The following is a 57,671-nucleotide window of genomic DNA, read 5'->3' on the forward strand; positions in this document are numbered from 1 at the left end:
GGCGATATCGTCACCGGACAGAAGATCCTCCAGGCAGCGGCAAAAACCCTCAAGCGCACGCACCTGGAGCTGGGCGGCAAGGCGCCGGTGATCGTGTGCAACGACGCCGACATCCAGGCTGTGGTCGAAGGCGTGCGCACCTACGGTTATTACAACGCTGGGCAAGATTGCACCGCGGCATGCCGGATCTACGCCCAGGACGGGATTCACGACCGCCTGGTGGCCGAACTCGACGCGGCGGTCAGCAGCCTGCGCTTTGCCGGCAAGCGCGACGCCGACAATGAGATCGGCCCGCTGATCAGCACCCGCCAGCGCGACCGAGTGGCCAGTTTTGTCGAACGCGCCCTCGGCCAGCCACACATCGAACGCATCACCGGCGCGGCCGTGCATTCCGGCGCCGGTTTCTACTACCAACCCACGCTGCTGGCCGGCTGCAAGCAAAGCGATGAAATCGTCCAGCGCGAAGTCTTCGGCCCGGTCGTCACCGTGACCCGCTTCGACGAACTCAGCCAGGCGGTGGATTGGGCCAACGATTCCGAGTACGGCCTGGCGTCTTCGGTATGGACCCAGAACCTGGACAAGGCCATGCAGGTGGCGGCGCGGCTGCAATACGGCTGCACCTGGATCAACAGCCATTTCATGCTGGTCAGCGAAATGCCCCACGGCGGCCTGAAACGTTCGGGCTACGGGAAAGACCTCTCCAGCGATTCGCTCCAGGACTACAGCGTGGTGCGCCACATCATGGCCCGCCACGGCCAGCATCTGTAGATAACAGCACTACTCTAATAACAGGCCATCCATGGCGCTTCACACTGTTCGAACACTGCCCCGACCATAATTAAAGCAAGAGGGATTTCCATGTACGCACACAAGACCGTATTGCTCAGTGCAATCACCACGGCGCTGCTGACCAGCGTCAGCCTCCAGGCCGCCGAACCGCTCAAGGCCGTTGGCACTGGTGAGGGCCAATTGGATATCGTCGCCTGGCCGGGTTACATCGAACGCGGCGAAAGCGACAAGGCCTACGATTGGGTCACGGGTTTCGAGAAGGAAACCGGCTGCAAGGTCAATGTGAAAACCGCCGCGACATCCGACGAAATGGTCAGCCTGATGAGCAAGGGTGGCTACGATTTGGTCACCGCCTCGGGCGACGCCTCGTTGCGGCTGATTGCCGGCAAGCGCGTGCAGCCGATCAACACCGCACTGATCAGCAACTGGAAAAACCTCGACCCGCGCCTCAAGGATGCGCCGTGGTACGTGGTCAACCAGCAGACCTACGGCACCCCGTACCAATGGGGCCCGAACGTGCTGATGTACAACACCGATGTGTTCAAGCAGGCACCCACCACTTGGGGCGTGCTGTTCAACGCCCAGGATTTGCCCGACGGCAAGCCGAACAAGGGGCGCGTGCAAGCCTATGATGGCCCGATCTACATCGCCGACGCGGCGCTGTACCTCAAGACCGCCAAGCCTGAGCTGGGCATCAAGGACCCGTACCAACTCGACGAAACCCAGTACAAGGCCGTGTTGCAATTGCTGCGGGCCCAGCAACCGCTGATCCACCGCTACTGGCACGACACCACCGTGCAGATGAGCGATTTCAAGAACGAAGGCGTGATCGCGTCCGGCGCCTGGCCGTATCAGGTCAACGGCCTGATGAACGAGAAGCAACCGATCGCCTCGACCATTCCGAAAGAAGGCGCCACCGGCTGGGCCGACACCACGATGCTGCATGCCGAGGCCAAGCACCCCAACTGCGCGTACAAGTGGATGGATTGGTCACTGCAACCGAAAGTCCAGGGTGACGTCGCCGCGTGGTTCGGTTCGTTGCCGGCGGTGCCGGCGGCGTGCAAAGGCAGCGAACTGCTGGGCGCCGAGGGCTGCAAGACCAACGGCTTCGACCAGTTCGACAAGATCGCCTTCTGGAAAACCCCACAGGCCGAAGGTGGCAAGTTCGTGCCGTACAGCCGCTGGACCCAGGACTACATCGCGATCATGGGCGGGCGCTAAATCGGAGCAACCCTGTGGCGAGGGAGCTTGCTCCCGCTGGTGTGTAGGAGCTGGCGAAGCCTGCGATCTTTTGATCTTGATCTTTCGCTCTCGATTCAATGGGTAGTGCAAAGATCGCAGCCTCGTTGTACTCGACAGCCCCTACCGTCGCCACTCAGCGGGAGCAAGCTCCCTCGCCACAGGATCGAATTCCAATCATTGAAGGTTCATACCCGCCCCGCCTTTTGGAGCCCCGCACCATGACGCTTGCAGTCCAGTTCACCCAGGTATCCCGTCAATTTGGCGAAGTGAAGGCCGTTGACCGGGTTTGCATCGACATCCAGGACGGCGAGTTCTTTTCCATGTTGGGCCCGTCCGGCTCCGGCAAGACCACCTGCCTGCGGCTGATCGCCGGGTTCGAACAACCCAGTGCCGGCTCGATCCGCATCCACGGCGAAGAGGCCACCGGGCTTGCGCCCTATCAGCGGGACGTCAACACGGTGTTCCAGGATTACGCCCTCTTCCCCCATATGAACGTGCGCGACAACGTGGCCTACGGCCTGAAAGTCAAAGGCGTCGCTAAGGCCGAGCGCATCCAGCGTGCCAACGAAGCGCTGGAGATGGTTGCCCTGGGCGGCTACGGCGAACGCAAGCCGGTGCAGCTCTCCGGCGGCCAACGCCAACGCGTGGCCTTGGCCCGAGCGCTGGTCAATCGCCCGCGGGTGTTGCTGCTCGATGAACCCTTGGGCGCCCTCGACCTGAAGCTGCGCGAACAGATGCAGGGCGAATTGAAGAAGCTGCAACGCCAGCTGGGCATCACCTTCATTTTCGTCACCCACGACCAGACCGAAGCGCTGTCGATGTCCGACCGCGTAGCGGTGTTCAACAAGGGCCGCATCGAACAGGTCGATACCCCACGCAACCTGTACATGAAACCGGCGACCACCTTCGTCGCCGAATTCGTTGGCACCTCCAACGTGATCCGTGGCGAGTTGGCCCGGGAACTGAGCGGTTATCCACAGCCGTTCTCGATTCGCCCGGAACACGTGCGTTTCGCCGAGGGCCCGTTGGCCAGTGGTGAGATCGAAGTCCACGGCCTGCTGCACGACATCCAGTACCAGGGCAGCGCCACGCGCTACGAGCTGAAACTTGCCAATGGCCAGACCCTGAACCTCAGCCAGGCCAACACCCAGTGGCTCGACAACACAGTCCAGCACCAGACCGGCCAGCACCTGAGCGTACGCTGGGCGCGGGAGGCGATGGTCGCGCTGCACGACACCGTCAGTGGCGAGGTCTGAGATGAACACCCAGGCCATCACCCAAACGCCCACGCCCGGCTCACCGTTGCGACGGTTTTCCAACCTGCTGTACCGGCGCCCCAACCTGTACCTGTTGATGTTGCTGGTGCCGCCGCTGATCTGGTTCGGCGCGATCTACCTGGGCTCACTGCTGACCTTGCTGTGGCAGGGTTTCTACACTTTCGACGACTTCACCATGGCGGTCACGCCGGACCTGACCCTGGCGAATTTCGCGGCGCTGTTCCAGCCGTCGAACTTCGACATCATTTTGCGCACCCTGAGCATGGCGATCGCGGTGTCCATCGCCAGCGCCATCATCGCGTTCCCGGTTGCCTACTACATGGCGCGCTACACCAGCGGCAAGACCAAGGCATTTTTCTACATCGCGGTGATGCTGCCGATGTGGGCCAGCTACATCGTCAAGGCCTATGCCTGGACGCTGCTGCTGGCCAAGGGCGGCGTGACGCAGTGGTTCGTCCAGCACCTGGGCCTGGGGCCGGTGTTGCAGTTCGTGCTGGGGATCCCGGGCGTGGGTGGCAGCACCTTGTCCACCTCACACCTGGGCCGTTTCCTGGTATTCGTCTACATCTGGCTACCGTTCATGATCCTGCCGATCCAGGCGTCCCTGGAGCGTCTGCCGCCATCGCTGCTGCAAGCCTCGGCAGACCTGGGCGCCAGGCCACACCAGACGTTCATGCAGGTGATCCTGCCGCTGTCGATCCCCGGCATTGCCGCCGGCTCGATCTTCACCTTTTCGCTGACCCTGGGGGATTTCATCGTGCCCCAACTGGTGGGCCCGCCGGGCTATTTCGTCGGCAGCATGGTCTACGCCCAGCAAGGCGCCATCGGCAACATGCCCATGGCCGCGGCCTTCACCTTGGTGCCCATTGTGCTGATCGCCCTCTATTTATCCATCGTCAAGCGACTGGGAGCTTTCGATGCGCTCTGACTCTCAAGACCGGGCCTCGTGGGGCTTGCGGATCGCGGCGTGGGGCGGGCTGGTGTTCCTGCATTTCCCGATCCTGATCATCTTCCTCTACGCCTTCAACACCGAGGACGCGGCGTTCAGCTTCCCGCCCAAGGGCCTGACCCTGAAGTGGTTCAGCGTCGCCTTCTCGCGCCCGGATGCGCTGGAGGCGATCAAGCTGTCGTTGCAGCTCGCGGCCATCGCTACGCTGATCGCCATGGTGCTTGGCACCCTGGCCTCCGCGGCGCTGTACCGGCGCGATTTCTTCGGCAAGCAGGGCATTTCGCTGATGCTGATCCTGCCGATTGCCTTGCCGGGCATCATCACCGGCATTGCGCTGCTGGCCACCTTCAAGACCCTGGGGATCGAGCCGGGCATGTTCACCATCATCGTCGGTCACACAACCTTCTGCGTGGTGATCGTCTACAACAACGTCATCGCCCGCCTGCGCCGCACCTCCCACAGCCTGATCGAGGCCTCGATGGACCTGGGGGCCGACGGCTGGCAGACCTTTCGCTACATCATCCTGCCCAACCTCGGCTCGGCGCTGCTGGCCGGGGGGATGCTGGCGTTTGCGCTGTCATTCGACGAGATCATCGTCACCACCTTCACCGCCGGCCACGAACGCACCTTGCCGCTGTGGCTGCTCAACCAGCTCAGCCGTCCGCGCGACGTGCCTGTGACCAACGTGGTGGCGATGCTGGTGATGATGGTCACGATGTTGCCGATATTGGGCGCGTATTACCTGACCCGAGGCGGTGAGAGCGTGGCCGGTAGCGGCGGGAAATAGATGTCACTGTGAAACCGGATCCCCTGTGGGAGCGAGCAAGCCCGCTCCCACAGGCGTCACAAACAAGATTCAAGAGGACATGGACATGCAAACCAAACTGCTGATCAACGGCCATCTGGTGAACGGCGAAGGCCCTGGCCAGGCGGTATTCAACCCGGCGCTGGGGCGGGTGCTGGTGGAGATCAATGAAGCCAGCGAAGCTCAGGTCGATGCCGCCGTGCGCGCCGCGGACGCCGCTTTCGAGTCTTGGTCGCAAGTACCGCCCAAGGACCGTTCCCTATTGCTGCTCAAGTTGGCCGATGCCATCGAAGCCCACGGCGAGGAACTGGCGAAGCTGGAGTCGGACAACTGCGGCAAACCCTTGGGTGCCGCGCTGAATGACGAGATCCCGGCGATTGCCGACGTGTTCCGCTTCTTTGCTGGCGCCAGTCGCTGCATGAGCGGTTCGGCGGGTGGCGAATACCTGCCGGGGCACACCTCGATGATCCGCCGCGACCCGGTGGGCGTCATCGCCTCCATCGCGCCGTGGAACTACCCGCTGATGATGGTCGCCTGGAAAATCGCCCCGGCCCTGGCCGCCGGTAATACCGTGGTGCTCAAGCCGTCGGAGCAGACCCCACTGACCGCGTTGCGCCTGGCGGAACTGGCGTCGGAGATTTTCCCAGCCGGCGTGCTCAACGTGATCTTCGGCCGTGGGCAAACCGTCGGCAACCCGCTGGTCATCCACCCGAAAGTGCGCATGGTGTCGCTGACCGGCTCCATCGCCACTGGCTCGAACATCATTTCCAGCACATCCGACAGCGTCAAACGCATGCACATGGAGCTGGGCGGCAAGGCCCCGGTGATTATTTTCGACGACGCCGATATTGACGCGGCGGTGGAAGGCATCCGCACCTTCGGTTTCTACAACGCCGGCCAGGACTGCACCGCCGCCTGCCGCATCTATGCCCAGCAGGGCATCTACGACCAGTTTGTCGAGAAGCTCGGCGCCGCGGTGGGCAGCATCAAGTACGGCCTGCAAACCGCGCCAGACACCGAGATGGGCCCTCTGATCACCGCCCAGCACCGCGACCGCGTGGCCGGTTTCGTCGAACGGGCCATCGCCCAGCCGCATATCCGCCTGATCACCGGTGGCAAGGCCGTGGAAGGCAACGGGTTTTTCTTCGAACCGACAGTATTGGCCGACGCCCAGCAGGACGACGAAATCGTTCGCCGGGAAGTCTTCGGGCCAGTAGTGTCCGTCACGCCGTTCCTCGACGAAGCACAAGTACTGACCTGGGCCAACGATTCGGACTATGGCCTGGCCTCATCGGTGTGGACCGCCGACATCGGCCGTGCCCATCGCCTATCGGCACGCCTGCAATACGGCTGCACCTGGGTGAATACCCACTTCATGCTCGTCAGCGAAATGCCCCATGGCGGCCAGAAACGTTCCGGCTATGGCAAGGACATGTCCATGTATGGACTGGAGGATTACACGGTGGTGCGGCATGTGATGTTCAAGCATTGACGACCAGACAACCTTGACAACACAGGCTCGCGCTTGCCCTGTGTTCGTCCTACTAAGGTTTTCGTCGATCGGTGCACGCTCGCCGGTTGACGGAAATCCTGGCAGCACCTAGGGTGTCTACAACGTATACACCTTGGAGATCAGCCATGGCCTCGCCCGTTTTGTCCTTTCGTGTGGAAGAAGGTCTGGCCCAACAGCTGGACTTACTGGCCGCCGCCACCGACCGCGACCGTCAATATCACCTCAAGCGTGCACTGGTCCGATATGTGGAGGCCGAATCCTGGCATCTGCAAGCCATCAGCGAAGGCATAGCCGATGCCGACGCTGGAAACCTGACCGATCTGGACGCCGTGAAGGCTAAGTGGGCAAAACGTGCCGAGCATCGTACTGACCGACAGAGCACAGAGTGACCTCGACTCGATCCACGGACATTACCTAAACGCTATCGGTGCAGAAGGCGCCGATGACGTCATCAGCGCCATCCTGGATACACTGCGCCAACTGCAACGCTTTCCCGGCTCGGGCCGTCCTTCGGTCGCTCCCGATATTCGAGAGCTGGTGCTGACGCGCTACCCATTCGTAGCCCCCTACCGGCTCAAGCAGGGGCAACTGCAAATCCTGCGAATACTGCACCAACGCGCCGAACGTCCCCAGGACTGGTCGGTGGAGTGATGTCGGCCGGCGCTCCTGCCCCGACCGCGCACCTGCGTCACGCTTCAAAACCGCGAAACACTGCGCATTGCATCCACCAGATAGCGCATGGCGATGCGGTCGTTTTCCGACAACTCCCGATAGCGCTCCACCAGTCTCAATTCTTCCAGGCTGAGCCGGCGTGTCCTGCGCGGGTTGGTCAGGCCTGGAAAGATCCCCAGCATTTCGGTAATGCCCTGTATTTTTGTCATGAGTTGTCCTTCTTTACGTCGTGATTGGCCTGATAGCGCCTGCTGAACCCGGGTTAAATCGCTTATCACGCTAAAGAATAGGGAGGATTCAAAGCGTGAAAAGAGGGTTTTAGAGTAATTAGTCAAAAAAAGTCGAAAACGACATAAAAAAAGAAATAACTGTAAGAAAATTTGACCACGCCACGCTTTCCTTTCTCTCCAAGCCCGACTTTCACCTATGATTTTTCGCCTCGGTGAACCGATCCAGCGCTCAGGCATCTGTTCTTACGTTCGTCGCGTTTGGCCAAAGGCATGTCCGAACTCCCTTATCAGTCTCTATTGCCAGGATCGGCTCGGGATTGTTTCGAGAAAGGTTGTATTTATGCACCGCAGGAATTTGCTCAAGGCCTCCATGGCCTTCGCCGCCTACACCGGGCTGTCGGCCTCCGGGCTCATGGCCGCACGCGCCTGGGCCGCCGATCAGACGGCCGACGGCGAAGCCCGTCCCTTCGATTTCAACGGTTTGAAGGATCAGGCCCGACGGCTGGCCGAGAGCCGCTATGTCGACACCAAGCAAGTACTGCCAGAAACCCTGGCCCTGATGTCGCCGCTGCAGTTCAACGCCATCCAGTACGACGCCAACCACTCCCTGTGGAATGACTTGGACGGACGGCAGTTGGACGCGCAGTTCTTCCACGTTGGCATGGGTTTCAAACAGCCGGTGCGCATGTACAGCGTCAATACGAAGACCCGTATGGCCCGTGAGGTGCACTTCCGTCCGGAACTGTTCAACTATGAGAAAACCACGGTCAACACCGCGCAACTGACGGGTGACCTGGGCTTCGCCGGTTTTCGCGTCTTCAAGGCGCCGGAGCTGGACCGGCACGACATCGTTTCGTTTCTGGGGGCCAGCTACTTCCGTGCCGTGGACGCCCGCGGCCAGTACGGGCTATCGGCCCGCGGCCTGGCCATTGACACCTATGCAAAGAAGCATGAGGAGTTCCCGGACTTCACCCAGTTCTGGTTCGAAACCCCGGAAAAGAACAGCACCCGGTTCGTGGTCTATGCCCTGCTCGACTCCCCCAGCGCCACCGGTGCCTATCGGTTTGACATCGATTGCCAGCCGACCCGGGTGGTGATGGAGATCGACGCACACATCAATGCCCGTACCGCCATCGAACAACTAGGGATCGCGCCCATGACCAGCATGTTCAGCTGTGGCACCGTCGAGCGGCGCATGTGCGACACCATTCACCCGCAAATCCACGACTCCGACCGGCTGGCCATGTGGCGCGGCAACGGCGAGTGGGTGTGCCGTCCGCTAAACAACCCCGCCACCCTGCAATTCAACGCTTTCGCCGACAAGGACCCGAAAGGCTTCGGCCTGGTGCAGACCGACCACGACTTTGCCAGCTACCAGGACACCGTGGACTGGTACAGCAAGCGCCCAAGCCTGTGGGTCGAACCGACGACGGCCTGGGGCGAAGGCTCGGTGGACTTGCTGGAGATTCCTACCACCGGCGAAACCCTGGACAACATTGTCGCGTTCTGGACGCCGAAAAAGCCGGTGGCCGCCGGTGACTCGCTGAACTATGGCTACAAGCTCTACTGGAGTGCGCTGCCGCCGGTCAGCACGGACCTGGCCCGCGTCGACGCCACCCGCTCAGGCATGGGCGGCTTCGTCGAAGGCTGGGCACCGGGCGAGCATTACCCAACCGTCTGGGCCCGTCGCTTTGCCGTGGACTTCAGCGGCGGCGGCCTCGACCAACTGCCGCCGGGCACTGGCATCGAACCGGTGGTGACCTGCTCCCACGGTGAAGTGAAGGACTTCAACGTGTTAGTGCTGGATGCGATCAAGGGCTACCGCATCACCTTCGACTGGCACCCGACCGACGACAGTGTGGAGCCAGTGCAGATGCGCCTGTTCATTCGCACCGAGGACCGCACCTTGAGCGAGACCTGGTTGTACCAGTACTTCCCGCCGGCGCCGGATAAGCGTAAGTATCCCTGAGCCCTGCTGCGTCAGGAATGACGCCTTCGCGAGCAGGCTCGCTCCCACATTGAGTCTTGTTGTGAACACTCTCTGCGCCACACAACAGATCCACTGTGGGAGCGAGCCAGCTCGCGATGAGGCCGGTACAAGCACTAAATCTTTCAATCAAATAAACAAAAAGCCCCGGCCAAATCGACCGGGGCTTTTTGTTTTAGCGTGACACTCAATCGCGCAAATCCGACTCATGAATCGGCTGGTCCCGATGCGTGGCCCGCTGGTACTGTGCCGGCCACGTGGCCTTGCGGCCGCCCAGGTCATCATCGGCATGCAGGGCCCAGTACGGATCGCGCAACAATTCGCGTGCCAGGAAAATGATGTCGGCCTGGCAGGTGCGCAGGATGTGTTCGGCCTGGGCCGGCTCGGTGATCATGCCGACGGTGCCGGTGGCGATTTCCGACTCTTTGCGCACCCGTTCGGCAAAGCGTGTCTGGTAACCCGGGCCGGTTGGAATTTCCGCATTGGCGGCCGTGCCACCCGATGACACATCGATCAAGTCCACCCCCAATGCCCTGAATCGCCGCGCCAGCTCCACGGTCTCATCCGGGTTCCAACCGTCCTCGACCCAATCGGTGGCGGAGACGCGAACGAACACCGGCAGCTGTTCAGGCCATACGGCCCGGATCGCCTCGGTGACTTGCAGCACCAAGCGGATGCGGTTCTCGAACGAGCCACCGTATTGATCGCGCCGCTGATTGCTCAAGGGCGACAGGAATTGATGCAGCAGATAACCATGGGCCGCATGGACCTCGATCACTTTGAAGCCGGCCGTGAGGGCGCGCTTGGCCGACTCCACGAAGGCCTGGATCACACCGGCGATCTGCCCTTCGTCCAACTGCACCGGCTGAGTGTGTTGCGGGTCGAAGGCAATCGGCGATGGGCCGACCGGAACCCAGCCGCCGTCCGCCGGTTTTACGCTGCCATGCTTGCCCAGCCAGGGTCGCCAGGTGCTGGCCTTGCGTCCGGCATGGGCCAGTTGTATGCCCGGCACGGCCCCTTGGGCGGTGATGAAACGGGTGATGCGTTGCAAGGGTTCGATCTGCTCATCATTCCACAGCCCCAGGTCTTGGGCGGTGATGCGCCCCTCGGCGGTGACGGCGGTGGCTTCGGTGAACACCAGGCCGGCACCACCCACGGCACGGCAGCCCAAGTGCACCAGGTGCCAATCGTTGGCTAGGCCATCGGTGCTCGAATACTGGCACATCGGCGATACCGCGATACGATTGGGCAGGGTCAATTGGCGAAGGGTATAGGGTTCCAGCAGCAGACTCATGGGGCACCTCTCGAATCAGTGGGCAGGCTCCAGGGTTCTGTTTGAAAAGTCGACGAGTGACAAAAGGTGCAACACCCGCCCCCGCGGGCAAAAAACTCGACAAGACGTCACAAGGGCTATCAAGCAGTGCTTAGAGCCTAGTCGACAACCCGCAAGGACGGAGGGTTCAGAACTTAAAAATCGACGGTGTGGCGCATTGGGTCTGTAGGCGCTGCCGAAGGCTGCGATCTTCTGATTTTGAGCTTTACTGAATACTCAATTGAATTTGGAAAGATCGCCGCCTCGCTTCGTGAGGCAGCTCCTACAGCCTCCAGTGGGAGCAAGCTCCCTCGCCACAGAGTCCGGACGCCAGATCAGGGCTGTGCCTATCGCGGCTCGATATGGGCAATCATCAACTGCACCGTTTCCTGACCGCGGAACTCGTTGAGGTCGAGTTTGTAGGCCAGTTCCACCCAACGCACCGTAGGGTTGGGCCAGATCTCGCGGTCGATGCCAAAGGCAATACCATCGAGTTTCACCGAGCCGCACTCGCTCTTGAGGATGACCTTCAGGTGCCGTTCGCCCACCACGCGCTGTTCGACCAACTGGAACACGCCATGAAACATCGGCTCCGGGAAATGCTGGCCCCAGGGACCGGCATGACGCAGCGCCCGAGCCAGCTCCAGGTGGAATTCCTCCACCGCCAAGGTGCCATCCGACAACAGTCGGCCGGTCAGGTCTTCTTCGCGCAACTGCCGGCGCACCTCCGCGTCGAACGCCTCGGCAAACAACGGAAAATTCGCTTCCGGCAGCGTCAGCCCCGCCGCCATGGCGTGACCGCCGTACTTGCTGATCAGGGTGGGATGCTGCGCCGCCACCACGCTCAGCGCATCGCGAATGTGAAAGCCCGGCACCGAGCGCCCCGAGCCCTTGAGCAAACCGTCCCCGGCATCGGCAAAGGCAATGGTCGGCCGGAAATAGCGCTCTTTCATCCGCGAAGCGAGGATGCCGATGACCCCTTGGTGCCACTGCGGATCGAACAGGCACAAACCGAATGGCATCGACTCCACCGGCAGGTCCTTGAGCTGAGCCAGGGCTTCGCGCTGCATGCCCTGCTCGATGGATTTGCGGTCCTGGTTCATGCCGTCCAGTTGCGCCGCCATCTCCCGCGCCAGGGCCGGGTCGTCGGTGAGCAGGCATTCGATGCCCAGGCTCATGTCGTCCAGGCGCCCCGCCGCATTCAGACGTGGCCCGAGGATAAATCCGAGGTCGGTGGAGGTAATCCGCGACGCGTCGCGCTTGGCGACTTCCAGGATCGCCTTGATACCGGGCCGGGCACGCCCGGCGCGAATCCGTTCCAGACCCTGGTGCACCAGGATGCGGTTATTCGCGTCCAGCGGCACCACGTCGGCCACGCTGCCCAGGGCCACCAGGTCGAGCAATTCACCAATGTTCGGCTGAGGTGTACTGGCATACCACCCCAGGCTGCGTAAACGGGCGCGCAGCGCCATCAGCACATAAAAAATGACGCCGACACCGGCCAGGGCCTTGCTCGGAAACTCGCAACCCGGCTGGTTCGGATTGACGATGGCATCGGCAGCCGGCAGTTCGAGGCCGGGCAAGTGGTGGTCGGTGACCAGTACCTGGAGCCCTGCCGCTTTCGCCGCCGCCACACCTTCCACGCTGGAGATGCCGTTATCCACGGTGATCAGCAACTGCGGTTCGCGGGCCAGGGCAACTTCGACGATTTCCGGGGTCAGCCCGTAGCCATATTCGAAGCGATTGGGCACCAGGTAATCGACATGGGCCGCACCGAGCAGGCGCAACCCCAGCATGCCCACGGTGCTGGCGGTCGCGCCATCGGCATCGAAGTCCCCCACGATCAGGATACGCTGGCGCTGCTCCAGCGCCGTCACCAGCAGATCCACCGCGGCCTCGATCCCCTTGAGACGCTGAAAGGGAATCAAGCGCGCCAGGCTCTTGTCCAGTTCAGCCTCTGACTGCACACCACGCGCCGCGTACAGGCGGGTCAACAGGGGCGGCAGGTCACCGAGAAATGGCAGGGTGTCGGGCAGTGGGCGGGGTTCTATGCGCATGGGGAACGGACGTTTCTCTATTTTTTTGTAGGAATCGCAGACTGTGACAAGAGCGCTTGCTCACGCTGGACCCCGTAGGAGCTGCCGAAGGCTGCGATCTTTTGATCTTTCGCGAGACTCAAGCCCCAGGGGAAAGATCGCAGCCTCGCTTCGCTCGGCAGCTCCTACAGGGCCCAGTGGGCTCAACCACGCTCGCCCAGCAACCATTGCAGTTGGACTTCATGCTGGCCACGGTCGTCGGTCACGAAAATCGTGCCCTCGCTGATCATCACGTCCCACTTGATCACCCGGGGCATGTCCTGGGCCAGAGTTTCGAGCACTTCCTGGGGCACGGCGGCGATGTTGACGTTTTTCAGGTTCTTGACCGCCGGGATCACCTTGCCTTCCCAGACCCGCAGGCTGCCGTAGGCCAGCAGGCTGGTGCGCTCGGTCCGGCGCGAGCACCAGGTCAGGCGATCGGCATCCGGCTGACCGACTTCGATCCAGTGCAGCACACGGTCATCCAGGCTTTTTTCCCACAGCGCAGGCTCGTCGACGTCTGACAGACCACGACCAAACGCCAGCAGTTCGTTGTACCAGAACGCGTAGGCCAGCAGGCGCACGGTCATGCGCTCTTCGGTTTCCGAAGGATGGCGGGCGATGGTCTGCTTCACATTCTCATACACATTGCGGTCGAGATCGGTGAGGTTCAGTTCAAACTTGTAAGTCGTGGACGGCTGGGCCATGAACGGGCTTCTTGATACGAGGAAAGGCGGCAAGTCTAACCGATGACACGGACAATCCACGAATTGCCGACCATCAACCTGCGGCGACCAGCCTTGGCCTATGATAAAACGCTCTATTCGTTCTGCCTTTGTCCTACAGGATCTGTCATGTCGATTACTGTCAAACCCCTTGCCGGCGTCAAAGTCATCGAACTCGGCACCTTGATCGCCGGGCCCTTCGCCTCGCGCATCTGCGGCGAATTCGGTGCCGAAGTCATCAAGGTCGAATCGCCCGACGGCGGTGACCCCCTGCGCAAGTGGCGCAAGTTGTACGAAGGCACCTCGCTGTGGTGGTTCGTCCAGGCACGCAACAAGAAGTCCCTGACCTTGAACCTCAAGCATCCCGAAGGCCTGGCGATCCTGAAAAAACTGATCGGCGAAGCCGATATCCTGATCGAGAATTTTCGCCCCGGCGTACTGGAAAAGCTCGGCCTGGGCTGGGATGTCCTGCATGCACTGAACCCGAAACTGGTGATGGTGCGGCTTTCGGGCTTCGGCCAGACCGGGCCGATGAAGGATCAACCGGGGTTTGGCGCGGTGGGCGAATCCATGGGCGGCCTGCGCTACATCACCGGGTTCGAGGACCGTCCGCCGGTACGCACCGGGATTTCCATCGGCGACTCCATCGCCGCCCTCTGGGGCGTGATTGGCGCATTGATGGCCCTGCGTCACCGCGAGATCAATGGCGGAACCGGGCAAGTGGTGGACGTGGCCTTGTACGAGGCAATTTTCGCCATGATGGAAAGCATGGTGCCGGAGTTCGACGTGTTCGGTTTCATCCGTGAGCGCACCGGCAACATCATGCCCGGCATCACCCCTTCGTCCATCCACACCAGCGCCGACGGCAAGCACGTGCAGATTGGTGCCAACGGCGACGCGATCTTCAAGCGCTTCATGCAGATCATTGGCCGTGACGACCTGGCCAATGACCCGCAACTGGCCAGCAACGATGGCCGTGACAGCCGCCGCGACGAGCTGTACGGCGTCATCGATCGCTGGGTCAACTCGCTACCGCTCGACAGCGTTATCGACCAATTGAACCAGGCCGGGGTGCCGGCCAGTCGGATCTTCAGTGCCGAGGACATGTTCAGCGACCCGCAGTTTCTGGCCCGTGAGATGTTCCTGCAGGCCAAGTTGCCGGACGGCAAGGCGTTCAAGATGCCGGGGATCGTACCGAAACTTTCCGACACCCCGGGCACCTCTGAATGGGTCGGGCCGGCGCTGGGTGAACACAATGCACAAGTGCTCGGTGAGCTTGGCTACGATGCACAGCAGATCGCCAAGCTGCGCACCGACGGGGCGATTTGACGCCCTGTAGGGGCCTGTCACCGAAGATCAAACGGTGGGAGCGAGCTTGCTCACGATAGCGTCCGCTCAGTCGACTTGATGTTGACTGACACACCGCAATCGCGAGCAAGCTCGCTCCCACATTAGGATTGGTTTCACCCGGGAGAATCAGGTCGGCTGTCAGGCCGCCTTCGCGAGCAAGCTTTGCTCCCACAGGTCCTGCTCAAACAGATCTGAGGGGTGTACGACCAGGAGAGCCAGGCCGGCTACTAGGCCGCCTCGCGGTGGACGTTGATCTCGGCGCCCCGTTAACCACGCTGGCCGAACGCAGGCATTGCGCAGTGGGCATCCCGGCATGGATGCCGGGATAGCCGCGCTGGGCCATGGATGGCCCTTCGCGGCGGGCCCACGGAGCAATGCCTTCGTTCGGGCATGCCGAGCCTAAGCGAGGCACCGAGTGGTGGGGCAAAGCGTTTTTGGTTACTTTTGGCGCTCTTCCAAAAGTGACCCGCCGTCAGGGCGGAACCCTAAGCCGCCGTTACCGCAGCAATGGATATGTACCGACCGTCAGGCCGCCATCGCGAGCAAGCTTTGCTCCCACAACGGCTCCAGCGCCTGACAGAACACGCTAAAAACACAATCGTCAGGCAAAAAGAAACCCCGAGAAGTGGGGAGACAACTCGGGGTTAAACGTGACCACTCATGGTCCGTACAACAAGCGACAAGCACCGGAGCACAATGCTCGCTCTTGTTGTAAAAGATCTGACTCATCAGAGCGTAGGAAGGTTCCCACGAAAGCCCGGTCCATTCCCCCCGACCATGACCTTGTCACGCGCCAGATTGCGCAACGCCGCAATCACACTGGGCTCCAGGCGGCCCTCGGCAATCAGCACATCGCGATGCAGGCCATCGACCACATCCGTCAACTGACGCTTGTCGGTCAATTGGGCCTGATTGAACACTCGCTCGACCATGATGGCCCCGGAAGCATTCTTCAGCGTCACCAGGCATTCGCCCTTGGCGTCGGAGGGAGTCAGCGTGACCTGATACGGGCTCAAAGCCTCACCCAGCAATAGGCGGATACTTTCCATTCGCTCACCCTTCAATAGTCCGAAAACAACTGCGTGCTCAAAACAAGTGACCGTTGGCCGCAGCAGAAAGTTCGTCAACGCACCGAACCGGCACGCCTTCAACCTGTTCAACCGAGCATGCGCGCCCAATATGACAGGCAAACAACAACCTTCTCTTGATGACTTGATGTGGTGACGGTCGGCATCAGGCCGTGATGTCGCAACGGCGCCACCGACGCCCGGCATCAGTCCAGCCCCCCAGAATGCCGCGCAACTGCCCGTCGGCCCCATAGAAAGGCACCGACCAATGATAGATTTCCCGCAACCCGCTGCGGAACATCAATTGCCGGTTGGCAAACCGAGACTGGCCGGTGCGCAATTGTTCCATCACCTCCCCATGGAGCAACTCGGCGGTGGCCGCCGGAAATGCCGCCGAATCCGTTAGCCGCGTGCCACGCAGCTTTTCGAAGCGGGTCGCAAACCGGTCCTCATAGCTTTTGTTGCACATGATCAGGCGCCCTTCCAGATCTCGGATGAAAACCGGGTCGGGAATGGCATCCATCAAGGCCCGCTGGAGCATCAACTGGTCCTTTAGAACCGCCTCGGCCTTTAGGCGCTGGTCAACCTGTATCTGCAGCCGGCGGTTCCACAACAGGGACAAGAGGCCGAACATCACGACCACGGTCACACACCAATAACCCCAGCGAGACAGCCGCTCCCACACCGATGGCGTCTGTACGGGAGTGATGCCGGCCATCCACTTGGAACGCAGCGCGCGCATGTCCTCGGCCGGGAAGGCTTCCAGGGCTTTATTCAAGATACTCAGTAGCACGGTCAGGTCTTGGCGTACCGCGAGGTAATCGGGTTCCCACTTGCCCTCAAGGCCCCTTCCTACCTGCAATTGCCCCGCCGGATAGAGATGCACCCCGGTTTCATTTTCGATGGTGGCATAGGCTTCCCGGCTCTCGACCAATGCCCGCGCCTCGCCAAAGGTCTTGGTCGTGCGCAATTCGATGGCCGGGTGATCGCGCCTGATCTCCGCCTCCAATGCATGCCGTGCCGGTAATACCAGGACCTTACCCTCCAACTGCTCCAGCGAATGAAGGATCGACTCTCCGTCACGGCCGACGAATACCCAGCCAGAGCCGCCAAATGCGTGACTGAAACTCAGGAAATCCCTGCGTTCGTCATTCATCGCCAAGAGGGTCGTCATGTCGGCTTCGCCGTTCTCCAGCATCGTCAGCAACTCAGCGGGAGAGAACGACTCTCGATGCACGAACTCAAGGCCGGTCATTTGCGTAATGCGTTGGAGGACGTCGTGGTTCAGGCCACTCCACTGCCCCAGCTCATTCTTGAACAGGTACAACGGAAACTGCATCGTGGCCACGATGACCCGGGGGTTCTCCTTGATCCACTTCAATTCCTGCGCATCCAACTCCAGCCGTTCGCCAGGATTGAACGCCGGCGTTTCGAAAGCCGCCAACTGCGCTGCATTCCCCCCCTGCACCCAGTACATCAGGGTCAGCCCCATTAGCCAGCCCAGGGCGGGCTTGCCTTTGCTAAAAAACGACATCTGCATTTCCTTCGAGATGACTCGCCCGTCCCTCCAAGGGCGAAAACCCGATCAGTTTGGCATGCAGAAACAAGAAAGCCCGTCAGGAGACGGGCTTCAAAATGTGACAGGTTTGCGCGGTCAGAGCGGCTTGCCGCGGCTCCCATGCTGACTGACAAAGGCCTGCACGGCTTTCAAGTCGTTGGGCAACACGGTGCAACGCTCATCTCGCTCAAACAAATCAGAAAGATGCGCAGGCAGTTCGAGCGCTTTTCCTACACCGGCTTTCTCCACGGCTTCCGGGAACTTGACCGGATGCGCCGTGCCCAGGATCACCATCGGAATGTCCAGACTGCGACGGCATTCACGGGCGGCCCTGACACCGATGGCCGTGTGCGGATCGAGCAGTTCACCGCTCTGCTCGAACACCTCGGCGATGGTTTCACAGGTCTGCTCATCGTCTACGGCCAGGGAGTCGAACAACTTGCGAGCTTCGGTCCAGCGCTCAGGCTCGACGCTGAAACCGTCGCCCTGGCGGAAGCTGTCCATCAGGCCGGCAATCGTCGCACCATTGCGACCGTGCAGGTCGAACAGCAGGCGTTCGAAGTTCGACGACACCATGATGTCCATCGAAGGCGACAGCGTGGCGTGCAGGGTTTCCTTGACGTACTGGTTGCCGCTCATGAAGCGGTGCAGGATGTCGTTGCGGTTGGTGGCGACGATCAATTGATTGATCGGCAAGCCCATGTTGCGCGCCAGGTAGCCGGCGAAGATATCGCCGAAGTTGCCGGTCGGCACCGAGAACGACACGGAGCGGGCCGGGCCGCCCAATTGCAGGGCCGCATGGAAGTAATAAACGATCTGGGCCATGATCCGCGCCCAGTTGATCGAGTTCACCGCCACCAGCCGCGTGCCCTTGAGGAAGCTCTGGTCGGCGAAACTGGCCTTGACCATTTCCTGGCAGTCATCGAAGTTGCCTTCGATAGCGATGTTGTGGATGTTATCGCCGAAAATCGTCGTCATCTGCCGACGTTGCACTTCCGAGACCCGGTTGTGCGGGTGCAGGATGAAAATGTCGACGTTCTCGCAATGCTTGCAGCCTTCGATGGCCGCCGAACCGGTGTCGCCAGAGGTGGCACCGACGATCACTACACGCTCGCCACGCTTTTGCAGCACGTAGTCCAGCAAGCGACCGAGCAATTGCAGGGCGAAGTCCTTGAACGCCAGGGTGGGGCCGTGGAACAGCTCCATGACCCATTCGTTACCGTTTAGCTGACGCAGTGGTGCGATGGCGTTGTGGGAAAAAACGCCATAGGTCTCTTCCAGGATTTTCTTGAAGTCGGCGTCCGGAATGCTGCCGGTGACGAATGGGCGCATGACCCGGAACGCCAGTTCGTGATACGGCAGGCCGGCCCAGGAAGCGATTTCTTCCTGGGTGAAGCGCGGCAGGTTTTCCGGCACATAGAGACCGCCGTCCGTGGCCAGGCCGGCCAGGAGGACATCTTCGAAATTCAGGGCCGGTGCCTGGCCGCGGGTGCTGATATAGCGCATGGGGCAAACCTTCGGTTTGGGCTTCAAGCGTTGAAGCTGCAAGCGACGCATTCAAAGGCAAGTTTGCCTTCGTTCGCCACCTGCAACTTACCGCTTGCCGCTAAATTAATTCAAATGTTCAACGCGGATACGGACCACCGGGCCAACGACACCCGGGAGCGCTTCCAGCGCCGCAATCGCGTCGTTGATGCGCTGCTCGACCACACGGTGGGTCAGCAGGATCATCGGCACCAGGCCGTCGTGTTCCTCGACTTCCTTCTGCATGATCGACTCGATGTTGATGCCGCGTTCCGAGAGGATACTCGCCACTTGGGCCAGCACACCCGGATGGTCCTTGGCCTGGATGCGCAGGTAGTAGGAGCTTTCGCATGCCTCGATCGGAAGAATCGGGTGAGCCGACAGTGAGTCTGGCTGGAAGGCCAGGTGCGGCACACGGTTTTCCGGGTCCGAGGTCATGGCACGAACCACGTCCACCAGGTCGGCAATCACCGAAGAGGCCGTCGGTTCCATGCCCGCACCGGCGCCGTAGAACAGCGTCGAGCCGGAGGCGTCGCCGTTGACCATCACCGCGTTCATCACGCCGTTGACGTTGGCGATCAGGCGATCGGCCGGGATCAAGGTCGGGTGCACGCGCAGCTCGATGCCGTTGGCGGTGCTGCGCGCCACGCCCAGGTGCTTGATGCGATAGCCCAAGGCTTCGGCGTAGTTCACGTCAGCGGTGGTCAGCTTGGTGATGCCTTCGGTGTAGGCCTTGTCGAACTGCAACGGAATGCCGAACGCAATGGAGGCCAGGATCGTCAGCTTGTGCGCTGCGTCGATGCCTTCCACGTCGAACGTCGGATCAGCCTCTGCGTAGCCCAGGGCCTGGGCTTCGGCGAGCACGTCTTCGAAGGTGCGACCCTTCTCGCGCATCTCGGTGAGGATGAAGTTACCGGTGCCGTTGATGATCCCCGCAACCCAGTTGATGCGGTTGGCCGACAGGCCTTCGCGGATCGCCTTGATCACCGGGATACCACCGGCCACGGCAGCTTCGAAAGCCACGATCACGCCCTTCTCGCGGGCCTTGGCGAAAATTTCATTACCGTGAACAGCGATAAGCGCCTTGTTCGCGGTGACCACATGCTTGCCATTCTCGATGGCCTTGAGTACCAGCTCACGGGCAACGGTGTAGCCGCCGACCAGCTCTATGACGATGTCGATCTCAGGGTTCGTGGCCACTTCGAAGACATCGTTGGTAATCGCAATACCGGTCGTCTGGAACTGAGGCTTTGGCGTGCGCATGGCAATTTGTGCCACTTCGATCCCACGCCCGGCACGACGAGCAATTTCCTCGGCGTTGCGCTGAAGTACGTTGAAGGTGCCGCCACCGACGGTACCTAACCCACAGATGCCTACTTTGACCGGATTCACTCTTGACTCCCCATGAAACGGCCGACGCAAGGTCGGCCGTGAAATACAGCCGCGCAGCAACGCGACTTTGTGTTTAACGGCCCGACGAAGGTTTTCGCCGAGCCGTGATCTTCAGAAGCGGATCGCCGATGATCATTTTGCGCCCAGGGCCAGTTTGGCGACTTGTGGCGCCGGCTGGTAGCCCGGAATCACCTGGCCGTCGGCCAAAACGATGGCCGGCGTGCCGTTCACACCAATGGACTGGCCAAGGGCGAACTGCTTGGAAACCGGGTTCTCGCACTTGGCGGCCTTGATTTCCTTGCCATCGACCATCTTGTCCATGGCCGCTTTCTTGTCCTTGGAGCACCAGACCGCCTGCAACTGCTCATCGCCCGGCGAGCCCAGGCCTTGGCGCGGGAACGCAACATAGCGCACTTCGATGCCACGCTTGTTCAGCTCCGGCACTTCGGCATGCAGCTTGTGGCAATACGGGCAGGTGGTGTCGGTGAACACGGTGATGTGGGACTTGGTTTCACCAATCGCCGGATAGACCACGGTTTCAGCGACTGGAATGCCGTTGATCAACTTGGAAATGCCCTGGCGCTCGGTCATCTCGGTGAGATTGACCGGCTTGCCGCCCTTGAGCTCGAACAGGTTGCCCTGGACGATGTATTGACCGTCGGCGCTGGCGTAGAGCACGCGGCTACCCTTGAGCTTGACCTCATACAGGCCGGCCATGGGACTGGCCGAGATGGTTTCGATCGGCACTTCGAGCTGAAGGTTTTCCAGGCTCTTGCGGATAGCCTTGTCGGCCGCGTCGTCGGCGATGGCAAAGGTACTGGCCAACGCAATGGCGGCGGCGGTGAATATCTGGATCAAACGCATGGGGACTCCTGAGGCGAACAAATGAGACGGGAAACGCCGACCCGCAGATTCGGGTTCCAACCGCCCACTGTGCAAACTGACAGAGCCTACCACATAAGGTCTGCGTGACCGAATGCCGCTGACGCACGACAACACACAACGAACAGTTATCAAAATCCTGTGGCGAGGGAGCTTGCTCCCGCTCGGCTGCGCAGCAGCCGCAAATGGAACTCTCTTTTTTGGAAAGCAGTGGCGTCTGTAACAGGGGCGCTTCGCGCCCAGCGGGAGCAAGCTCCCTCGCCACAAAAACGGAGCACCGTTCAGCCCCGCGGATGATGCTTGGCATGCAAGTCCTGCAACCGCGCCCGGGCGACGTGGGTGTAGATCTGGGTGGTGGACAGGTCGCTGTGGCCGAGCAGCATCTGCACCACCCACCTGGTTTTGCAATGCTGGATAACAGATGACGTGAACGGCCACCCGGTCTGACGACAACCCTGGGCTCCCACACGGCCATAAGGCCGCTCCCCAAATAAGGATCGTCGTGCATCGAGTTCTCATCGAAGCGCGGGGCCTATACCCCCTCTCAGACGCCGGATAGATGAAAGCAAGCCAAACACGCATCAAGAACAGCGTTGCAGAAAAGGGGGTAACCATAGATATGGGAGCTGAGCTGCTCGCGATGGCGGTGGGTCAGCCGCCGCTGTAGGCCGATTCCGCAAGCGGCGTCAGACTCATCTAATTAAGGCGCCCATGGAAATACTTGTTCTCTATTCCCCTAACATTTACGCGAGGCCAAAAAGACAAGGAACGCCAAAATGCAGGAAAAGGATCTAGCGACCGCAATCATGCAGAGCACTTTCGAACTCAAGCGCGAAGGCATTGATTTGGGGCCTCATACGCGCATCGCATTTGACATCAACAGTTCATTGACGAGCTGCCCCGCCGTGATGTTGTTGCCAACGCCTATCGGGACAATTTCTGCACGCAACTACGAGGTTTTCGAATCTTTCAGTACTGTACAACGGACTCCCGACACTACTATCGAAAATCTCTGGAAATGCACTCAGGATCATTATGGCCTGACGGCCGCAACAGCTTTAACGGCAGCTGCCGGGATACCTATCAGTAAGGTATCGGTGGGAGCCTGGACTCATGTCGGCGCCAGTAAAACGACGAACTTGGCGAGCTATATCGGTTGGAGATTTTTCCCACGGACCTTGATCAGGCAACCTGCCGCGGCTCGAGTGGCAAAGGCGACGTTCGGTACTGTACGTGTTTTCGGCATTATTGGACGAGGCATCCCGTTTGTCGCTGCGGGCCTGGCAGTCTTTGATCTGGTCAGTATCGGCCTATGTGCCTACGAGGCAAAAAATGGAAAATAACCAAAGTCGGGAAGTACTCACCAAGAGAGTCATCCAGTTGTTCGTCGAAACAATCGGTTTTATCGACTCGGCGCAAATGACAGAGCAGACCGATTTCATTCATGACTTCAAGATCATCGATGACGACCTGGCTTGCTTTGTCATGCAAGTGGAATGGCAGTTCGAGTTGCGATCCTCGCAGGAAGATTGGAATTCCATAACAACAATTGGACAAATCGTCGACTTGATACTCCGTCAATCCAACAACCTGGAATCCTGATTACTTGGGCAATGCTTGGCGTGATCCTGCACCACGCCCGGGCGACAAGGGGTGTACATCCCTCACATGCGTTCCAGGTGCTCGCCGATTTTGCGCCCACCACAAATTCCCCGTGGAGCTGAGCTTGCTCGCGATGGCGGTGGGTCAGCCTGCATTGATGCTGAAGATACCGCTGTCATCACGAGCAAGCACGCTCCCACATGGAGATCTTGAAGCACTCATCAATCAGAGGCTCACCCTGAGGATTTCTTCAGCCCCGCGGATGATGCTTGGCATGCAGGTCCTGCAACCGCGCCCGGGCGACGTGGGTGTAGATCTGGGTGGTGGACAGGTCGCTGTGGCCGAGCAACATCTGCACCACCCGCAAGTCGGCGCCGTGGTTGAGCAGGTGTGTGGCGAAGGCATGGCGCAAAGTGTGGGGCGAGAGGGATTTGTTGATCCCGGCCACCTTGGCCTGGTGCTTGATGCGGTGCCAGAAGGTCTGGCGGGTCATCTGCTCGCCGCGCAGGCTGGGGAACAACACGTCGCTGGGGCGCCCGCCCAGCAGTTCATGGCGGGCATCGCGCATGTAGCGCTCGACCCAGACGATGGCCTCTTCACCCATCGGCACCAGGCGCTCCTTGCTGCCTTTACCCATCACCCGCAGCACGCCCTGGCGCAAGTTGACCTGCTCCAGCGTCAAGCTGATCAACTCGGTGACACGCAGGCCGCAGGCGTACAAGACCTCCAGCATCGCCCGGTCGCGCTGGCCGATGGCTTCGCTGAGGTCGGGTGCCGCCAGCAGCGCCTCCACATCGGCTTCCGAGAGGGACTTGGGCAATGGCCGCCCCAATTGCGGCATTTCCACGCGCAAGGTCGGGTCCACCGCAATCAGCTTTTCCCGGAGCAAATAGCGATAGAACCCACGCAAGCCAGAGAGAAACCGCGCGGTCGAGCGCGGTTTGTAGTTCTGCTCCAGACGCCACGCCAAGTGATCGAGGATCAATTCCCGGCCGGCGTTGATCAGTTCCAGGTGGTTTTCCTGCAACCAACCGTTGAACAGCGCCAGGTCACTGCGATAGGCGTCGCGGGTGTTATCGGACAGGCCCTTCTCCAGCCAGAGGACGTCAAGAAACTGGTCTATCAGCGGATGATCAATGGCTGGCATAAAAACTCTTGAAGGATGCGGGCACACACGGCATCGAAATGGCAAATGAAGCTATGCAGGGTGCTCAAAGAGCAAATCGCAGGCAACAAAAAAGCAGCCCGCAGGCTGCTTTTTTTGCATCGGAAGCTGGACTTAAGCCAGTTTTTCCTTGATGCGAGCTGCTTTACCCGACAGGTCACGCAGGTAGTACAGCTTGGCTTTACGCACGTCACCGCGACGCTTGACAGCCATGCTGTCGATTTGCGGGCTGTAGGTCTGGAAAGTACGCTCTACGCCGACACCGTTGGAGATTTTACGAACGGTGAATGCACTGTTCACGCCACGGTTACGCTTGGCGATAACGACGCCTTCGAACGCTTGCAGACGGGAACGATCGCCTTCCTTCACTTTCACCTGAACGACAATGGTGTCGCCTGGGGCAAAGGTAGGGATTTCTTTGGTCATCTGCTCTGCTTCGAGTGCAAGGATGATTTTGTTAGTCATGCTGTGCTCCTAAGGCAAGTCGTCGGACTTACCATCGATACGTTGTTAACTATCGTCCCGCTCGCGGATGTATTCCTCGAGCAGCTTCTTCTCTTCTCCAGAAAGCGAGCGGCTTTCCAGAAGATCGGCGCGTCGTTCATAGGTCCGACCAAGGGACTGCTGTAAACGCCAACGCCGGATGTGCGCGTGATTGCCACTTAGCAACACGTCGGGAACACGCTGATCCGCATACACCTCCGGTCGGGTGTAGTGCGGGCAATCCAGCAGACCATCCGTAAAGGAATCTTCCTCAGCGGAATCTGCATGCCCTAAAGCTCCAGGCAGCAGCCGTGTAACCGCATCGATCAGGACCATCGCCGGCAGCTCGCCGCCAGACAGTACATAGTCGCCAATCGACCACTCTTCATCGACATGAGCTTCAATGAAACGCTCGTCAATGCCTTCATAACGGCCGGCAATCAGGATCAATGCATCCGAATTCGCCAGCTCGCGTACCGCCGACTGAGTCAGTTGGCGGCCTTGGGGCGACAGGTAGATCACCTTCGCACCCTCCCCGGCTGCCGTCCTGGCCTGAACCAGCGCATCTTCCAGGGGTTTGATCTTCATCACCATACCCGGACCACCGCCAAACGGGCGATCGTCCACAGTGTGATGTCGATCCGTGGTGTAGTCCCGCGGATTCCAACAGGTGAGCTGCAACAGCTCCTGTTTCACCGCGCGGCTGGTTATGCCGTACTCGCTGATGGCGGAAAACATCTCGGGAAACAATGTGATGACTTCAACGCGCAAATTAGCCACGTTTAGAAATCCGCATCCCATTCCACCTTCATCTCGCCTGCGGCAAGGTCGACGGCCAACACGCATTGCTCGGTATAGGGCAACAGGCGTTCGCGATCATCCAGGCTGCCAACGCAAGGCTTGACCACCATGACATCGTTCGAACCGGTCTCGAGCAGGTGATCGATTTTCCCGAGCAATTGCCCGAGGTGGTCGATGACCTTCAGACCCACCAGCTGGTACCAGTAGTACTCGCCGTCGGTCAGTTCAGGGAACAGGTTGCGCGGCACGCAGATCTCATAACCGGCCAGAAGACGTGCTTCTTCACGATCATCGAGACCCTTGAGCTTTGCGACCAGGAACTTGTCGTTCCCGCGTCCGCTGACCAGCTCCACCTGTTTCACGCTACCTTCGCGCTTGAGCGTCCAGGTTTTGTAGTCCAACAGGTTCTTGATCGGATCAGTAAAGGAATACACCTTCACTTCGCCGCGAACGCCATGTACAGAGTAGATTTTGCCGATAACGATCAAATCATCAGCATCTTTTGGCGTCGCGTTCATATTGCTCAGGCCGCAGCCTTAGCCGATTCCTTCAACAACTGAGCAACGCGCTCAGAAGGTTGTGCACCAACGCTCAGCCAGTAGGCTACGCGCTCTTGGTTCACGGACAGACGAACTTCCTGACCACGGGCAACAGGGTTGAAGAAACCAACCTGTTCCTTGTGGGAACCGTCACGCGGGTTGCGGCTGTCGGTTACGGTCAGGTGGTAAAACGGGCGCTTTTTGGAGCCGCCAAGGGCAAGACGGATTGTTAGCATGTGAACATCGTTCCTGTAGTCGGTGCTGCAAATCTAAATGCACAGCGGGCATAGGTGCCCGAAAGGCCGCATATTCTAAGGAATATCCGGACTTTTGCAAATGTCTTTTTCCGGCGCCTGGCGCCATGCGATCAAGATTTGCCGTAGAGCCGTCATGAAAAACGGCAAGTCAGCTCCCGCTTAGCGCGGGTTTGCTGGAGATCCCCGCATCCGTGCGGGGCAACGCCGACATGACAGCCGGCGCAGATTCTTTACATTTTCGGCATGCCGCCGCCGGGCAACATACCGCCCATGCCGCGCATCATCTTGGCCATTCCGCCCTTGGCGGAGAATTTCTTCATCATTTTCTGCATCTGCTTGTGCTGCTTGATCAAGCGACCGATGTCCTGCACCTGGGTGCCGGAGCCCATGGCGATACGGCGTTTGCGCGAACCACTGATCAACTCAGGGTCGCGACGCTCGGCCGGGGTCATGGAGTTGATGATGGCTTCCATCTGCTTGAACTGCTTTTCAGCCGCGCCTTGGGCATTGCCCATCTGCGCCAGGTTCACGCCACCCATGTTCGGCAGTTTGTCCATGAGGCCGCCAAGGCCGCCCATGTTCTTCATTTGTTGCAGTTGGTCGCGGAAGTCTTCGAGGTCGAAGCCCTTGCCCTTCTTCAGTTTTTTGGCCAGTTTGTCGGCCTTGTCCTTGTCGAGGGTCTGTTCGGCCTGCTCGATCAGGCTGAGTACGTCGCCCATACCGAGGATGCGCGAAGCGATACGCTCAGGGTGGAACGGTTCGAGCGCCTCGCTCTTCTCGCCCATACCGATGAACTTGATCGGCTTGCCGGTGATGGCGCGTACCGACAACGCGGCACCGCCACGGGCATCACCGTCGACCTTGGTCAGGACCACGCCAGTCAACGGCAGCGCATCACCGAACGCCTTGGCGGTGTTGGCCGCATCCTGGCCGGTCATGGCATCGACCACGAACAGGGTTTCCACCGGGTTGATCGCGGCATGCAGCGCCTTGATCTCGCCCATCATCTCTTCATCGATGTGCAGGCGACCGGCGGTATCGACGATGACCACGTCGATGAATTTCAGTTTTGCTTCTTTAATAGCCGCTTGGGCGATGTCCACCGGCTTCTGGCTCAGGTCGGACGGGAAGAACGTCACGCCGATGTCGCTGGCCAGGGTTTCCAGTTGCTTGATCGCTGCCGGACGGTAGATGTCCGCCGACACCACCATCACCGACTTCTTCTTGCGCTCTTTAAGGAAGCGCGCCAGCTTGCCGGCCGTCGTGGTCTTGCCCGCGCCCTGCAGACCAGCCATCAGCACCACCGCTGGCGGTACGGCGCTCAGGTTCAGGTCTTCGTTGGCGGCCCCCATCAGGCTTTCGAGTTCGGCCTGGACGATCTTCACGAACGCCTGGCCCGGTGTCAGGCTGCGCGACACCTCGGTGCCGACGGCACGTTCCTTGACCGAATTGACGAAGTCCTTGACCACCGGCAGGGCGACGTCGGCTTCAAGCAACGCCATGCGCACTTCGCGCAGGGTGTCTTTGATGTTGTCCTCGGTCAGTTTCGCCTTGCCGGTGACATGGCGCAGCGTCTGCGAGAGACGGTCGGTTAGGTTTTCAAACATGCGCGATCCTTTCAGGCCCAGATGAGACCGGGATAATGGCGGCCCAGACCGTGAAAAATGTGCTCGGCGAGCCTGCGGCGTGGGCAGGTCGCGGATTATAGCGAAGAAGCGGGCGACGTACACCTTACTGTCAGTTGCTGTGGTCTTTCGTGCGGAGGGGGTTCTATGCCAAACTCAGCGCCTTTCGGGCTTGCCTAACAGGATTTATGCTCCCCTTGTCACCCAGCTTGCTTGCCACCCTCGCCGCCGCTTGCCTTTATGCCGCTGCGACCCTCTATCAAGGCACCCGCCTGGCCACCGGCGCCAAGGCGAACAAACGCCTGCTGGTCACGCTTGGCGTGCTGGCGGTGCTCGGCCACGCGGCCAGCCTTTATACCCACCTGATGACGCCGATCGGCCTGGGCCTGGACTTCTTCAACGCTGCCAGCCTGATCGCCGTCGCCGTGATCGCCCTGACGCTGCTGGCCTGCTCGCGCATCCCGGTGGAAAACCTGCTGGTGCTGCTGTTCCCGCTGGGACTGACCACGGTGCTGCTGGCACAGTTCGCGCCGTCGGGTACAGTGCAGGTCATCGACGAAGAGCCGGGCATCCTTGCCCACATCCTGTTGTCGGTCCTCGCCTATGGCCTGTTCACCATCGCTGTGTTCCAGGCCTTGCTGGTGCTGGTGCAGGACCACCAACTCAAAAACAAGCACCCGTCCGGGCTGATCCGCAACTTCCCGCCATTGCAAACCATGGAAAGCCTGCTGTTCGGTTTCCTCTGGGCTGGCTGGAGCCTGCTGTCGCTGTCGCTGATCTCCGGCTGGTTGTTCGTCGAAAATCTGTTCGCCCAGCACCTGGTGCACAAGACCCTGCTCGCCTGCCTGGCATGGATCGTCTTCAGCGTGCTGCTGTGGGGCCGCAACCGCCTTGGCTGGCGCGGCCACAAAGCGATTCGCTGGACCCTGGCCGGTTTCTGCCTGCTGATGCTCGCGTACTTCGGCAGCAAGCTGGTCCGCGAATACATCCTGCATGTGTGACGGACGGCCCTGATGGACACATTGCCCGTGGCGCCGCTGCTTGCCGTGCTGGTGGTGCTGATCCTCTGGTCGGCCCTGTTCACCGCCATCGAAGCCGCCCAGCAACACCTGCTGGCCCAGCGCACGGCCTCGCGCGCCAATGACAAACCGCTGGCAACGCTGACATTCCCGCTGGCCAGTCTGATCCTGTGCAATACCCTCTGCCGCACCCTGGCCGTGGTCATCGGCACCTTGCTGGCAATTTTTACCTGGCTGGAAAACGGCCCCTGGGTGGCCTGGCTCGGCACCAGCGCCGCCCTGCTGGTGTTTGCCGACTACCTGCCACGCACCTTGGCCACCCGCCAGCCCGAAGCGGTGCTGGCACTGGGCAACGCCTTGCTTGGCATACCGTTGAAGATCCTCTATCCGCTTGCCTGGCTGTTGAATAGTGCCTGCCAATTGTTGCTGCGCCCCTTTGCGCGCAAAGCCAGCATGGTGCAACAGAGCGACAACGAAATGCCCGCGCCACCACGCAGCGAACACGAACCTGAGCATGGAAGCGGCCGGCCGCACCCGATTTCCGGCATCCACGCCCTGGACGACATCACCGTCAACGATATCCTCGTGCCCCGCAGCGAGGTCGATGGGATTAACCTCGACGAGCCCATCGGTGAGATCATCGAACAACTGCGCCTGAACCGTCGCACCCGCCTGCCGGTGTTCCACAGCGACATCAACCAGGTCGAAGCCGTGCTCAACACGCGCCAGATCCGTCATTTGCTGGCGGATGCGAGCCTGACCCAGGAAGCGCTACGGGCCGCCTCCCACGAGCCTTACTTCGTCCCTGAAAGCACGCCACTGCAACTGCAATTGCTGAACTTCCATAAGCAGCAGCGGCGCCTGGGCATGGTGGTGGACGAATACGGTGAAGTACTGGGCATCGTCACCCTGGAAGACATCCTGGAAGAAATCGTCGGCGAATTCGAAAGCGAGCACAGCCTCGATAACCCCCACGTCCACCCCCAGCCCGATGGTCGCCTGATGATCGATGGCGCGGCGTCGATCCGCGAATTGAACAGGACCCTGGGCTGGCATCTGCCTTGCGACGGCCCCAAGACCCTCAACGGGCTGGTGACCGAAGCCCTGGAAACCATCCCCGAAAGCCCGGTGTGCCTGAAGATCGGCCGTTATCGGCTGGAAATCATCGAAACCGTGGACAACCGTGTCAGCCAGGTCCTGGCATGGCATAACAGTTCGGTGCCTGCCGTTTCCTGACATCCCCTGTGGCAAGGGAACTTGATCCCTATGGGGTACGTGTAGGAGCTGCCGAAGGTTGCGATCTTTTGATCTTGATCTTGATCTTGATCTTGATCTTTCACTCCCGACTCAATTGTCTGGCACAAGATCGCAGCCTCGTTGCACTCGACAGCTCCTACACGGCTCCTACACGGCTCCTAGAGTGCAGCGCCGCTCGACGCAGCCCAGCGCTCGCCACAAAAGCTCATCGCAGGTGGCGTTATTGTGCGCGGGCTGTCTTGTTGATTCGTTAGCCTCCTTCCTATACTCAAGCCGCTTACCCAGCCCCGCCCGAGCCCCGTGCTTATCCGCACCCAGCCGGTTCCGGCCCGACCATCGGCACAATCCGCATCAGTCCTGCGCCTGTTCCTACCCGAAGCAGCGAAAGGATACCCGCCCACATCCCTGGGGGTTCGACCATAATAATTCGCTCCAATGGAGCCATGACTGTCAGGGATAACCGCATGACGACTGCTACCTGCAACGAGACTGTGTCTGCCCAGCCGACAAATTCGACCACCCGCGTGGCCACCGCGAGTTTCATCGGTACCGCCATCGAGTTCTACGATTTCTATGTCTACGCCACGGCTGCGGCCCTGGTGATCGGGCCAGTGTTCTTCCCGCAAACCTCAGGCACGGCACAGATGCTGTCGTCCTTCCTGACGTTCGGCATCGCCTTCCTTGCCCGTCCGCTGGGCTCTGCGCTGTTCGGCCATTTCGGCGACCGGATCGGGCGCAAGTCGACGCTGGTGGCGTCCCTGCTGCTGATGGGCGTGTGCACCACCCTCATTGGTGTGCTGCCCGGCTACGCCAGCATTGGCGCCTGGGCGCCGATCCTGCTCTGCGTGCTGCGTTTCGGCCAGGGCCTGGGGTTGGGCGGCGAGTGGGGCGGCGCGGCGCTGCTTGCCACCGAGAACGCGCCCAAAGGCAAGCGCGCCTGGTTCGGCATGTTCCCCCAACTGGGGCCTTCCATCGGCTTCCTGGCGGCCAACGGACTGTTCCTGACCCTGGCCATCAGCCTGGACGATGAACAATTTCGCGCCTGGGGTTGGCGGGTTCCGTTCCTGCTCAGTGCCGTGCTGGTGATGGTCGGCCTCTATGTACGGCTCAAGCTCCACGAAACGCCGGTGTTCGCCAATGCCATGGCTCGCCAGGAGCGGGTGAAGATGCCGTTGGTCGAACTGTTCAGCCAGCACTGGGCGCCAACCTTGCTGGGCGCGGCGGCGATGGTGGTGTGTTACGCGCTGTTCTATATCTCGACGGTGTTTTCCCTGAGCTACGGTGTGTCCACCCTCGGCTACAGCCGCGAGACCTTCCTGGGTCTGCTGTGCTTTGCCGTGCTGTTCATGGCCGCCGCTACGCCCCTGTCAGCCTGGGCCAGCGACCGCTACGGCCGCAAACCCATATTGATCCTCGGTGGTGTACTGGCGATTGCCTCGGGTTTCCTCATGGAACCCTTGCTGACCCACGGCTCGACCGGCGGCGTGGCGCTGTTCCTGTGCATCGAGCTGTTCCTGATGGGCGTGACCTTTGCCCCCATGGGCGCCTTGCTGCCGGAACTGTTTCCGACCCACGTGCGCTACACCGGTGCTTCGGCCGCCTACAACCTGGGCGGTATCGTCGGCGCCTCGGCTGCGCCATTCTTCGCCCAGAAACTGGTGGCGATGGGCGGTTTGAGCTATGTCGGGGGTTATGTTTCAGCGGCCGCGCTGCTCAGCGTAGTCGCCGTGCTGTGCCTGAAGGAGACGCGTCATAACGACTTGAACCGGGTTGCCTGACGCGCCTCCCGTAGGAGCTGCCGCAGGCTCGGGCCGCGTTCGGACGATCTTTTGATCTTTCACTTGAGACTCAAGCCTCAGGGGTAAGATCGCAGCCTCGCTTCGCTCGGCAGCTCCTACGGGGTAAACCCGCCAATGAAATAACCGCTAACAGTCACCCACCATTGAAACCACCCCCCACCTGCCCCATCTAAGACCCATACCCCATTGCGCAGGTGCCCCATGAGCGACCAGCACTCTACCGAAGCCACGAACGAATACGCTGATTCCGAACACATCGAACATACCTCCTCCGGCACCGACCTGGCCCTGCCTGGCCAGAACTTGCCAGACAAGGTCTACATCATCCCGATCCACAATCGCCCCTTCTTCCCGGCCCAGGTGTTGCCGGTCATCGTCAATGAAGAACCGTGGGCCGAGACTCTGGAGCTGGTGGCCCAGTCCGAACATCACTCCCTGGCGCTGTTCTTCATGGAATCGCCCCAGGAAGACCCGCGCCATTTCGACACCTCGAAACTGCCGCTGTACGGCACGCTGGTGAAGGTGCACCACGCCAGCCGGGAAGGCGGCAAACTGCAATTCGTCGCCCAGGGCCTGACCCGCGTGCGTATCCGCACCTGGCTCAAGCACCATCGCCCACCGTACCTGGTGGAAGTCGAATACCCGCACCAGCCGAGCGAGCCGACCGACGAGGTCAAGGCCTACGGCATGGCGCTGATCAATGCGATCAAGGAACTGCTGCCGCTCAACCCACTGTACAGCGAAGAGCTGAAGAACTACCTCAACCGCTTCAGCCCCAACGACCCTTCGCCGCTGACCGACTTTGCCGCCGCGCTCACCTCCGCCACCGGCAATGAACTGCAGGAAGTGCTCGACTGCGTACCCATGCTCAAGCGCATGGAAAAAGTCCTGCCGATGCTGCGCAAGGAAGTCGAAGTGGCGCGGCTGCAGAAAGAGATTTCCGCCGAGGTCAACAACAAGATCGGCGAACATCAACGCGAGTTCTTCCTCAAGGAACAGCTCAAGGTCATCCAGCAGGAACTGGGGCTGACCAAGGACGACCGCAGCGCCGATATCGAACAGTTCGAGCAGCGGCTCGAAGGCAAGGTGCTGCCGGCCCAGGCGCAGAAGCGCATCGAAGAGGAAATGAACAAGCTCTCGATCCTGGAAACCGGCTCGCCGGAATATGCCGTCACCCGCAATTACCTGGATTGGGCGACCTCGGTGCCGTGGGGCGTGTATGGCCAGGACAAGCTTGACCTCAAGCACGCGCGCAAGGTGCTCGACAAGCACCACGCCGGCCTGGACGACATCAAGGACCGCATCCTGGAGTTCCTCGCCGTCGGCGCCTACAAAGGCGAGATCAGTGGTTCCATCGTGTTGCTGGTGGGGCCGCCGGGCGTGGGCAAGACCAGCGTCGGCAAATCCATCGCCGAATCCCTGGGGCGACCGTTCTACCGCTTCAGCCTCGGCGGCATGCGTGACGAAGCCGAGATCAAGGGTCATCGGCGCACCTACATCGGCGCCCAGCCGGGCAAGCTGGTGCAGGCGCTGAAAGATGTCGAAGTGATGAACCCGGTGATCATGCTCGACGAGATCGACAAGATGGGCCAGAGCTATCAGGGCGATCCGGCTTCGGCCTTGCTCGAGACCCTCGACCCGGAGCAGAACGTCGAATTCCTCGACCACTACCTGGACCTGCGCCTGGACCTGTCGAAAGTGCTCTTCGTCTGCACCGCCAACACCCTGGACTCGATCCCCGGCCCGCTGCTGGACCGGATGGAAGTGATCCGCCTGTCGGGCTATATCACCGAAGAAAAAGTCGCCATCGCCAAGCGCCACTTGTGGCCCAAACAACTGAGCAAGGCTGGCGTGTCCAAGGGCAGCCTGAGTATCAACGACAGCGCCCTCAAGGCCCTGATCGACGGCTATGCCCGTGAAGCCGGGGTGCGACAGCTGGAGAAACAGCTGGGCAAATTGGTGCGCAAGGCGGTGATGAAGCTGATCGACGACCCCAAGGCCGTGATCAAGCTCGGGCCAAAAGACCTCGAGGCCTCTCTGGGCAAACCGGTATTTCGCAACGAACAGGTGTTGTCCGGCATCGGCGTGATCACCGGCCTGGCCTGGACCAGCATGGGCGGGGCGACCTTGCCGATCGAAGCGACGCGCATCCACACCCTCAATCGCGGCTTCAAGCTGACCGGGCAACTGGGGGACGTGATGAAAGAATCGGCGGAAATCGCCCACAGCTACGTCAGTTCGCACCTGAAGCAATTTGGCGGTGATCCGAAGTTCTTCGACGAGGCCTTCGTTCACCTGCACGTACCGGAAGGCGCCACGCCCAAGGACGGTCCGAGCGCCGGCGTGACCATGGCCAGCGCCTTGCTGTCCCTGGCCCGCAACCAGCCACCGAAAAAAGGCGTGGCCATGACCGGCGAACTGACCCTCACCGGGCACGTCCTGCCAATTGGCGGGGTGCGCGAAAAGGTCATCGCGGCGCGGCGGCAGAAAATCAACGAACTGATCCTGCCGGAAGCCAACCGGGGCAACTTCGAAGAACTGCCGGACTACCTCAAGGAAGGCGTCACGGTGCACTTTGCCAAGCAGTTTGCGGATGTGGCGAAGGTGTTGTTCTGATCGTCCTCTAGCGCTTGTGCGGGCCCCGTCGCGGGCAAGCCTTGCTCCCACAGGGTTAATTGTCGCCCACAGATTTTGTGCGCAACAAAGGTCCATTGTGGGAGCAACACCACATTCTCACCTGACACACCCAGTAGCATCTTCGGTTATGCTCGCCGTTCGTCGTGAATGCCGGAGCCGTTGCCCTTATGTCCCTCACCCGCCTGCTCGTCCCCTTCAGCCTAGCCCTGCTGAGCGCCTGCGCCACGCAACCGAAACACAGCGTGACCGTGGAAAAACTGAGCCAGTGCCCATTAAGGCTCAATAGCGGGCAGAACCTGATCCTGAGCCTGCCCAGCAACCCCAGCACCGGTTATCGCTGGGCGATCCAGGATTCGGCCGGTGGCGTGCTCAAAGGCTTGGGCCCGGAGGTTTATCGCAACCCGGAAGACGCCGGCATCGTCGGCGCCGCGGGTGTCTCGACCTGGCGCTTCCAGGCGTTCAGCGCCGGCACCGGGCGCTTGCGCCTGACGTATCAACAACCCTGGGCCCCGGAAGTGCCTCCCGTGGAAACCTTCGACTGCGCCATTTCGGTGAATTGACCGTGGGCTGGCTGATCCTTGCACTGATGGGCGCAGCCACCTACCTGTACGGCCTGACCGTGCACGCTACGCTGTTGTGCCTGCTGGTCAAACCCATGCCGGTCCTGGCCCTGCTCGGCTGGTTGCACGATGCGCCGCCCAGTGACTATCGACGCTGGATCAGCCTCGGGCTGATTTTTTCACTGATGGGTGACGTGTTGCTGGCCTGGCCGGGGGATCTGTTCGTGTTCGGCCTCGGCGCGTTTCTGCTGGCGCACCTGGCCTACCTGAAAGCCTACCTCAGCGACTGCCGCCGCCCAGCGCTGCTGCCCTTGGCCCTGGCCTTGGGCATCGGTGCGATGCTGTTGGGGATCCTGGTGTCGAACGGCCTTGGGTCGTTGCTGGTGCCGGTGATTGTCTACGGCCTGACCATCAGCGCCATGCTTTGGCGTGCGTTGGCGCGCCTGGGCACCAGCGTGCCGAAACGCTCGGCCTGGCTGGCCGCCTGCGGGGCGCTGGCGTTTGTGTTCTCCGACAGCCTGATCGGCATCAACCGGTTCGTGCAGCCCTTCCACGCCGCGCCTTACCTGATCATCGTCAGTTATTGGCTGGGCCAATGGGGGATTACGGCGTCGGCGTTTACCCAAAAACCGCACTGAACAAAGATGAATGTGGAAGCAAAGCTCTGTGGGAGCAAGGCTTGCTCCCACAAAGCTCGCTCCCATAGTTTTTTTGGTTAAAATGCCGGCCTTTTCACCACCCATCCCGCTGGAACTGCCGTGAGCAAAGACCCCGATCGCCTATTCGCCCAACCCCTGGCCCAAGTGCCGGACTTCGCCTTCAACGAGGACGTGGTGCGGGTGTTTCCGGACATGATCAAGCGTTCGGTGCCGGGTTACCCGACCATTGTCGAAAACCTCGGCGTGCTCGCCGCGCAATTCGCTCAGCCGGGCAGCGTGCTCTACGACCTGGGCTCGTCCCTGGGCGCTGTGACCCAGGCCCTGCGCCGCCATGTGCGCACCGACGGTTGCCGGGTGATCGCGGTGGATAACTCGGCGGCCATGGTCGAGCGCTGCCGTGAATACCTCAACGGCCAGGACTCGATGTTCCAGGAGCTGCTGCCGGTGGAAGTGATCGAAGGCGACATCCTCGCCCTGGCGTTCCAGCCGGCCTCGGTAGTGGCACTGAACTTCACCCTGCAGTTCATCGCGCCGGACCAGCGCACCGCACTGTTGAGCCGCATCCGCCAGTCCTTGCTGCCGGGTGGCGCCCTGATCCTGTCGGAAAAGTTGCGTTTCAACGATGCCGAGGAACACGCTCTGCTCACCGACCTGCACGTGGCGTTCAAACGCGCCAACGGTTACAGCGAGCTGGAAATTGCCCAGAAACGCAGCGCCATCGAAAACGTCATGAAGCCCGACAGCCTCGAAGAACACCGCGAGCGCCTGCTGGCGGCCGGGTTCTCAAAAGTCGTGCCGTGGTTCCAGTGTCTTAACTTCGCCTCGTTGATTGCCCTGCCATGATTGATCTGTCCCCCCTCGCCCGCCATCTGGCCGGCACACCCCTGGCCGATTGGGCCGCGACGCTGCAGACGCAACTCGACAACAAGATGGAAAAGGGTCATGGCGATCTTGAGCGTTGGCAAAGCGCGCTCGATGCGCTGCCGGCCTTGCAACCCAGCACAGTCGACCTGCTGAACGGCCTGACGCTCGACACCGATTGTTCCGACGAAACCCGTGCGCAAATGCGTACCGCGTTAATGGGCCTGTCGCCTTGGCGCAAAGGACCTTTCGACCTGTTTGGCGTGCACGTGGACACCGAATGGCGCTCGGACTGGAAGTGGTCGCGGGTGGCCCCGCACCTGGACCTGAAAGGCAAGCGCATCCTCGACGTCGGCTGCGGCAACGGCTACTACATGTGGCGGATGCTCGGTGCCGGAGCTGACACGGTGATCGGCGTCGACCCCAACTGGCTGTTCTTCTGCCAGTTCCAGGCGGTGCAGCGCTACCTCTCGCAGCCCAACGCCTGGCATTTGCCGTTCCCCTTCGAAGCCCTGCCAGCGGAGCTGGAAGGTTTCGACACGGTGTTCTCCATGGGCGTGTTCTACCACCGGCGCTCGCCAATCGAGCACCTGCTGGCCTTGAAGGACTGCCTGGTCAAGGGCGGCGAACTGGTGCTGGAAACCCTGGTGATCGAGGGCGACGAACACCAGGTGCTGGTGCCTGAGGACCGCTACGCGCAGATGCGCAACGTGTGGTTCCTGCCGTCGGTCCCGGCCCTGGAACGCTGGCTACGCCGCGCCGGATTCAGCGATGTGCGTTGCGTGGACGTGAGCCTGACCACCGTGCAGGAACAGCGCAGCACCGAGTGGATGAAGTATCAGTCGCTGAGCGACTTCCTCGACCCCACCGACCACAGCAAAACCATCGAAGGGTTGCCGGCGCCGATGCGGGCGGTGATTGTGGCGCGTAAGTAAATCGCCTAAGCCGCCTGTGCGAGAGCTTCTGTGGGAGTGAACTCCTACAGAAGTTCGCTCCCACAGGGGGTCGGTGTCAGTCTTGGGACTTGGCTCTTCGGGCCTTGAAGAACTCACTCAGCACGGTGCTGCATTCCTCAGCCAACACCCCGCCCTCGACCATCACCCGATGGTTCAAAAAGCCCTGACTGAAAAACTGCCCCTGGCTCTGCACGATGCCGGCCTTGGGCTCCAGGGCGCCGTAGACGACCCGGGCGATACGCGAATGGACGATCAGCCCAGCGCACATGCTGCACGGTTCCAGCGTCACATACAGCGTGCTGCCGGGCAGGCGATAGTTGCTCACCGCCAGTGCGGCGGCGCGGATGGCGACCATTTCCGCGTGGGCGCTGGGGTCATGGCCACTGATCGGGCAGTTGAAGCCGCGTCCGATGATCTCGCCGTCCTGCACCAACACTGCGCCCACCGGCACTTCGCCCAGGGCCGCGCCTTGTGCGGCGAGGGCCAGGGCTTCGCGCATGAAGTCCTGGTCACGGCTGCGGTCAATGATCCTGGCAGGGCGAATCTGGCGCATCACGCCACCTCGATGGCGGCCATCAGGCCGGTTTCCATGTGGTCGATCACATGACAGTGGAACATCCATACGCCTGGATTATCCGCCACCAACGCCACCTGCGCCCGCTCGTTCTTGCCCAGCAGGTAAGTGTCGGTGAAATATGGGATAACCTTGTGCCGGTTCGACGCGATCACCTTGAAGCTCATGCCGTGCAAATGGATCGGGTGCTGGTACTGGGTCATGTTCTTCAATTCGAAAATGTAGCTCTGGCCTTTCTTCAGCGTGGCAATCGGCCGGTCGGCGCAGGTCTTGTCGGTGATGTCCCAGGCCTTGCCGTTGATCTGCCACAGGCTCGGCGGCTTGCCATTGTCGACATTGACCGACACCGAGCCGACCCATTCGAAATTGAAGTTGAGTTTCTCGGCATTGGCCAGGTCCGGTTCCGACACCGGGTTGGGCGGCAGCGCCTGCGGCCATTGGCTTGGCGTGTCACTGTTGGGCACCGAACGCAAGGTCCCCAGGCGCACCGGGCCATTGCGCAACGACAACTCTTCGCCGGCTGGCGGCGCCTTGATCGCCAGGCAAATGCGCATGCCCGGGCCAAGCCAGTATTCCTTGCCCAACGGCCGCGGTTCGATGGGGTTGCCGTCCAGCGCATAGATCTGCGCTTCAACGCCTGGGATATTGATGCGATAGGTCAGGGTGTTGTCCAGGTTGAGCAAGCGTACCCGGGTGATCTGCCCGGCCGGCAGATCAATCACCGCTTCCGGTACGCCGTTGATCGTCGCCAGTCGTCCGGCCGTGCCGCCACGCGCCGCCTCACGGGGAATGCTGAAAGCAACGAACTCGCCCTGCTCATCCACATGCCAGCTCTTGAGGCTCAACGTCTGCTCGTATTTGAAACCGGTGGGCTCACGCTCTTCGATGATCAACGGGCCCACCAGCCCACGCCCGAGCTCTTCGCTGCTGTTGACGTGAGGGTGATACCAATAGCTGCCGGCGTCTGGCACGCGGAACTTGTAATCGAAATACTCGCCCGGCAACACCGGCAATTGCGAGACATACGGCACGCCGTCCATCTCCAGTGGCAAACGGATCCCGTGCCAATGAATGGTGGTAGCGACCGGCAGGTGATTGATGAAGCGAACCCGCAGCCATTCACCCTGGCGCGCCCGCAGCTCGGTGCCCGGTGCCGAGGGGCCAAACGCCCAGGCCTGGGTCTTGTGCCCGGCCACCAGCTCGACGTCCAGCGGTGCGGCGATCAATTCATAGTCGTGACCGGCCTCGGCATCGGCGCGCTTGCCTAACCAGTACCGCGACGCACCTCCTGCACCCACGCCAACGACAACAAGACCGGCCAGGCCACCGAGTATTTGGCGACGGGTAAAGGACATGAACGCAACCACCTATTGAATCTGCGGCGAACCGTTGGGCCCGCAAAAGGCGAATACGATACACCCGCAGATGAGAAACGGTAAGGGCTGCAAAAATGAAAAAAACCAGAGGAGGTTATCAACAGGTTTTTTCTGTACCCATCGAGACGGTGCTCAATCGTGCAGCGAACGTGCCTTCTCGCCCCGAGGCATGAAAGAAGCCAGTGCCGCCGCGACGATGAACAGCGCCGGCACATCGCCGAGTAAATGCCCCATATGCCGGGTCCCATCCGTCTCGACGTCGAAGGACTGCACGGCCATGATCACGCCGTGCACGATGCTCGACCATACCGTGAACCAGATCAGGCTCAGGTGTTTCATCGGATCGCACGACGCCATCAGCAGGAACACACCGAGGGTGGCGTAGATTCCGACAATCATCAACGGATAGTGGGAATGGCCGCTGTGCCACGCCCAGCCAGACGGCCACAGGTTCATCAGCGGCAGATCGCGAAGACGGCGATCAGGCCGACAACGATCAAAACCATACGCAAGGCGGCAAGTCGTTGGGTGTCGTTCATGGCCGGCTCCTTGTTGCGGCATGGCTGTCGCCGGAATGGGGTGCCCGGGGTATAGAACGCGCCAGGGACGCACGCCGGCCAACCCATGCCGTCAGTCGCCTGGGCCGTCTTCGAGCGCCTTGTCGATCATTAAGCCTCGCTCACCCGCTCCAGCCAGGCCTTGTGCGCAGCACTTGTATCGTCGGGCAAGTGGCGCAGGTAAGCGTGTAGCTCCGCCTGCATACCGAACACCTTCCATATCAATGGCGCCAAGCGCGATGCAGGGTTGCCCGCCTGCTCCAACTCACGCAGCCACTGCAGGCTGCGCTCTTTGTATTCGGCGAGTACGTCTGACTGGTAATCGTGGGCCTTGCCCAACCCGGAGATGTACATCAGCTTGGCGACTTCTACCGTGGGCCAATGAAGGGCCATGTTGAGCGGCCAATCGAGCATGGCACGCTCACCCCACATTGCGGATTTAGGCAGACGCCCGTTCGCCAGCAGCGTCAGCATGAAGGCCTGGCCCAACTCGGTCAGGTAGACCGGCAGGACCTCGGCGGTGGGATGCAGGTAGAACGAATCAATGGGTGTCTCGCGCCTCAGGCCAATGCGGGCAAGCAAGCGCTGCTCGAGGTCGAGTACCAGAGCGCCGATGCCGGCCTTCGCCGCGCTGCCGCTTTCGGTCGTTTGCCTGGTGCGGGTTGCGCAGTCCCAGAGGCTCAGGGAAAGCTGCCATTGGCCTTGATCACCGTCACCCGAACAGCCGATCTCACCGGTGATGAAAGCCTTCATCGTCGGCGGCACGACATCGAAGAGCGCCTGGCCGTCGGCTTCACACCCCGATAGCACTGGGCCGCCGCCTTCCACGATCTGGATATAACAAGTGCCTACATGGTCGCTCCAGTAGTGCACGGCTTCGGCCAGGTATAGAGGAATGGCGCGCGAGAAGCGTCCCAGTTCGTCCTCCCGTTGCGATTCGGCGCGTACTACAGCGTCTGTGCTTTTGGACAGCGCGAAGAAACCGATTTGCGCTGCCCCTTCCGGTTTCTGCGCGAAGAACCAATCGGCGTTGCGCAAACCGTAGTGCCAGATCGGCTGGCTCAATGCCAACGTCGCGAACTTCAGGTTTTCAGGATCCACCGGCACGCCTTGGGCGTCCTGCTTGTGCATTTGCTGGAAGGCTTGGGCAAACTGGTCGAGCTGGCTTTTGATCGGCGCAAAACCCAGGGCATACAGGCGGGCGAGCAGCGCCTCGCCTTCGGCCGCCTGGCCAAGTTCCTGGTAGGCGCGCAGCAAGTTGATACCGGCCATGGGGTCGTGTTTGTGCTCATCGTAGACAGGCCCGACCAACTCGACGATCAGTGGAATCTGGCCGTTGTTACCCAAGTCACCCGAGATCATCATCAGCGCACTGCCGTCGAACGTACCCGCCGTCAGCACCTGCGCGTAAAACACGCGCGCCGACTCGACGTCCTTCTGTTCCAGGCAATGACGCGCCAACCACAAGGGCGCACGCCAACTGTCGGGTAACGCAGCCACGGTACGCAGCGCCTCGAGATAGCCCGCCTCGCCGGCCCTTTCCCGCTGAATGGCCGCCCACCACAACAGGCCATTCTCTTGATTGGGGTCAGCCTGGATCGCGTGCCAAAGCGTCTCATCGGTAAGCGCCTGCTCGCCTCGCTTGCTGAAGACCTTGGCCAGGTTAGTCAGCAAGGTGCCTGTCGCGCCGACTTTCGCCATCCCCGTGCGCAGCGCATTTTCGGCGGCATCGAGTTGGCCGTTCTCCAGCAGCACAATGCCCTGAATGACATGGCTGCGCTCGGGATGGCTGTCGATCTCGATTAGTTGTGCAGCGGCCGGGATCAAGTCAGCGACAAAGCCATCATTCAACCCCGAGATAATCAGGCTGTAGAGCTCGTCGGCAGACTTCCATTTCTCTCGCAGGTTTGGCAGGAAAACGTTGTCGCGCCACTCGTTGCGGGTGATCTGCATCTCACGACCGTAGCTGTCGTAGACCGTGATCAATTCACTCTCGTCCGGCTGGGGCGGCGGCGCATCAGTGTGCGCGGAAGAAACCGCTGTCGAGGTGCTGGATTTCTTACCGCTCAGAGCGGATAGGATGCGTTTGAACATAAAGGCGGTGACACCGTTTCTGAGTGGGTCGGCACGGTGTTCTTGGATGGAGGTTTGCAGTCTTCTTGTGAGCGGCCGACAGCTGTGCGCATTCACTTGCAGAGAGCGACGGACAAACGAGGACAAGCCAAGAGCAACGATGGGGGCGTTGGCATTTAAGCACAATTTAGAACCCGACTTTGCGCAGCGGCTGGGCACAGACACCTGGGAAACACCTCCCCTTGTGGCGAGGGGATTTATTTCCGTTGGGCTGCGCAGCAGCCCCCGGAACCGTTATCGCCATGTGCCAGGTTCGGTTCAGCCTCGCAAGCCGGTGATCAGATGCACCACACCGTTGTCCAGCGTCATCACGCCAGCCACACCGGCGGCGCTCAACCCTATCCGGTCGATCCGCGCCGCATCTCGCAGTTCCACTCGCAGTCGCGTCAACGCCACAGGCTGATGCGCCTTGAGGTTATCCGCACCGCCCAACGCGGCGATGATGGCCGGCGCCAGTCCCTCTACCGAGCCAGGCCGCTTGGGCTCTTCCGGTACCAGGTCCGGGGTCAGGGCTTTCCAGAATGCCTGTTGTAGTTTGTCGAACATGTTCAATGCTCCATGGCCAGGGTGGCCGAGGTGGCCGTGGATGAGTGAATACGCAGGAGCTCACGCACCTGCTCGGCGCTTTCCTGGCCCAAGGCCTGTTGAGCCAGCGTGCGGCACTCGCTCAGGTTCCATTCACGCACGCAGGCCTTGATCGCCGGAATCAGCGGCACACTGACCGATAACTCATCCACGCCCAACCCCAGCAACACCGGCAGCGCCAGGGGTTCCGAAGCCAACGCACCACACACACCGACCCATTTGCCATGGGCACGGGCGGCCTCGACCGTACGGGTGATCAGGCGCAACACCGAGGGATGCAGGCTGTCGGCCTGGCTGGCCAGCCGTGGGTGGTCACGGTCCATGGCCAGGGCGTATTGGGTCAGATCGTTGGTTCCGATGGAGAAGAAATCCACTTCTGGGGCAAACAGGTCGGCCATCAGCGCCGCCGCCGGCACCTCGATCATGATGCCCAGCTTCGGCGCCTGTTTGAGTCCCAGGTGGCAGACCTCTTCGTCCAGCATTTGCCGCGCCAGGCGCAGCTCCGCCAGTTGCGTGACCATGGGCAGCATGATGTGCAGCCGCGCCAGCCCCGAACAGGCAAGAATTGCCCGGAACTGTTCACGCAACAACTGGGGACGTTCCAGGCACAGGCGAATACCGCGCATGCCGAGGAATGGGTTGGCCTCATGAGCCATTGGCACATAGGCCAGCGGCTTGTCCCCGCCCACGTCCAGGGTACGTACCACCAGATTGCGTTCCGGTCCCAGGGCCCGGGCGACGGCACTGTAAAGGGCCGCTTGCTCGTCATGGCCAGGTGGCTGAGCGCGATCCAGGTAAAGCAGCTCGGAGCGCAACAGCCCGACACCTTCGCCACCCAGGCTCATGGCCTGCTCCACGTCCCGCAGCGACCCGACATTGGCGCTGACCTCGACTCGATGACCGTCAAGGGTACGAGCCGCCAGGGCCGCTTGTTCAAGGTCACGCTGATGCCGCTGGCGCTGCCGGTCCCGAGTGGCCTGGCGTTGCTCGACCAGGGCTTGATCCGGATTCACGTGCAGCTCGCCACTGTCGGCATCCAGCAACACCCGGGTGCCGTTGCCCAGGGCCAGCACGGGGTGCGCCACGCCACACAACGAGGGCAGGCCCAGCGCACGGGCCAGGATCGCGACATGGCTGGTGGCGCCGCCCCCCACAGTGACGAAACCGGCGATGCGTGAGGTGTCGAGGCTGGCGGTCTGGGATGGCGTCAGTTGCTCGGCCACCAGGATCGCCCGTTCAGGCAGGTTCCAGGCGTTATCCTCTAGCCCCAGGATCAGCTTGAGCACCCGTTGTCCGACGTCGGCCAGGTCCGCAGCCCGCTCGGCCAGCAAAGCGCTGCCCAATTGCTGGAACAGCGCAGCGCTCGCCTCGGTAGCGGTTCTCCAGGCGAATGCCGCGCTCTTGCCCTCGGCGATCAAGGCTTGGGCCTGCTCCAGCAAAGTGGGGTCTTCCAGCAACTCTTGATGGGCCCGAAAAATCTGCGCCTGGACACTGCCTGCCGCCTCGTCCTGCAACACCTTCAAGGCTTGCGTCGCTTGCTCCAGGCCTTGATCCAGGGCGGCCTGCTCAACCTCGATACCGACACCCGCCTCCTCAATGTCCAACACCTGGGAGGCGACCTGGACCACTTCACCAAACGCCGAACCGGGCGACGCACAAACACCCCGTAGCCGGCCGGGCATCGACGGCTCGACAGTGACGGGCGGCGCCGCCGTCAGCGGCGCTTGCACCGTCTCGCCGCACCCCGACAACAGCAATTGTTCCAACGCTTCGATGGCCTGTCCGGCCTGAGGGCCGGCGGCGCTGATCTGCACGCTGTCGCCCTTGACCGTCTGCAACGCCATGATCGCGACCAGTGACTTGCCGTTGGCGCTGGCTTGCTGCTTATGCAGTTGGATATTGGCATCAAACCCTTTGGCCGCCTGGGCGAACACCGCAGCAGGACGGGCATGCAGGCCACTTTCATTGGGCACGATCAGCGACCCGGAAAACAGCATCGAACCCTGCTGCGCCTCGTCGACGGGTCCTTGTTCCGTCGGACACACACGCAGCAACGGCGCACCACTCTCGATACAGCTCGTCTCGTCCCCGAGCAGGCTGAAGGGTTCGCCGCTGACCACCAGCATCAGCGTCAACAGGCTGCGCGCATGCAGGGCGATGTAGTCGGCATCAAAATCGATCAGCGGCTGGCCGGCCTCGACCCGTTGCCCCATGGTCACCCGCGAGGTGAACCCCTTGCCCGCCAGGTTGACCGTGTCCAGACCAATGTGCATCAGCACCTGGACGCCGTTGTCAGCGGTGACACTCACCGCATGGGCGCTGTCCTGAAGCGTGCCGATGACACCGCAAAGCGGCGCGCAAAGGGTCTGCGAGGTCGGATCGATGCAGATGCCATCCCCCACCACACGGCTCGAGAAGACGGGGTCCGGCACACTGTCCAAGGGCATCAAGACCCCGGACAGCGGTGCGAGCAATTGCAAAGGTTGCGTTGTGTTCATGAGACTTCACCTGCTGCTGTCTGTTCTTTTTGGCATCGCGGGCACGCAGAGATCAGCGACCCGCGCTACACGGGTCATTTCCACCAGTATTCGACCTGCAGGCCCACGTTGGAACCATGTCGCGCACCGCCGAATACACCGGTGTCCGACAGCGCCGAGCCGGCTGCCAGTTCATTGGCTGCACGCTTGGCCGCCTCGTTCCAACTGGCGTAGGTGTAATAGAGCCGTATTTCCGGACGAGCCCAGAATTCCGGGCCCTTGGGCGACCAGGTGGGCGCAAAGGTAACTTTGCTCAGTTTGCGTGTTCCACCGCTGGCCTGAACCTGGTCATGACCCAGTTCGGCCACCAACTTGAATTGATCAGTGATGGCGTACGCCGGGCGAACCCCCAACGACAGCCAGTCCTGGTCGGCGCCATCGGTGCGGATGTCCTTCTGGTACACCGCCTGCACCTGTCCGCCGAAACGCGGCGTGAGCTGCCAATCGAAAAACTCCACCAGACGATAACTCTTGTTGCTGTCGTCCAGTCCGGTATCGCCGGTATACCCCAGCCCAGTGCCGGGGCCCTCACCGTACTGCAAGGCCAGTTTATTCTTGCCGCCCAGGAAGTCCTGCTGCACATGCTGGGCGGTCAGGGCCCAACCGCGATGGGCGTCACGACGGTCCGCCCGGTCGATGAAGCTCAGGCCAAATTCCAGCTCGCCGCCGGGGTTGGTCCTGAAACCGGCGACGTTGAAGTCATGCCGGTTGACCGGGTCTTTCTGGTAGAGGTTGTCCTTGCGCGAGAAGGCGTAGCTGTATTTCAGCCCGCCGATCAGCACGTCCTCGATCCCGCCACCGGTAGCACTCTGGTTCCAGTAGTAGAAATCCGAGATATGGATGTCGTTACGTTTGTAATAACGCCGACCAGCCCACAGCGACCCGCCGTTCAGACTGGGCATGTTCGACCATTGGGCATACATCTGCGGCATGCGCGCCGAGCCGTTTTCACCCTGGAAAGTCGGCGTGCGGTCATAGCGGTTGTACAGCGATGCCATGCCGTCCACGCTCAACACCGAGCCATCGTCGAGAGTGAAAAGATCCTGGCGCAGCTCCAGTTCCCCATACTGCTCGCACTCATTGCCCAATCGGTATTTAGTCTGTGCCCCGGGCAACTGGAAGCAGGATTGGGAACGGCCATTGGTCGCACTGCCGACGCCGCTGCGCAGATAACCGGAAAACTCCAGCGCCTGAGCCGGGAACGGCAGCGCCAGGCAGATACAGGACGCGGCAAGGCCACGGTTTATAATTGTTTTCATACACCCACCTCTCCATTATTTCTTATTGTTTTTTGCTCCATAACTTCCCTCCTTGACCGCCATTTAGCTGACGACAAAGGGCCCACGATGCGTCTGGCGCAACGTGTTCGCTGTCAGGCATTGCCTGGGTCAGGGAAAGCTGTTTATTCAGTCGCTCAGGTGCAACACAAACGACTCATAGGGCCGCAAGCGCAGCCGTCGGTATCGGTGTTCGCCGGCCTCGTAGTTGCCGATCACCCAGCGTTGTTTCGTGTCATGGCTGAGGACGCCTTCGGGCAGCTCCACGTCGCAGTCGCCTCCATAAAAATGGCTGACCACCAACAGGCGCTCCCCCTGCCCTTCACGCAGGTACGCCCACACCTGCGGATGTTCGGGCAAGAGCAGGCGGTAGACACCGTCCTGGATCAAAGCTTCGCTGCGGCGCAGGGCGATCAATTGACGGTAGTAATGCAGCACCGAGGCCGAGTCTTGCTGTTGCTGCTCGACGTTGATGGAAGTGGCGCTGACGGGCACACCGATCCAGGGTTCGGCCCGGCTGAAACCGGCGTTCGGCCCGGTATTCCATTGCATCGGCGTGCGCCCGTTATCGCGGGACTTCTGGATGATCGGCGCCATGGCCTCGGCCTCCGGCACCCCGGCGTTGCGCTTGAGGCGATAGATGTTCAGGGTTTCCACATCGCGATACTGCTCGATGTGCTCGAAGCCCGGATTGGTCATCCCCAACTCCTCGCCCTGGTACACGAACGGGGTGCCCTGGAGAAAGTGCAACGCCGTGGCAAGCATCTTCGCCGAAGGCTCGCGGTACTCACCGTCATCGCCGAACCGCGACACCACCCGCGGCTGGTCATGGTTACACCAGAACAGCGCATTCCAACCACCACCGGCCTGCATGCCGACTTGCCAGTCGGACAGGATGCGTTTGAGTTCGAGAAAATCGAAGTCGGCCCGCACCCACTTTTGCAAGTTCGGGTAATCCACCTTCAAATGATGGAAATTGAACGTCATCGACAGTTCACGGGACGCCGGGCACGAATAACGAACACAGTGTTCAAGGCTGGTGGACGACATCTCGCCGACATTGATCAGGTCGAACCCCTCGAAGACTTCCCGATGCATTTGCTGCAGGTAGCGATGCACGTTGGGACCGTCGGTATAAAAACGCCGGCCATCAGTGTGGTCGTCAGGAAAGTCGGCCGGCTTGGAAATCAGGTTAATCACATCGAGACGAAAGCCCCCCACCCCCTGGTCCCGCCAGAAACGCATCATCTTGAACACTTCGGCACGCACCTGGGGGTTGTCCCAGTTCAGGTCGGCCTGGGTGTGGTCGAACAGGTGCAGGTAATACTGGCCGGTCTGCGCTTCGTACTCCCAGGCCGAGCCGCCGAACTTGGACTCCCAGTTGTTCGGCTGGTCCCGCCAGATATAGAAATCGCGGTACGGGTTGTCGAGGCTGCTGCGGGCGGCCTGGAACCAGGGATGCTCAATGGAGGTGTGATTGACCACGATGTCGAGCATCAGCTTGATACCGCGCTTGCGCGCCTCAGCGATCAATAATTCGCAATCGGCCATGGTGCCGTAGCTGGGGTCGATGGCGTAGTAATCACTGATGTCGTAGCCATTGTCCCGTTGCGGCGAACGCAGGAACGGTGTCAGCCACAGGTAATCCACACCCAGCCAGTGCAAGTAGTCGAGCTTGTCCACCACCCCTCGCAAATCACCGGTGGCCTGGCCGCCATGGCTGTAGAAACTCTTCGGATAAATCTGGTAGATCACTGAGCGTTGCCAGTCTTGCATGGCGAGATTCCTTCATTCTGTCTGGTACTGGCCCTGCGGGCCTCATCGCGGGCAAGCCCGGTTCCCACAGGCGTCAGGCCACCCGATACCCCGGCCGGACGATCTTCATGCTCAACGCGCAGGTCAGGGCAAAGGGCACGCTCATGGCGATGACCATGCCGACCACGAACATCGGTATGTAGTCGGGCACGATCGAAATGAAACCCGGCAGCCCCCCGACGCCAATCGCCGAGGCCTTGATCTTGTTCAGCGACAGGAAAATGCAGCCCAGGGCCGAACCGGCCAGGGCGCAATAGAAGGGGAACTTGTAGCGCAGGTTGACCCCGAACATTGCCGGTTCGGTGATGCCGAAATAAGCGGAAATCGCCGACGTGGACGCCATGCTCTTGTCCCGCGCATTGCGGGTCATGTAGAACACCGCCAGCGCCGCGCTGCCCTGGGCCAGGTTGGACATGACGATCATCGGCCAAATGAAGGTGCCGCCCTGGGTCGAGATCAATTGCAGATCCACCGCCAGGAACATGTGGTGCATGCCGGTCACCACCAGCGGCGCATAGAGCAGGCCGAAAATCGCCCCGCCAATCACCGGCGCCAGGTCGAACAACGCCACCATGCCTTCGGTAATCAGGATGCCCAGGTGCCGGGTGACCGGACCGATGATGGCGAGGGCCAGTACACCGGTAACCACAATGGTGGTGATGGGGATCACGAGTAGTTGGATCGCGTTGGGCACCCTGGCCCGCAACCATCGCTCGATCACGCTCATGACATAGGCCGCCAGCAGGATCGGCAGGATCTGCCCCTGGTAGCCGACTTTCTCGATCCGGAACCAGCCGAAGATGTCGAAGTACGGCAGGCTCTGGCCCTCCAGCCCCGCCACGGCCTTGCCGTAGTTCCAGGCATTGAGCAGGTCCGGGTGGACGAGCATCAAGCCCAGCACGATGCCAAGGATCTCACTGCCGCCGAAACGCTTGGCCGCCGACCAGCCCACCAGGGCCGGGAGAAAGACAAAGGAGGTATTGGCCATGAGGTTGATCAGGCTCCAGACGCCATCCAGGTTCGGATAGGCATCGAGCAACGTCTGTCCGGCAATGAACATGCCCTTGGCGCCCAGCAGGTTGTTGACGCCCATCAGCAGGCCGGCGATCACCAGGGCAGGCAGGATGGGCATGAACACATCGGACAGCACCCGCACCAGGCGTTGCATGCCGTTGCCCTTCTGCGCGCCCTGGCGCTTGACGTCGGCAATGGTCGCGGCGGCCAGGCCCGTCAATTCGCGCAGGGCGGCATAGACCTTTTCCACCTCGCCCGGCCCAATGACCACCTGGAACAGGCCACCGGTAAAAAACGAACCCTTGACCAGGTCGATCTGGTTCAGCGTGGCACTGTCCACCCGGGCCGCGTCCTTGAGGGACAGGCGCAGGCGCGTCACGCAATGGGCCGCCTGCTCGATATTGTCGGCGCCACCCAAGCTTTGCAGCAGCTCGCTGGCGATTTTTGAGTAATCGTGGCTCATGCTTTTTTCTTCCGCGTCATTCTTGTTATTGAGAGTCGACAGCACGTGGAAGGGAAAGTACTCGTCTGTACGAGTTAAATCAACAACTCGTACAGACGAGTTTTGTTTTTGTTTATGATGAACCCCCGAAAAACCAGGAAACGTCCTACGCTCCTGTCGTCAAATAATGACAGCCGAATGGACAACTCCCCCACTTGGCCCGTAAGGTTCCGCCCCGGTGAACAGCGCGGTACAGAGCCCTCTCCATGAGTAAATACAACCAGATCTACAACGATCTGCTGACCAGCATTACCACCGAACGCCTGGAGCGAGGTGCCCGCCTGCCCTCCGAAACCGAACTGATGGACAGCTACCAGGCCAGTCGTGGCACGGTGCGCAAGGCCATCGAACAACTCCAGGAGCGCGGCTTCGCCCAGAAGATCCACGGCAAGGGCACCTTCGTACTGTCCACCCAGCCCATCGAATTCCAGCTCGGTGGCATCGTCAGCTTCCAGGAGACCTACCCGCGCCTGGGCAACGATGTCAGCACCGACGTGGTCGAATTCAGTCAGCTACCTTTGGAAGGCGCCCTGCTCGAGCACATCAAGGCCCCCGCCGGGAGCCCGATCACCCGCATCAAGCGGGTCCGACGAATCGACGGCAAGCGCGTGATCCTGGACATCAACCACTTCGTCAGCGACGTGATCCCCGGCCTGACCCGCGACATCGCCGTGCAGTCGATCTACGCCTTCATCGAACAGACCCTGCACCTGCAAATCGCCTATGCCCAGCGCACCATCGAAGCGGTCCGCTGCGCCAAGGACGATCAGCAGCACCTGGACCTCGACGGCCAGAGCCATGTGATCGTGGTGAGTAACCAGACCTTTCTTCAGGACGGCCGACAATTCGAGTACACCGAATCGCGGCATACGCTGGATAAGTTTTATTTTTCGGATGTGGCGCGGCGGTGAAGTCGGCGGTGGCCGCCTGAGCGGCGGCCAGGGCATGATTCAGTGGTTCAAACTACGTTGCCGTTTCCGTTGAGACGTTGGTTGCCCACTGCATCACGAATGCGGCCACCCGTTGTTCGATATGGCTTTCGACGGTACGCAAACGCAGTAAAGAGATACCACTTTTGCTCAAGATGCTGTTTTTCAAAGCATCGAGTTCCACCTGCTGTGGTGTGTCATGGCTGCCGCCGTCGACTTCTATCACGCCCAACGGCGTTTTCCCAACTTTGAAATAGAGCACGAAATCACAACTGGCGCCGTTGGCCATGAACTCCCGTTCTCTCGGCGTCAGGCTCGTGTTCACGGCCGAGGCCAGCAGGTTCAGCGCGATCTGCGAATGGAACTTGAGCCCCCGGCAAACCTCCTGGTCCAGCGTCTCACGCAGTATCTGCGCCACAATCTGCTCGGACTTGAAAACAGAGTCTTCCCGTCGTAATCGCTTATCGAGGCGTTCAAGCGATTGATCGTATTCGTTGTAGAGCAGGTCAAAGGCAGATACCACCGGGGCGCGATGCAACTGCCGGTCTTCCGCGTAATATTCGATGTAGCGCACCAGCGCCGCGATATGCCCGTTGTTCGCTCTGAAAACATCGTCTCCCGTGACCAAAGTAAAATGATTTTTAGCACGGGAAACCGCTACATTGACCATGCGTGGGTCATCCACGAATGACAGGAGTTTCGGCGTAATACTCTTTTTGTCCAATACGGTGGAGAAGACGATCTCGTCGCACTCTCGGCCCTGGAATTTGTGAACAGTGTCGTTGACGAAGTCAGCCGGTAAAAGCGTGCCAGACAAAGTGGCCTGTGCCCTGAACGGCGCAATAAACCCCCTGCCGTCCTCGCCCTCCCATGCGCTTTCGCCCTCCCCCTCAAGCACCACCAACAGAGAATCCAGCTCCCGCAGGTTAGTTGTCTTTCGCGTGTGATTGCCCTTGGCCGTGACCAGCAGCGACAAAGGCTTTTCCCCGTTGTCCTTCGTCATCGGAATCAGTTGGTCATCATAGAACTGCTGATTGCAAAACTGGATGATTCGCGGGTGACACCGATAGTGTTCTTTGAGCAGCGTCGTCGCAATAGAGCCATTGAACACTCTTATGCACGAATCGAGCAGACTGTGCTTCTCACAATCGTAGTTATCCTGGGGTGCTGCGAGGCCAAGCTTTGCTGGAATGTGCGCCAACTGTTTTCTATCACCAACGATAATCAGGTTTTTAGCGCAGCCCAACGCCAGTATTCCCGGAACGATATCTTGTTGCGAAGCCTCGTCGATAATCACGTAGTCAAGCATCGCCCCTGCTTGGAGGGAGTTGATGATTGAATGCGTGCTGCTGGAAATAATCGGGTAACGCTTAACAAACTCATCGAATCTGCGCTTGTAGTCCTTGGCGTCAAAGGGTTCAGGCGTCGGCACATGCTGATGCAGGTGCTGCTTGAGATACTTCATTGAAGCGCTGGTCAGTTCCTCCAGTAGCGCCTGGTAATTGCCAAGTCGCAACGTTTGCTGAAGGCTTTCCAGTGCCGCGTTTTTTTCCTGCAATGCCTTGTCGTAGTAGTGGAGTTGCAGGCCATAGAACATCGACTTGCGCTTTCCCCAGTTATCGAATGGCCTGATGCGCAGAATCCTGAAATTGAACAGCAGCTCAATCCTGTCCTTGACCCTGACGCGGCCACCCGCAAGATGGGCCAGATAAGCCATCAGGTCAGCGGCCTTTTGCGGGGTGAGCTTGTACTTGTCCAGGACCGGTATCTGCACGCCGTTATCCTGCTGCCATTGCCGCAGATAACGCCGTTATCCTGCTGCCATTGCCGCAGATAACGCCGCTCCACCTCCAGCTCATCGATTTCAATCTGCAACTGCGCCACCGCATTGCGGGCATGCAGATGCCCTTTGAGTTGCTGCAAGACAGCCTGGATGCGCTCCATCGAGGGGGCTGCTTCGGGAGCCGCCGAGGGCCGGGAGCACGGCTTAGCGAAAAATGTTTCGCGGTTGTCTTTACTGCCTAATTCAGCGACCAGGTAATTGAGGCCGGACTTGCCCAGCTTTTCACAAACATTCGCGACAGCTGAGTTGTTGTTGGAGACCACCGCCACGTTTTTTCCACACAGCAGGATATTGGCAATGATATTCAGAATGGTCTGGGTCTTGCCTGTACCTGGAGGACCTTCGATCAGACTGACTTGGGAGGTGAACGCCCGTTCGACGGCTTGGAGCTGACTTTCATTGATGCCAAATGGAAAGATGAAATGACCCGCTTGCACCTGCTGTCCATTCTGCCCGAAGCAATATGCGTGCAGCGCCGTGCCTGCAACTGAAGGTATTGCGTTCAACTGCCGCAGTACGTTTTCGGCGATCTCCTTGTCGCCAGGTTTCACGCTCTTATCGACCCGTCCATTGGCGACGGAACGGAAATATTGAAAGATCGGGTCGTCCTTGATTTTCGTCGACTCGACTAGCTCGATGGAGTCCAGCCTGAACACATACTTTGTCGTCTTCCCCGCATACTGAACGACCGCATATTTCTCGCCGTAGATCACAGCGCTCTCGATGGGGTTGACCATTGCACTGCCCTTCCTGCGCAGAAGCTGGCCACTCACCACTCGGGTAGGAATGATTTCACAGACTTCAAGCGGCCAGGAATAGCTCTTGCCGGAAGGAAAGAAGCCAGTGAGCAAGAACCCACCACTCCTGTCACTTTTGATTTTCCAATCGCTGAACTGTCGAGTCTTGTCTTCACCGCGTGCGCTGATAGAAACCATATATCCCTTATATTCAGGCTCGTTCAAAGCCTGGACACATCCATGTTGTCGGAGCCCCCCTTCAGCGACTCCCCCAAGGCTGTCACCCAACCAAAGCGTCCAACGCTTTGGAAGCCATACCCGGTAACCGTCGACCTTCTTTCGCAACGTTGACCTGCAGCGCCACCTGGGCCACATCCAACACGTTCTTGGTCAGCGAATAGCTGCCCTTGGCCTGCAGCCAGGTCAGCACGTCTGCCAAATGCCAAATAGATGCACTCCCCTCATGCACCGGAGTCGGGAAGCTGCTTGGATGAGCCAACATCAGCTTGCGCATATTCTGCCGAGACACACCGACGATCTCAGCTACATCAGTCAGCCCGACCAAATCAGGCGCAACCTCGATCAATTTGGCCGACGGTACCGCGCGATGGACATCGGCCAGAGCGCTATGCACTGCCTTGACCGCATCAGGAGCCTCGCGAGTGAACTCAAGCGCCAGCCGCCCCGGCTGCCCGATACCGACCAAGGCATCGTCACAGCCCGCTTCCCCTAGCCGTTCGACCAGTTCATCCATCGCACAGCCATCGTCAACAAGCTGATATTTCAAGGTAAAGGTAAATTCCATTGTTCTATTCCTTAGCATCGTAATCCGCATCGCGCCGATTGCGATGCGTCGAGCAATTGCCCACAACGCGTCGCAAGGCTCGCGCATGGTTGCCAGGGTTCTTCGGCGTGCTCCATATCGAGGTGATGCAGAACTCGCCACAACGGCACACCGCGTCTTTGTACGGGCAATAAACCCTCCCCCAAGCGTGATCGCCGCCGACTTCTATGCGCCATCCGTGCCCTTCGGCATGCCTGAGCGCTTCTTCGACCTCTTTCTTCGGGTGCGTTGGACGAATCATCCGTGATCTCCAGTATTCGCACGGCCCGCGAAGTTGTCAAATGACAACCTTCTCATATTTCAAAAAGCGCCACTGCGCAGCGTCTCGAAAAATGGAAAAATGGTTGGCATGCGAAAAATCTCCGCGAACCATGCCAGTGAAATACCCATGACTGCAGCCCGATGATAAGCGTTTCCCGGTGCACGCTAAGGCGGGTAATCGTAGCGAGAGGTGACGGCAGTGCCCTCCCAGCACCCTCACAGTCTGTCATTGCGGTTGGCAGCCTGAGGGAAGCCCGGAATTGGCCTGTAAAAATGAAAAAAGCCCTATGGAAGTTATCCAGAGGGCTTTTTTTCAAGGCAGGCGCCGGAGCCAATAGCGGCCGTCAGCAGTACAGATATTTATGCCTGACTCATTCCCACTCAATCGTCGCCGGCGGCTTGCTCGACACGTCATACGTCACGCGGGAAATGCCTTCGATCTCATTGATGATCCGCCCGGAGACGGTCTCCAGAAGCTCGTACGGCAGGTGTGCCCAACGCGCGGTCATGAAGTCGATGGTTTCCACGGCGCGCAGGGCGACGACCCAAGCGTAGCGACGGCCATCGCCGACCACGCCCACCGATTTCACTGGCTGGAACACCACGAACGCCTGGCTGACCTTGTGGTACCAGTCGGCCTTGCGCAGTTCTTCGATGAAGATGTGGTCGGCGCGACGCAGCAGGTCGGCGTATTCCTTCTTCACTTCACCGAGGATCCGCACGCCCAGGCCCGGGCCCGGGAATGGGTGACGGTAGACCATGTCGTACGGCAGGCCCAGTTCCAGGCCGAGACGACGCACTTCGTCCTTGAACAGTTCGCGCAGCGGCTCGACCAGCTTGAGGTTCATCTCTTCCGGCAGGCCACCGACGTTGTGGTGGGACTTGATCACGTGGGCCTTGCCGCTCTTGGCGCCGGCCGACTCGATCACGTCGGGGTAGATGGTGCCTTGGGCCAGGTACTTGATGTTGTCCAGCTTGCAGGATTCGGCATCGAACACGTCGATGAAGGTACGGCCGATGATCTTGCGCTTTTTCTCCGGGTCGGACTCGCCGGCCAGGTTATTCAGGAACTGCTCTTCGGCGTTGGCGCGGATCACTTTGACGCCCATGTTCTCGGCGAACATGGCCATCACTTGCTCGCCTTCGTGCAGACGCAGCAGGCCGTTGTCGACGAAGACGCAGGTCAGTTGGTCGCCAATGGCCTTGTGCAGCAGGGCGGCTACTACCGAGGAATCGACACCGCCGGACAGGCCCAGCAGCACGTTGTCGGTGCCAACCTGGGCGCGGACCTGGGCGATGGCGTCTTCAGCGATTTTCGATGGGGTCCACAGGGCTTCACACTCGCAGATGTCGAGGATGAAGCGCGACAGGATGCGGCCGCCCTGCTTGGTGTGGGTCACTTCAGGGTGAAACTGCACGCCGTAGTAACGGCGATCATCGTTGAACATGCCGGCAACCGGGCAGCTCGGGGTGCTGGCCAGGATGTGGAAGTCTTCCGGCATCTTGGTGACCTTGTCACCGTGGCTCATCCACACGTCCAGGCCGAACAGGCCGTCAGCGTCGACGTGGTCCTCGATACCGTCCAACAGGCGGCTCTTGCCGACTACGTCAACGCGGGCATAACCGAACTCACGCAGGTCCGAACCTTCGACCTTGCCGCCCAGCTGTTCAGCCATGGTCTGCATGCCGTAGCAGATACCGAAGACGGGTACGCCCAGGTCGAACACGGCTTGCGGGCAGCGCGGGCTGTCGGCTTCGTGCACGGACTCCGGGCCGCCGGCGAGGATGACGCCTTTAGGCGCGAATTCGCGAATCGCTTCGTCGTCCATGTCGAACGGATGCAATTCGCAGTACACACCGATTTCACGCACGCGGCGGGCGATCAGTTGGGTGTACTGGGAACCGAAGTCGAGGATCAGGATGCGGTGAGCGTGAATGTCGAGGGCCATGACTCATTCTCATGTAGTGAATCAGAAACAACTCGGGGCTGAATGAACAGCCCCGGTGATTAACGTTTTGCTGAAGGCCTTAACCTACGCGGTAGTTCGGCGCTTCCTTGGTGATCTGCACATCGTGGACATGGGACTCGGCCATGCCAGCGCCGGTGATACGCACGAATTCCGGCTTGGTGCGCATCTCTTCGATGTTGGCGCTGCCGGTGTAGCCCATGGAAGAACGCAGGCCGCCCATCAGTTGATGGATGATGGCGCTCAGGGTGCCTTTGTACGGCACGCGACCTTCGATGCCTTCCGGCACCAGCTTCTCGGCACCCGCGGAGGAGTCCTGGAAGTAACGGTCGGAGGAGCCCTGGGCCTGGGACATGGCGCCCAGCGAACCCATGCCGCGATAGGCCTTGTAGCTACGGCCCTGGAACAGTTCGATCTCGCCCGGTGCTTCTTCGGTACCGGCGAACATCGACCCCATCATCACGCAGGAGGCACCGGCTACGATGGCCTTGGACAGGTCACCGGAGAACCGGATGCCACCGTCGGCGATCAACGGTACGCCGGTGCCTTCAAGGGCGGCGGCGACGTTGGCGATGGCGCTGATCTGCGGCACGCCGACACCGGCAACGATGCGGGTGGTGCAGATCGAGCCTGGGCCGATACCGACCTTGACCGCGTCGGCGCCGGCTTCGGCCAGGGCCTGGGCCGCAGCGCCGGTGGCGATGTTGCCGCCGATCACCTGCACTTCAGGGAAGTTCTGCTTGACCCAGCGAACGCGCTCGATCACGCCTTTGGAGTGGCCGTGGGCGGTGTCGACCACCACCACGTCAACACCGGCACTGACCAGCGCGGCGACACGGTCACCGGTGTCCTTGCCGGTGCCAACCGCAGCGCCGACGCGCAGACGACCTTGGTCGTCCTTGCTGGCCAGCGGGTAGGCCTTGGCTTTTTCGATGTCGTTGACGGTCATCATGCCTTTGAGGGCGAATTTGTCGTCGACGATCAGCACGCGCTCGATGCGGTGCTTGTGCAACAACTCGCGGACGTCGTCCTTGTTGGTGCCTTCCTTGACCGTGACCAGACGCTCTTTAGGCGTCATCACTTGGCGGACGGTGGCATCCAGGCGGTTCTCGAAACGCACGTCGCGGGAGGTGACGATGCCGACCAGGTCA

The 57,671-nt window shown here is 60.6% G+C and carries 48 protein-coding genes and 3 pseudogenes (2 of these 51 only partly in view); 21 read left to right on the top strand and 30 right to left on the bottom strand.

Translation table 11 applies throughout. The features are described 5' to 3' along the window. The 8 genes from AACY31_RS04275 to AACY31_RS04310 all read left to right on the top strand — a co-directional run. A protein-coding gene (locus tag AACY31_RS04275; protein ID WP_339476409.1) for a gamma-aminobutyraldehyde dehydrogenase crosses the window boundary here: on the top strand, nucleotides 1-768 show its 3' portion. The gene continues 690 nt to the left of window position 1, outside the view; 768 of the gene's 1,458 nt are visible here — the last part of the coding sequence; its start codon lies beyond the left edge, outside the window; its stop codon occupies nucleotides 766-768. A gap of 90 nt (nucleotides 769-858) precedes the next feature. Beyond that, entirely contained in the window at nucleotides 859-2,010 is a 1,152-nt protein-coding gene (ydcS, locus tag AACY31_RS04280) for a putative ABC transporter substrate-binding protein YdcS (protein WP_339476412.1), read from the top strand. Nucleotides 2,011-2,249: 239 nt separating this feature from the next. Then, a complete protein-coding gene (locus AACY31_RS04285; protein ID WP_339476415.1) occupies nucleotides 2,250-3,287 on the top strand; it encodes an ABC transporter ATP-binding protein in 1,038 nt (345 codons plus the stop codon). A gap of 1 nt (nucleotide 3,288) precedes the next feature. Further along, the gene (locus AACY31_RS04290; protein WP_339476418.1) at nucleotides 3,289-4,236 is read left to right on the top strand and encodes an ABC transporter permease; all 948 of its coding nucleotides are present in this window, start codon (nucleotides 3,289-3,291) and stop codon (nucleotides 4,234-4,236) included. Further along, nucleotides 4,226-5,044 (top strand): ABC transporter permease, encoded by an 819-nt coding sequence (locus AACY31_RS04295; RefSeq protein ID WP_339503902.1) that lies wholly within the window; start codon nucleotides 4,226-4,228, stop codon nucleotides 5,042-5,044. The genes AACY31_RS04290 and AACY31_RS04295 overlap by 11 nt, the downstream gene beginning before the upstream one ends. Before the next feature lie 85 nt (nucleotides 5,045-5,129). Then, nucleotides 5,130-6,554 (top strand): gamma-aminobutyraldehyde dehydrogenase, encoded by a 1,425-nt coding sequence (locus AACY31_RS04300; protein WP_339476422.1) that lies wholly within the window; start codon nucleotides 5,130-5,132, stop codon nucleotides 6,552-6,554. Nucleotides 6,555-6,700: 146 nt separating this feature from the next. Beyond that, complete coding sequence (locus AACY31_RS04305) at nucleotides 6,701-6,964, top strand: CopG family ribbon-helix-helix protein (protein WP_003198119.1); 264 nt, start codon at nucleotides 6,701-6,703, stop codon at nucleotides 6,962-6,964. After that, nucleotides 6,927-7,226 carry a type II toxin-antitoxin system RelE/ParE family toxin gene (locus AACY31_RS04310; protein ID WP_339476424.1) on the top strand — a complete coding sequence of 100 codons (300 nt, stop codon included), beginning with the start codon at nucleotides 6,927-6,929 and terminating at the stop codon, nucleotides 7,224-7,226. Before AACY31_RS04305 ends, AACY31_RS04310 begins: the two co-directional genes overlap by 38 nt. A gap of 44 nt (nucleotides 7,227-7,270) precedes the next feature. Here the strand turns inward: AACY31_RS04310 and AACY31_RS04315 are convergent, their stop codons facing one another. After that, nucleotides 7,271-7,456 (bottom strand): hypothetical protein, encoded by a 186-nt coding sequence (locus AACY31_RS04315; protein ID WP_003198116.1) that lies wholly within the window; start codon nucleotides 7,454-7,456, stop codon nucleotides 7,271-7,273. 361 nt (nucleotides 7,457-7,817) lie between these two features. On the opposite strand from AACY31_RS04315, the gene AACY31_RS04320 reads away from it, so the two are divergent. Beyond that, nucleotides 7,818-9,446: a glucan biosynthesis protein D gene (locus AACY31_RS04320; protein ID WP_339503904.1), complete on the top strand. Its 1,629-nt coding sequence runs from the start codon at nucleotides 7,818-7,820 to the stop codon at nucleotides 9,444-9,446. A gap of 205 nt (nucleotides 9,447-9,651) precedes the next feature. Here the strand turns inward: AACY31_RS04320 and AACY31_RS04325 are convergent, their stop codons facing one another. From AACY31_RS04325 to AACY31_RS04335, 3 genes are all read right to left on the bottom strand, one after another. After that, entirely contained in the window at nucleotides 9,652-10,758 is a 1,107-nt protein-coding gene (locus AACY31_RS04325) for an NADH:flavin oxidoreductase/NADH oxidase (protein ID WP_339476429.1), read from the bottom strand. A 365-nt stretch (nucleotides 10,759-11,123) separates the two neighbouring features. Beyond that, a complete protein-coding gene (gene recJ, locus AACY31_RS04330; RefSeq protein ID WP_339476432.1) occupies nucleotides 11,124-12,833 on the bottom strand; it encodes a single-stranded-DNA-specific exonuclease RecJ in 1,710 nt (569 codons plus the stop codon). Between the two features lie 182 nt (nucleotides 12,834-13,015). Next, nucleotides 13,016-13,558 (bottom strand): YaeQ family protein, encoded by a 543-nt coding sequence (locus AACY31_RS04335; RefSeq protein WP_003198109.1) that lies wholly within the window; start codon nucleotides 13,556-13,558, stop codon nucleotides 13,016-13,018. A 147-nt stretch (nucleotides 13,559-13,705) separates the two neighbouring features. Here AACY31_RS04335 and AACY31_RS04340 point away from each other — a divergent pair, with 147 nt between their 5' ends. Next, complete coding sequence (locus AACY31_RS04340; protein ID WP_339492246.1) at nucleotides 13,706-14,905, top strand: CaiB/BaiF CoA transferase family protein; 1,200 nt, start codon at nucleotides 13,706-13,708, stop codon at nucleotides 14,903-14,905. 749 nt (nucleotides 14,906-15,654) lie between these two features. Here AACY31_RS04340 and AACY31_RS04345 read toward each other — a convergent pair. The 6 genes and pseudogenes from AACY31_RS04345 to AACY31_RS04370 all read right to left on the bottom strand — a co-directional run. Beyond that, a complete protein-coding gene (locus AACY31_RS04345) occupies nucleotides 15,655-15,975 on the bottom strand; it encodes a DUF3509 domain-containing protein (RefSeq protein WP_339476439.1) in 321 nt (106 codons plus the stop codon). 184 nt (nucleotides 15,976-16,159) lie between these two features. Then, complete coding sequence (locus tag AACY31_RS04350) at nucleotides 16,160-17,527, bottom strand: transporter substrate-binding domain-containing protein (RefSeq protein WP_339476442.1); 1,368 nt, start codon at nucleotides 17,525-17,527, stop codon at nucleotides 16,160-16,162. Nucleotides 17,528-17,647: 120 nt separating this feature from the next. Next, nucleotides 17,648-19,057, bottom strand: a complete 1,410-nt coding sequence (gene thrC / locus AACY31_RS04355) for a threonine synthase (RefSeq protein ID WP_339476445.1) — start codon at nucleotides 19,055-19,057, stop codon at nucleotides 17,648-17,650. A 105-nt stretch (nucleotides 19,058-19,162) separates the two neighbouring features. After that, nucleotides 19,163-20,467 carry a homoserine dehydrogenase gene (locus AACY31_RS04360; RefSeq protein WP_339476448.1) on the bottom strand — a complete coding sequence of 435 codons (1,305 nt, stop codon included), beginning with the start codon at nucleotides 20,465-20,467 and terminating at the stop codon, nucleotides 19,163-19,165. A gap of 132 nt (nucleotides 20,468-20,599) precedes the next feature. Further along, a complete protein-coding gene (dsbC, locus tag AACY31_RS04365) occupies nucleotides 20,600-21,331 on the bottom strand; it encodes a bifunctional protein-disulfide isomerase/oxidoreductase DsbC (RefSeq protein WP_339476451.1) in 732 nt (243 codons plus the stop codon). Between the two features lie 299 nt (nucleotides 21,332-21,630). Then, nucleotides 21,631-21,744 (bottom strand): annotated as a pseudogene (locus tag AACY31_RS04370) (site-specific tyrosine recombinase XerD); the annotation flags it as partial. 381 nt (nucleotides 21,745-22,125) lie between these two features. Here AACY31_RS04370 and AACY31_RS04375 point away from each other — a divergent pair. Continuing rightward, nucleotides 22,126-22,692 carry a hypothetical protein gene (locus AACY31_RS04375; RefSeq protein ID WP_339476454.1) on the top strand — a complete coding sequence of 189 codons (567 nt, stop codon included), beginning with the start codon at nucleotides 22,126-22,128 and terminating at the stop codon, nucleotides 22,690-22,692. After that, entirely contained in the window at nucleotides 22,682-22,951 is a 270-nt protein-coding gene (locus AACY31_RS04380) for an acyl carrier protein (RefSeq protein WP_339476457.1), read from the top strand. Before AACY31_RS04375 ends, AACY31_RS04380 begins: the two co-directional genes overlap by 11 nt. Before the next feature lie 250 nt (nucleotides 22,952-23,201). Here the strand turns inward: AACY31_RS04380 and xerD are convergent, their stop codons facing one another. The 6 genes from xerD to ffh form a co-directional block, all read right to left on the bottom strand. After that, complete coding sequence (xerD, locus tag AACY31_RS04385; RefSeq protein ID WP_339492908.1) at nucleotides 23,202-24,098, bottom strand: site-specific tyrosine recombinase XerD; 897 nt, start codon at nucleotides 24,096-24,098, stop codon at nucleotides 23,202-23,204. Nucleotides 24,099-24,230: 132 nt separating this feature from the next. Beyond that, nucleotides 24,231-24,581, bottom strand: a complete 351-nt coding sequence (gene rplS, locus AACY31_RS04390) for a 50S ribosomal protein L19 (protein WP_003175895.1) — start codon at nucleotides 24,579-24,581, stop codon at nucleotides 24,231-24,233. Nucleotides 24,582-24,626: 45 nt separating this feature from the next. Next, nucleotides 24,627-25,400 carry a tRNA (guanosine(37)-N1)-methyltransferase TrmD gene (gene trmD / locus AACY31_RS04395; RefSeq protein WP_170845966.1) on the bottom strand — a complete coding sequence of 258 codons (774 nt, stop codon included), beginning with the start codon at nucleotides 25,398-25,400 and terminating at the stop codon, nucleotides 24,627-24,629. Continuing rightward, complete coding sequence (rimM, locus tag AACY31_RS04400; RefSeq protein WP_339483384.1) at nucleotides 25,382-25,918, bottom strand: ribosome maturation factor RimM; 537 nt, start codon at nucleotides 25,916-25,918, stop codon at nucleotides 25,382-25,384. The genes trmD and rimM overlap by 19 nt, the downstream gene beginning before the upstream one ends. Nucleotides 25,919-25,923: 5 nt before the next feature. After that, nucleotides 25,924-26,175 (bottom strand): 30S ribosomal protein S16, encoded by a 252-nt coding sequence (gene rpsP, locus AACY31_RS04405; RefSeq protein ID WP_003198088.1) that lies wholly within the window; start codon nucleotides 26,173-26,175, stop codon nucleotides 25,924-25,926. A 251-nt stretch (nucleotides 26,176-26,426) separates the two neighbouring features. Then, nucleotides 26,427-27,803, bottom strand: a complete 1,377-nt coding sequence (gene ffh, locus AACY31_RS04410) for a signal recognition particle protein (RefSeq protein ID WP_339483383.1) — start codon at nucleotides 27,801-27,803, stop codon at nucleotides 26,427-26,429. Nucleotides 27,804-28,009: 206 nt separating this feature from the next. On the opposite strand from ffh, the gene AACY31_RS04415 reads away from it, so the two are divergent. The 8 genes from AACY31_RS04415 (at nucleotide 28,010) to cmoB (ending at nucleotide 37,548) form a co-directional block, all read left to right on the top strand. Continuing rightward, nucleotides 28,010-28,822 (top strand): cytochrome C assembly family protein, encoded by an 813-nt coding sequence (locus AACY31_RS04415; RefSeq protein ID WP_339483382.1) that lies wholly within the window; start codon nucleotides 28,010-28,012, stop codon nucleotides 28,820-28,822. 12 nt (nucleotides 28,823-28,834) lie between these two features. Further along, nucleotides 28,835-30,076, top strand: coding sequence for a transporter associated domain-containing protein (locus tag AACY31_RS04420; protein ID WP_339483381.1), 1,242 nt, complete (start codon nucleotides 28,835-28,837; stop codon nucleotides 30,074-30,076). A gap of 485 nt (nucleotides 30,077-30,561) precedes the next feature. Beyond that, nucleotides 30,562-31,875 carry an MFS transporter gene (locus tag AACY31_RS04425; protein ID WP_339483380.1) on the top strand — a complete coding sequence of 438 codons (1,314 nt, stop codon included), beginning with the start codon at nucleotides 30,562-30,564 and terminating at the stop codon, nucleotides 31,873-31,875. 222 nt (nucleotides 31,876-32,097) lie between these two features. Then, nucleotides 32,098-34,512, top strand: a complete 2,415-nt coding sequence (gene lon / locus AACY31_RS04430) for an endopeptidase La (protein ID WP_339483379.1) — start codon at nucleotides 32,098-32,100, stop codon at nucleotides 34,510-34,512. A gap of 188 nt (nucleotides 34,513-34,700) precedes the next feature. Beyond that, on the top strand, nucleotides 34,701-35,093 hold the full coding sequence (locus AACY31_RS04435; RefSeq protein ID WP_339483378.1) for a protease inhibitor I42 family protein: 393 nt from the start codon (nucleotides 34,701-34,703) through the stop codon (nucleotides 35,091-35,093). A 2-nt stretch (nucleotides 35,094-35,095) separates the two neighbouring features. After that, complete coding sequence (locus AACY31_RS04440) at nucleotides 35,096-35,731, top strand: lysoplasmalogenase (RefSeq protein ID WP_339483376.1); 636 nt, start codon at nucleotides 35,096-35,098, stop codon at nucleotides 35,729-35,731. Between the two features lie 120 nt (nucleotides 35,732-35,851). Further along, nucleotides 35,852-36,595, top strand: coding sequence for a carboxy-S-adenosyl-L-methionine synthase CmoA (gene cmoA / locus AACY31_RS04445; RefSeq protein ID WP_339483375.1), 744 nt, complete (start codon nucleotides 35,852-35,854; stop codon nucleotides 36,593-36,595). Continuing rightward, the gene (cmoB, locus tag AACY31_RS04450) at nucleotides 36,592-37,548 is read left to right on the top strand and encodes a tRNA 5-methoxyuridine(34)/uridine 5-oxyacetic acid(34) synthase CmoB (RefSeq protein ID WP_339483373.1); all 957 of its coding nucleotides are present in this window, start codon (nucleotides 36,592-36,594) and stop codon (nucleotides 37,546-37,548) included. The genes cmoA and cmoB overlap by 4 nt, the downstream gene beginning before the upstream one ends. 76 nt (nucleotides 37,549-37,624) lie before the next feature. On the opposite strand, the gene tadA is transcribed toward cmoB, so the two are convergent. From tadA to treP, 9 genes and pseudogenes are all read right to left on the bottom strand, one after another. Further along, nucleotides 37,625-38,122, bottom strand: coding sequence for a tRNA adenosine(34) deaminase TadA (gene tadA / locus AACY31_RS04455; RefSeq protein WP_339503907.1), 498 nt, complete (start codon nucleotides 38,120-38,122; stop codon nucleotides 37,625-37,627). Then, nucleotides 38,122-39,498, bottom strand: coding sequence for a multicopper oxidase family protein (locus AACY31_RS04460; RefSeq protein WP_339483369.1), 1,377 nt, complete (start codon nucleotides 39,496-39,498; stop codon nucleotides 38,122-38,124). The genes tadA and AACY31_RS04460 overlap by 1 nt, the downstream gene beginning before the upstream one ends. 153 nt (nucleotides 39,499-39,651) lie before the next feature. Next, nucleotides 39,652-40,058 (bottom strand): annotated as a pseudogene (locus AACY31_RS04465) (DUF6632 domain-containing protein). Nucleotides 40,059-40,187: 129 nt separating this feature from the next. Further along, complete coding sequence (locus AACY31_RS04470) at nucleotides 40,188-42,170, bottom strand: tetratricopeptide repeat protein (protein ID WP_339483368.1); 1,983 nt, start codon at nucleotides 42,168-42,170, stop codon at nucleotides 40,188-40,190. Between the two features lie 297 nt (nucleotides 42,171-42,467). Next, the gene (locus AACY31_RS04475) at nucleotides 42,468-42,755 is read right to left on the bottom strand and encodes a PTS transporter subunit EIIB (protein WP_339483367.1); all 288 of its coding nucleotides are present in this window, start codon (nucleotides 42,753-42,755) and stop codon (nucleotides 42,468-42,470) included. A gap of 2 nt (nucleotides 42,756-42,757) precedes the next feature. Beyond that, a complete protein-coding gene (ptsP, locus tag AACY31_RS04480; protein ID WP_339483366.1) occupies nucleotides 42,758-45,292 on the bottom strand; it encodes a phosphoenolpyruvate--protein phosphotransferase in 2,535 nt (844 codons plus the stop codon). 74 nt (nucleotides 45,293-45,366) lie between these two features. After that, the gene (locus AACY31_RS04485; protein WP_339483365.1) at nucleotides 45,367-46,590 is read right to left on the bottom strand and encodes a maltoporin; all 1,224 of its coding nucleotides are present in this window, start codon (nucleotides 46,588-46,590) and stop codon (nucleotides 45,367-45,369) included. A gap of 147 nt (nucleotides 46,591-46,737) precedes the next feature. Then, on the bottom strand, nucleotides 46,738-48,384 hold the full coding sequence (gene treC / locus AACY31_RS04490) for an alpha,alpha-phosphotrehalase (RefSeq protein WP_339483364.1): 1,647 nt from the start codon (nucleotides 48,382-48,384) through the stop codon (nucleotides 46,738-46,740). A 73-nt stretch (nucleotides 48,385-48,457) separates the two neighbouring features. Further along, nucleotides 48,458-49,900 (bottom strand): PTS system trehalose-specific EIIBC component, encoded by a 1,443-nt coding sequence (gene treP / locus AACY31_RS04495; RefSeq protein ID WP_339483362.1) that lies wholly within the window; start codon nucleotides 49,898-49,900, stop codon nucleotides 48,458-48,460. 245 nt (nucleotides 49,901-50,145) lie between these two features. On the opposite strand from treP, the gene treR reads away from it, so the two are divergent. Further along, the gene (gene treR / locus AACY31_RS04500) at nucleotides 50,146-50,850 is read left to right on the top strand and encodes a trehalose operon repressor (protein ID WP_339483360.1); all 705 of its coding nucleotides are present in this window, start codon (nucleotides 50,146-50,148) and stop codon (nucleotides 50,848-50,850) included. 52 nt (nucleotides 50,851-50,902) lie between these two features. On the opposite strand, the pseudogene AACY31_RS04505 reads toward treR, so the two are convergent. From AACY31_RS04505 to guaB, 5 genes and pseudogenes are all read right to left on the bottom strand, one after another. After that, nucleotides 50,903-53,646 (bottom strand): annotated as a pseudogene (locus tag AACY31_RS04505) (AAA domain-containing protein). 82 nt (nucleotides 53,647-53,728) lie between these two features. Next, the gene (locus tag AACY31_RS04510; RefSeq protein WP_339483359.1) at nucleotides 53,729-54,253 is read right to left on the bottom strand and encodes a helix-turn-helix transcriptional regulator; all 525 of its coding nucleotides are present in this window, start codon (nucleotides 54,251-54,253) and stop codon (nucleotides 53,729-53,731) included. Between the two features lie 4 nt (nucleotides 54,254-54,257). Then, on the bottom strand, nucleotides 54,258-54,533 hold the full coding sequence (locus AACY31_RS04515) for a hypothetical protein (protein WP_339503910.1): 276 nt from the start codon (nucleotides 54,531-54,533) through the stop codon (nucleotides 54,258-54,260). A gap of 391 nt (nucleotides 54,534-54,924) precedes the next feature. After that, nucleotides 54,925-56,502, bottom strand: coding sequence for a glutamine-hydrolyzing GMP synthase (gene guaA / locus AACY31_RS04520; RefSeq protein WP_339482778.1), 1,578 nt, complete (start codon nucleotides 56,500-56,502; stop codon nucleotides 54,925-54,927). Nucleotides 56,503-56,581: 79 nt separating this feature from the next. Beyond that, nucleotides 56,582-57,671, bottom strand: the 3' portion of a protein-coding gene (gene guaB, locus AACY31_RS04525) for an IMP dehydrogenase (protein ID WP_339482777.1). The gene runs 380 nt beyond the window's last position; only the last 1,090 of its 1,470 coding nucleotides appear in the window; the start codon falls outside the window, past its right edge; the stop codon is at nucleotides 56,582-56,584.

Origin of the sequence: Pseudomonas sp. RL_105y_Pfl2_101, assembly GCF_963970585.1 — a bacterium.
Taxonomy (GTDB): domain Bacteria; phylum Pseudomonadota; class Gammaproteobacteria; order Pseudomonadales; family Pseudomonadaceae; genus Aquipseudomonas.

Bases quoted from the DNA above. Each gene is read 5' to 3' on its own strand.
- AACY31_RS04510 (WP_339483359.1), bottom strand. From the start codon at position 54,253: ATGGAATTTACCTTTACCTTGAAATATCAGCTTGTTGACGATGGCTGT.
- AACY31_RS04285 (WP_339476415.1), top strand. From the start codon at position 2,250: ATGACGCTTGCAGTCCAGTTCACCCAGGTATCCCGTCAATTTGGCGAA.
- AACY31_RS04515 (WP_339503910.1), bottom strand. From the start codon at position 54,533: ATGATTCGTCCAACGCACCCGAAGAAAGAGGTCGAAGAAGCGCTCAGG.
- treR (WP_339483360.1), top strand. From the start codon at position 50,146: ATGAGTAAATACAACCAGATCTACAACGATCTGCTGACCAGCATTACC.
- AACY31_RS04420 (WP_339483381.1), top strand. From the start codon at position 28,835: ATGGACACATTGCCCGTGGCGCCGCTGCTTGCCGTGCTGGTGGTGCTG.
- cmoB (WP_339483373.1), top strand. From the start codon at position 36,592: ATGATTGATCTGTCCCCCCTCGCCCGCCATCTGGCCGGCACACCCCTG.
- AACY31_RS04435 (WP_339483378.1), top strand. From the start codon at position 34,701: ATGTCCCTCACCCGCCTGCTCGTCCCCTTCAGCCTAGCCCTGCTGAGC.
- AACY31_RS04350 (WP_339476442.1), bottom strand. From the start codon at position 17,527: ATGTCGTTTTTTAGCAAAGGCAAGCCCGCCCTGGGCTGGCTAATGGGG.
- AACY31_RS04335 (WP_003198109.1), bottom strand. From the start codon at position 13,558: ATGGCCCAGCCGTCCACGACTTACAAGTTTGAACTGAACCTCACCGAT.
- rplS (WP_003175895.1), bottom strand. From the start codon at position 24,581: ATGACTAACAAAATCATCCTTGCACTCGAAGCAGAGCAGATGACCAAA.
- xerD (WP_339492908.1), bottom strand. From the start codon at position 24,098: ATGCCAGCCATTGATCATCCGCTGATAGACCAGTTTCTTGACGTCCTC.
- AACY31_RS04380 (WP_339476457.1), top strand. From the start codon at position 22,682: ATGGAAAATAACCAAAGTCGGGAAGTACTCACCAAGAGAGTCATCCAG.
- AACY31_RS04320 (WP_339503904.1), top strand. From the start codon at position 7,818: ATGCACCGCAGGAATTTGCTCAAGGCCTCCATGGCCTTCGCCGCCTAC.
- AACY31_RS04305 (WP_003198119.1), top strand. From the start codon at position 6,701: ATGGCCTCGCCCGTTTTGTCCTTTCGTGTGGAAGAAGGTCTGGCCCAA.
- AACY31_RS04415 (WP_339483382.1), top strand. From the start codon at position 28,010: ATGCTCCCCTTGTCACCCAGCTTGCTTGCCACCCTCGCCGCCGCTTGC.
- guaA (WP_339482778.1), bottom strand. From the start codon at position 56,502: ATGGCCCTCGACATTCACGCTCACCGCATCCTGATCCTCGACTTCGGT.
- treC (WP_339483364.1), bottom strand. From the start codon at position 48,384: ATGCAAGACTGGCAACGCTCAGTGATCTACCAGATTTATCCGAAGAGT.
- AACY31_RS04475 (WP_339483367.1), bottom strand. From the start codon at position 42,755: ATGTTCGACAAACTACAACAGGCATTCTGGAAAGCCCTGACCCCGGAC.
- recJ (WP_339476432.1), bottom strand. From the start codon at position 12,833: ATGCGCATAGAACCCCGCCCACTGCCCGACACCCTGCCATTTCTCGGT.
- AACY31_RS04325 (WP_339476429.1), bottom strand. From the start codon at position 10,758: ATGAGTCTGCTGCTGGAACCCTATACCCTTCGCCAATTGACCCTGCCC.
- dsbC (WP_339476451.1), bottom strand. From the start codon at position 21,331: ATGCGTTTGATCCAGATATTCACCGCCGCCGCCATTGCGTTGGCCAGT.
- AACY31_RS04460 (WP_339483369.1), bottom strand. From the start codon at position 39,498: ATGTCCTTTACCCGTCGCCAAATACTCGGTGGCCTGGCCGGTCTTGTT.
- thrC (WP_339476445.1), bottom strand. From the start codon at position 19,057: ATGCGCTATATCAGCACCCGCGGCCAGGCACCGGCCCTGAATTTCGAA.
- AACY31_RS04315 (WP_003198116.1), bottom strand. From the start codon at position 7,456: ATGACAAAAATACAGGGCATTACCGAAATGCTGGGGATCTTTCCAGGC.
- treP (WP_339483362.1), bottom strand. From the start codon at position 49,900: ATGAGCCACGATTACTCAAAAATCGCCAGCGAGCTGCTGCAAAGCTTG.
- AACY31_RS04470 (WP_339483368.1), bottom strand. From the start codon at position 42,170: ATGTTCAAACGCATCCTATCCGCTCTGAGCGGTAAGAAATCCAGCACC.
- AACY31_RS04290 (WP_339476418.1), top strand. From the start codon at position 3,289: ATGAACACCCAGGCCATCACCCAAACGCCCACGCCCGGCTCACCGTTG.
- rimM (WP_339483384.1), bottom strand. From the start codon at position 25,918: ATGAACGCGACGCCAAAAGATGCTGATGATTTGATCGTTATCGGCAAA.
- AACY31_RS04295 (WP_339503902.1), top strand. From the start codon at position 4,226: ATGCGCTCTGACTCTCAAGACCGGGCCTCGTGGGGCTTGCGGATCGCG.
- AACY31_RS04345 (WP_339476439.1), bottom strand. From the start codon at position 15,975: ATGGAAAGTATCCGCCTATTGCTGGGTGAGGCTTTGAGCCCGTATCAG.
- AACY31_RS04300 (WP_339476422.1), top strand. From the start codon at position 5,130: ATGCAAACCAAACTGCTGATCAACGGCCATCTGGTGAACGGCGAAGGC.
- AACY31_RS04425 (WP_339483380.1), top strand. From the start codon at position 30,562: ATGACGACTGCTACCTGCAACGAGACTGTGTCTGCCCAGCCGACAAAT.
- ptsP (WP_339483366.1), bottom strand. From the start codon at position 45,292: ATGAACACAACGCAACCTTTGCAATTGCTCGCACCGCTGTCCGGGGTC.
- ydcS (WP_339476412.1), top strand. From the start codon at position 859: ATGTACGCACACAAGACCGTATTGCTCAGTGCAATCACCACGGCGCTG.
- lon (WP_339483379.1), top strand. From the start codon at position 32,098: ATGAGCGACCAGCACTCTACCGAAGCCACGAACGAATACGCTGATTCC.
- AACY31_RS04340 (WP_339492246.1), top strand. From the start codon at position 13,706: ATGTCGATTACTGTCAAACCCCTTGCCGGCGTCAAAGTCATCGAACTC.
- trmD (WP_170845966.1), bottom strand. From the start codon at position 25,400: ATGGGATGCGGATTTCTAAACGTGGCTAATTTGCGCGTTGAAGTCATC.
- ffh (WP_339483383.1), bottom strand. From the start codon at position 27,803: ATGTTTGAAAACCTAACCGACCGTCTCTCGCAGACGCTGCGCCATGTC.
- AACY31_RS04485 (WP_339483365.1), bottom strand. From the start codon at position 46,590: ATGAAAACAATTATAAACCGTGGCCTTGCCGCGTCCTGTATCTGCCTG.
- AACY31_RS04375 (WP_339476454.1), top strand. From the start codon at position 22,126: ATGCAGGAAAAGGATCTAGCGACCGCAATCATGCAGAGCACTTTCGAA.
- tadA (WP_339503907.1), bottom strand. From the start codon at position 38,122: ATGCGCCAGATTCGCCCTGCCAGGATCATTGACCGCAGCCGTGACCAG.
- rpsP (WP_003198088.1), bottom strand. From the start codon at position 26,175: ATGCTAACAATCCGTCTTGCCCTTGGCGGCTCCAAAAAGCGCCCGTTT.